Source organism: Pseudarthrobacter sp. YAF2, from assembly GCF_052113345.1.
Taxonomy (GTDB): domain Bacteria; phylum Actinomycetota; class Actinomycetes; order Actinomycetales; family Micrococcaceae; genus Arthrobacter.
Window position 1 is genome coordinate 1 of record NZ_JBFRDA010000023.1, and the last position, 53,450, is coordinate 53,450.

The 53,450-nt window shown below is 61.2% G+C and carries 42 protein-coding genes; 20 read left to right on the forward strand and 22 right to left on the reverse strand.

Annotated elements, in window-relative coordinates; genetic code table 11:
* The coding region (locus AB4Y79_RS19690) for a hypothetical protein (protein WP_441865473.1) at nt 1-319 on the forward strand (319 nt) is incomplete at its 5' end.
* Nucleotides 320-477: 158 nt separating this feature from the next.
* Here the strand turns inward: AB4Y79_RS19690 and AB4Y79_RS19695 are convergent.
* From AB4Y79_RS19695 to AB4Y79_RS19710, 4 genes are all read right to left on the reverse strand, one after another.
* Nucleotides 478-1,257, reverse strand: coding sequence for an HpcH/HpaI aldolase family protein (locus AB4Y79_RS19695; RefSeq protein WP_441865476.1), 780 nt, complete (start codon nt 1,255-1,257; stop codon nt 478-480).
* A gap of 316 nt (nt 1,258-1,573) precedes the next feature.
* Nucleotides 1,574-3,295 carry an ABC transporter permease gene (locus tag AB4Y79_RS19700; protein WP_441865478.1) on the reverse strand — a complete coding sequence of 574 codons (1,722 nt, stop codon included), beginning with the start codon at nt 3,293-3,295 and terminating at the stop codon, nt 1,574-1,576.
* Between the two features lie 5 nt (nt 3,296-3,300).
* The gene (locus AB4Y79_RS19705) at nt 3,301-4,488 is read right to left on the reverse strand and encodes an ABC transporter ATP-binding protein (protein ID WP_441865480.1); all 1,188 of its coding nucleotides are present in this window, start codon (nt 4,486-4,488) and stop codon (nt 3,301-3,303) included.
* The gene (locus AB4Y79_RS19710) at nt 4,485-5,597 is read right to left on the reverse strand and encodes an ABC transporter substrate-binding protein (RefSeq protein WP_441865483.1); all 1,113 of its coding nucleotides are present in this window, start codon (nt 5,595-5,597) and stop codon (nt 4,485-4,487) included. The genes AB4Y79_RS19705 and AB4Y79_RS19710 overlap by 4 nt, the downstream gene beginning before the upstream one ends.
* Nucleotides 5,598-6,011: 414 nt before the next feature.
* Here AB4Y79_RS19710 and AB4Y79_RS19715 point away from each other — a divergent pair, with 414 nt between their 5' ends.
* On the forward strand, nt 6,012-6,365 hold the full coding sequence (locus AB4Y79_RS19715; RefSeq protein ID WP_441865485.1) for a hypothetical protein: 354 nt from the start codon (nt 6,012-6,014) through the stop codon (nt 6,363-6,365).
* A 178-nt stretch (nt 6,366-6,543) separates the two neighbouring features.
* Nucleotides 6,544-7,836: an IS256 family transposase gene (locus tag AB4Y79_RS19720; RefSeq protein WP_441865487.1), complete on the forward strand. Its 1,293-nt coding sequence runs from the start codon at nt 6,544-6,546 to the stop codon at nt 7,834-7,836.
* Nucleotides 7,837-8,176: 340 nt separating this feature from the next.
* Here AB4Y79_RS19720 and AB4Y79_RS19725 read toward each other — a convergent pair whose 3' ends face one another.
* A complete protein-coding gene (locus AB4Y79_RS19725; protein WP_441865489.1) occupies nt 8,177-9,154 on the reverse strand; it encodes an alpha/beta hydrolase in 978 nt (325 codons plus the stop codon).
* 186 nt (nt 9,155-9,340) lie between these two features.
* Here AB4Y79_RS19725 and AB4Y79_RS19730 point away from each other — a divergent pair, with 186 nt between their 5' ends.
* Complete coding sequence (locus AB4Y79_RS19730; protein WP_441865491.1) at nt 9,341-10,141, forward strand: IclR family transcriptional regulator; 801 nt, start codon at nt 9,341-9,343, stop codon at nt 10,139-10,141.
* An 88-nt stretch (nt 10,142-10,229) separates the two neighbouring features.
* Nucleotides 10,230-11,615: a CitMHS family transporter gene (locus AB4Y79_RS19735; protein WP_441865493.1), complete on the forward strand. Its 1,386-nt coding sequence runs from the start codon at nt 10,230-10,232 to the stop codon at nt 11,613-11,615.
* 598 nt (nt 11,616-12,213) lie between these two features.
* Here AB4Y79_RS19735 and AB4Y79_RS19740 read toward each other — a convergent pair.
* From AB4Y79_RS19740 to AB4Y79_RS19805, 14 genes are all read right to left on the reverse strand, one after another.
* Nucleotides 12,214-12,375, reverse strand: a complete 162-nt coding sequence (locus AB4Y79_RS19740; RefSeq protein ID WP_441865495.1) for a hypothetical protein — start codon at nt 12,373-12,375, stop codon at nt 12,214-12,216.
* Nucleotides 12,376-12,920: 545 nt separating this feature from the next.
* On the reverse strand, nt 12,921-13,145 hold the full coding sequence (locus AB4Y79_RS19745) for an AraC family transcriptional regulator (protein ID WP_441865498.1): 225 nt from the start codon (nt 13,143-13,145) through the stop codon (nt 12,921-12,923).
* Nucleotides 13,146-13,180: 35 nt separating this feature from the next.
* Nucleotides 13,181-13,573 (reverse strand): hypothetical protein, encoded by a 393-nt coding sequence (locus AB4Y79_RS19750; protein WP_441865501.1) that lies wholly within the window; start codon nt 13,571-13,573, stop codon nt 13,181-13,183.
* A 65-nt stretch (nt 13,574-13,638) separates the two neighbouring features.
* Complete coding sequence (locus AB4Y79_RS19755; protein WP_441865504.1) at nt 13,639-13,992, reverse strand: helix-turn-helix transcriptional regulator; 354 nt, start codon at nt 13,990-13,992, stop codon at nt 13,639-13,641.
* Between the two features lie 131 nt (nt 13,993-14,123).
* Complete coding sequence (locus AB4Y79_RS19760; RefSeq protein WP_441865507.1) at nt 14,124-14,432, reverse strand: hypothetical protein; 309 nt, start codon at nt 14,430-14,432, stop codon at nt 14,124-14,126.
* 788 nt (nt 14,433-15,220) lie between these two features.
* Entirely contained in the window at nt 15,221-16,324 is a 1,104-nt protein-coding gene (locus AB4Y79_RS19765) for a sugar phosphate isomerase/epimerase family protein (protein ID WP_441865508.1), read from the reverse strand.
* The gene (locus AB4Y79_RS19770) at nt 16,321-16,716 is read right to left on the reverse strand and encodes a C-glycoside deglycosidase beta subunit domain-containing protein (protein ID WP_441865511.1); all 396 of its coding nucleotides are present in this window, start codon (nt 16,714-16,716) and stop codon (nt 16,321-16,323) included. The genes AB4Y79_RS19765 and AB4Y79_RS19770 overlap by 4 nt, the downstream gene beginning before the upstream one ends.
* Entirely contained in the window at nt 16,713-18,284 is a 1,572-nt protein-coding gene (locus tag AB4Y79_RS19775; protein WP_441865513.1) for a GMC oxidoreductase, read from the reverse strand. Before AB4Y79_RS19775 ends, AB4Y79_RS19770 begins: the two co-directional genes overlap by 4 nt.
* Before the next feature lie 202 nt (nt 18,285-18,486).
* Complete coding sequence (locus tag AB4Y79_RS19780) at nt 18,487-21,243, reverse strand: family 78 glycoside hydrolase catalytic domain (RefSeq protein ID WP_441865516.1); 2,757 nt, start codon at nt 21,241-21,243, stop codon at nt 18,487-18,489.
* Entirely contained in the window at nt 21,240-23,024 is a 1,785-nt protein-coding gene (locus AB4Y79_RS19785; protein WP_223995448.1) for a glycoside hydrolase family 3 protein, read from the reverse strand. The genes AB4Y79_RS19780 and AB4Y79_RS19785 overlap by 4 nt, the downstream gene beginning before the upstream one ends.
* Before the next feature lie 4 nt (nt 23,025-23,028).
* Complete coding sequence (locus AB4Y79_RS19790) at nt 23,029-23,874, reverse strand: ATP-binding cassette domain-containing protein (RefSeq protein WP_223995439.1); 846 nt, start codon at nt 23,872-23,874, stop codon at nt 23,029-23,031.
* Nucleotides 23,871-25,658, reverse strand: a complete 1,788-nt coding sequence (locus AB4Y79_RS19795; RefSeq protein WP_223995431.1) for a dipeptide/oligopeptide/nickel ABC transporter permease/ATP-binding protein — start codon at nt 25,656-25,658, stop codon at nt 23,871-23,873. The genes AB4Y79_RS19790 and AB4Y79_RS19795 overlap by 4 nt, the downstream gene beginning before the upstream one ends.
* Nucleotides 25,655-26,596, reverse strand: coding sequence for an ABC transporter permease (locus tag AB4Y79_RS19800; RefSeq protein ID WP_223995429.1), 942 nt, complete (start codon nt 26,594-26,596; stop codon nt 25,655-25,657). The genes AB4Y79_RS19795 and AB4Y79_RS19800 overlap by 4 nt, the downstream gene beginning before the upstream one ends.
* A 49-nt stretch (nt 26,597-26,645) precedes the next feature.
* Nucleotides 26,646-28,184 (reverse strand): ABC transporter substrate-binding protein, encoded by a 1,539-nt coding sequence (locus AB4Y79_RS19805; protein ID WP_223995426.1) that lies wholly within the window; start codon nt 28,182-28,184, stop codon nt 26,646-26,648.
* 113 nt (nt 28,185-28,297) lie between these two features.
* Here AB4Y79_RS19805 and AB4Y79_RS19810 point away from each other — a divergent pair, with 113 nt between their 5' ends.
* Nucleotides 28,298-28,903: a TetR/AcrR family transcriptional regulator gene (locus AB4Y79_RS19810; RefSeq protein ID WP_223995424.1), complete on the forward strand. Its 606-nt coding sequence runs from the start codon at nt 28,298-28,300 to the stop codon at nt 28,901-28,903.
* Nucleotides 28,904-29,424: 521 nt separating this feature from the next.
* Here AB4Y79_RS19810 and AB4Y79_RS19815 read toward each other — a convergent pair.
* Complete coding sequence (locus AB4Y79_RS19815; RefSeq protein ID WP_441865522.1) at nt 29,425-30,039, reverse strand: hypothetical protein; 615 nt, start codon at nt 30,037-30,039, stop codon at nt 29,425-29,427.
* 426 nt (nt 30,040-30,465) lie between these two features.
* Complete coding sequence (locus AB4Y79_RS19820) at nt 30,466-31,602, reverse strand: LacI family DNA-binding transcriptional regulator (protein ID WP_441865525.1); 1,137 nt, start codon at nt 31,600-31,602, stop codon at nt 30,466-30,468.
* Between the two features lie 241 nt (nt 31,603-31,843).
* On the opposite strand from AB4Y79_RS19820, the gene AB4Y79_RS19825 reads away from it, so the two are divergent.
* The 11 genes from AB4Y79_RS19825 to AB4Y79_RS19875 all read left to right on the forward strand — a co-directional run bounded on the left by AB4Y79_RS19825 (nt 31,844) and on the right by AB4Y79_RS19875 (nt 48,677).
* Nucleotides 31,844-33,064 carry an ABC transporter ATP-binding protein gene (locus AB4Y79_RS19825; protein WP_441865528.1) on the forward strand — a complete coding sequence of 407 codons (1,221 nt, stop codon included), beginning with the start codon at nt 31,844-31,846 and terminating at the stop codon, nt 33,062-33,064.
* A gap of 3 nt (nt 33,065-33,067) precedes the next feature.
* The gene (locus AB4Y79_RS19830; protein WP_441865530.1) at nt 33,068-34,828 is read left to right on the forward strand and encodes an ABC transporter permease; all 1,761 of its coding nucleotides are present in this window, start codon (nt 33,068-33,070) and stop codon (nt 34,826-34,828) included.
* A gap of 64 nt (nt 34,829-34,892) precedes the next feature.
* Nucleotides 34,893-36,005 (forward strand): ABC transporter substrate-binding protein, encoded by a 1,113-nt coding sequence (locus tag AB4Y79_RS19835; protein WP_441865532.1) that lies wholly within the window; start codon nt 34,893-34,895, stop codon nt 36,003-36,005.
* A gap of 222 nt (nt 36,006-36,227) precedes the next feature.
* Nucleotides 36,228-37,856: a hydantoinase B/oxoprolinase family protein gene (locus AB4Y79_RS19840; protein WP_441865534.1), complete on the forward strand. Its 1,629-nt coding sequence runs from the start codon at nt 36,228-36,230 to the stop codon at nt 37,854-37,856.
* On the forward strand, nt 37,856-39,961 hold the full coding sequence (locus AB4Y79_RS19845; RefSeq protein WP_441865536.1) for a hydantoinase/oxoprolinase family protein: 2,106 nt from the start codon (nt 37,856-37,858) through the stop codon (nt 39,959-39,961). The genes AB4Y79_RS19840 and AB4Y79_RS19845 overlap by 1 nt, the downstream gene beginning before the upstream one ends.
* Before the next feature lie 82 nt (nt 39,962-40,043).
* Nucleotides 40,044-41,186 carry an NAD(P)/FAD-dependent oxidoreductase gene (locus AB4Y79_RS19850; RefSeq protein ID WP_441865539.1) on the forward strand — a complete coding sequence of 381 codons (1,143 nt, stop codon included), beginning with the start codon at nt 40,044-40,046 and terminating at the stop codon, nt 41,184-41,186.
* A 307-nt stretch (nt 41,187-41,493) separates the two neighbouring features.
* On the forward strand, nt 41,494-42,552 hold the full coding sequence (locus AB4Y79_RS19855) for an NAD/NADP octopine/nopaline dehydrogenase family protein (protein WP_441865542.1): 1,059 nt from the start codon (nt 41,494-41,496) through the stop codon (nt 42,550-42,552).
* Between the two features lie 198 nt (nt 42,553-42,750).
* On the forward strand, nt 42,751-42,912 hold the full coding sequence (locus AB4Y79_RS19860) for a hypothetical protein (protein ID WP_441865544.1): 162 nt from the start codon (nt 42,751-42,753) through the stop codon (nt 42,910-42,912).
* A 1,795-nt stretch (nt 42,913-44,707) separates the two neighbouring features.
* Complete coding sequence (locus AB4Y79_RS19865) at nt 44,708-45,430, forward strand: polysaccharide deacetylase family protein (protein WP_441865546.1); 723 nt, start codon at nt 44,708-44,710, stop codon at nt 45,428-45,430.
* A 426-nt stretch (nt 45,431-45,856) separates the two neighbouring features.
* Nucleotides 45,857-47,770 carry an alpha-amylase family glycosyl hydrolase gene (locus tag AB4Y79_RS19870; protein ID WP_441865549.1) on the forward strand — a complete coding sequence of 638 codons (1,914 nt, stop codon included), beginning with the start codon at nt 45,857-45,859 and terminating at the stop codon, nt 47,768-47,770.
* A 52-nt stretch (nt 47,771-47,822) separates the two neighbouring features.
* Entirely contained in the window at nt 47,823-48,677 is an 855-nt protein-coding gene (locus AB4Y79_RS19875; protein ID WP_441865551.1) for a prephenate dehydratase, read from the forward strand.
* Here AB4Y79_RS19875 and AB4Y79_RS19880 read toward each other — a convergent pair.
* Nucleotides 48,650-50,590: an FAD-binding monooxygenase gene (locus AB4Y79_RS19880; protein ID WP_441865554.1), complete on the reverse strand. Its 1,941-nt coding sequence runs from the start codon at nt 50,588-50,590 to the stop codon at nt 48,650-48,652. The genes AB4Y79_RS19875 and AB4Y79_RS19880 overlap by 28 nt on opposite strands.
* 232 nt (nt 50,591-50,822) lie before the next feature.
* Here AB4Y79_RS19880 and AB4Y79_RS19885 point away from each other — a divergent pair, with 232 nt between their 5' ends.
* The 3 genes from AB4Y79_RS19885 to AB4Y79_RS19895 all read left to right on the forward strand — a co-directional run.
* Nucleotides 50,823-52,301, forward strand: a complete 1,479-nt coding sequence (locus AB4Y79_RS19885) for a fumarylacetoacetate hydrolase family protein (RefSeq protein ID WP_441865563.1) — start codon at nt 50,823-50,825, stop codon at nt 52,299-52,301.
* Nucleotides 52,294-52,974, forward strand: a complete 681-nt coding sequence (locus tag AB4Y79_RS19890) for a GntR family transcriptional regulator (protein WP_441865557.1) — start codon at nt 52,294-52,296, stop codon at nt 52,972-52,974. Before AB4Y79_RS19885 ends, AB4Y79_RS19890 begins: the two co-directional genes overlap by 8 nt.
* 19 nt (nt 52,975-52,993) lie before the next feature.
* Nucleotides 52,994-53,450 (forward strand): aldehyde dehydrogenase family protein (locus tag AB4Y79_RS19895; protein WP_441865560.1); only part of this gene is annotated, 457 nt, incomplete at its 3' end.

Sequence of the window (53,450 nt, forward strand, 5' to 3'; positions counted from 1 at the left end):
GGGCGGACCGGTCTCGGAACTGGTGGCAGGGAACGCTGAGGTTGAAAAGCAAATCCGGACCATGTCCCGTCACGGTGCGGCGAGCCAGATCCTGGAAGGCTTCGAAGCGCAAAGCACCTACCGCCTGTATCCCCTTGTGCTTCCGGAACGTTCAAAGGAGTCCTTCGCCGAGGTGGATGACATGGTGAAGAGCATTGTCGCCGGTGACGCCCAGCTAGCCCGCGAGAAAGCCGAACAACATATCCAGAGCGTTATCGAAGCCGTCAACAGGGCCTCAACCCGCGACGTGGAGAATCACCTCTCCGGCATCAGAATCTAACACCCACGCCCGTAGACATCCTGGCCGGCCCTCCTCCAGATAGCCCGCGTGAACCGCGGGTATGTCATGTGTTCAGCTCGCCTTACGCCTCACTGAGGGCAATCCCGAGATGACCGCCCACCCTGGCTTGGTAGCCAGGGTGGGCCGGGTCGGAGCATCTATTGTGGGGCGGTCACACCGCGTCCCGACGGCGCCTTGGACCTTGGCTCTGGCTCGTCCGAGGCGAGATGGAAGACCTGTGCCGTAACAGATCTGGATGGACGAGACGACACCAACCCCTGGAAAGCTGCATTCAAGGCCACCGAGAGACTAAAAATCACAATTCCGGCGCCCTGATCAAAGGCTGCAGACGAAGCCTGGGGAAGACCGGTGATGACCGTAACCGTCTTGCCAGCCCGCCTTGTGGATTCGTGCACGCGGGCAGTGGCGCCAACGACATCTGGGTGTTGCGTTTCTCCAGGCAAGCCGAATGACACCGCCAGATCGGCCGGACCAACCATCAAGCCGGTGATCCCGGGAACGGAAGCTATAGCCCCGGCGCTTTCAACGCCATCTTCCTCTTCGATCATTGCAATGATGACCGGGCGGTTCGAGATCAGGTCAACCGGCTCCTTTAGCCCGTAAGAGCCTGCGGGCGTGTACGCAGCGAACCCGCGGTGTCCCGCCGGGGGGTAGAAAGCTGCAGCGACAACGGCCTCAGCGTCGGAAGAATCACGTATGTGCGGGATCAACAGTCCATCTGCTCCCGCGTCAAGGATCCTCCCAATGGCCTCCTTTTCACCGCCAGGAATTCGGACCACAACCGAAAGGCCGAATGCCCGGGCGATGTGAATGTGCGAGGCAAGCAGACTGATCTCGGAAGTCCCATGTTCACAATCAATGACAACGAAATCGAAGCCATGCAGTCCAGCGAGTTCCACAAGATACTGGTTCGGCATACGAAGCAGTCCCCCAACGACACTGAGGCCCCCTGCGATTTTCTCAGCAAGTCCATTCATTGTGTCACCCACGCGGCCGTCTCGGACTTCATCATTTCGATACCTTCTCGATCGTAGCCGTTAGCCGCAACCGTCCTAACGCTGTAGTCCAGACCCAGTACATTGCTCACCAGCTTCTCCCTTCACTAACGGTAATTCTGAACTTGAATTTGCTTGCCGTTCCAAGCTGTCCAACGCGACATTGGTTTCGTCTTGCTGGCGCCAACCCTGGCGATCCGCTAGCAAGAGCCGAACCGCCAAGGCAGCGTGGGGTGTACTACCACTTGCGGCGTATTGCCCTGCTTAAGGTCATGAGTCCAGCGACAACAACGCAGTTAACGATTGCCACCAAGGCGGCCAACACGGCCACCTGCCCGTAAAGTCCCACGCCATAGACTTGGACGATCGCGAACCCGGCAACTTGTGTGTCTGGTCCGGCAAGAACCCGTGATGCACTGGTTTCACCCATGATGATGGTGAAACACAGGGCGAATATTCCAATGAACGCGGGCGCAGTCAGCGGGGCGAGAATCTTGCGATGGGTCCGGAACCAGGAGGCTCCGGCGACGTTTGATGCTTCGATCAATTCGTGGCGGATCTGCTTTACGGCCGACTCGCCCAGAAGTGAGGCGTGGGGAAGGAAGAGCACGACGTAGGTCGCGACCAGGATGAACTGCGTATTACCCAAGTTGAACGGTTGCCCGTAGAAAGCCACCAAGATGCCGACGGCCAGTACCAGGGGCGCAATTGCGGAAGGTATCTTGATCAGGCCGAGTCCGATGGCCGCACTTCGCTGGCCCGCGATCTTCGATGCTGAGGTCAGGAACATGACGATAATCGTGGCGGCCAACGCTCCAATAAAGGCGAACTTCACGCTGTTCGTTATGGCTGATGAGAGGCTGGGGTTGTCCCATATCGCCTGGAAGTTGGTCAACCCGAATGTGGACGGGTCCACTTCGGGGGTCCAGAAAGGCTGCAAAGCCACAACAAGCAGCGCAAGAACGGGCAGCACTGTTGCGCACGTGAAAAAGGCAGCGACAACTCCCCAAATCAGCCAGCGAAAACCGCCCAGCTTGATGACTCCTGCGCCGCCGAATTTGCCTCCGACCTGGGCAAGCCGCCCTTCCTTAGCGGTGCGAAGGTAAGCCAGCCATGCACCTACGGTGATGAGCAGCATGAAGAGTCCAATTACGGCTCCTTCACCAAGCCGCGGCGGATAAGTTGCCGTCACATCGTGCAATACGACCACCGACAACGTCTGAAGGTCGCTCGGCGTCCCCAGGATGAGCGGAACCGTGTATTCACCGAAACCGACGATGATGGCCAGCAGAGTTGCGCCGGCGACAGCGTTCTTGACCGCAGGAATCGAAATCTTAATGAGCGTCCGGAAGGCGCCTGCACCGGCACTCAGCGATGCCTCCTCCAACGCGGGATCCAGATTCGCGAATGCCGGCTGTAGAACAAGGAAGACAAAGGGAACGAGCGTGATTGTCTCCACAAAGATGAGGCCACTCATGCTGTAGATGCTTGGAATGTACTCGCCTATCAACGGCAGCGCCTCGAGCCGCGAGCTAAGGAAGCCGACATTGGGTGTACCAAGCAGAGACCATCCAGTAGCTATAGCAATGTGGGGTACAACGAACGTCGTAAGAGGCAAAATCTGACCGAAAACCCCTAAGGTAGCGTCCGTCCTAGCGTTGGACCACGCCAGAATGGTGCCGATCGCGACGGCCAGGAGCGTTGATGGCAGCACCATGCCGAGGGTCACTAGGAATGACTCTCTCAATTCCGGGGAAACCACGGCCTCGCTCACAAATGTGAGCGTGAAGCCGTCCTCGTCGCGGAAGGCAACCAAGAGGAGTTGCAGGATCGGATAACCGATGGCGAACGCAAGAGTCGCAACTACCAGCCAACTCGTGGCGCGTTTCGTGGAAGCCGTGACGGCGTTGGTCGAAGCCGGAGAGGATGAGGCTGGGCGCTCTCGGGTGATCAGGGCCATCTTCGTTACCTCGAGACCAGTCGAGCGGCGTCACGGGCAAACGTACATCCGATCCGGTCGCCGATCTCCGGTAGCACTGCCCTGTTCGTCTCGATCCGTATTGCAGTACCGTCGTGCAGCCTCGCCAAGACCTCTGTTCTAGGACCTAGGAATTGGACGCTTGTTACCTCGGCCGGGAGGCAGTTGAATTTGGCATCAGGAGAAGCGTGAAGCGAGGCAGTGATATCAATGTCTTCTGCCCGAATGACCGCATAAGCCGTCGAGCCTATTGCGACGTCTTCGGCGATGCCCCTGCTGTCGATATAGAAGTCCCCGGCACCGGAGGTCACGGCCATCACTCCTACCTGAGGGTGGCCTGCCTGGACAGAAATTATATTTGCTCGGCCGACAAACTCTGCGACGTACTTGGTCGCAGGAGTCTTATAGACCTCGTGAGGAGTGCCTAGCTGCTCGACTTTGCCTCCTTTAAGCACCGCGATCCTGTCTGCGAGGGCGAGAGCTTCCTCTTGGTCGTGCGTGACATACACGGCTGAGAAGTTGATGCGGCGATGCATGTTCGCTATCTCCTCCCGGAGGGTGTAGCGGACCTGCGCGTCTATATTGGACAACGGTTCGTCGAACAAAATGACGGAAGGGTGAGATACCAGAGCGCGGGCAAGTGATACTCGCTGCTGCTGACCGCCGCTCAGCGTCCCCGGGTACTCTTTGCCCAGTGAGGACAGTCCGACCAGGTCCAGCGCTTCCTGGACCCTTGCTGGGATGTCGATATTCTTGCGATCCTTAGCTACCCGCAGCGGATAGGCGACGTTCTCGGCAACGGTCATGTGAGGCCAAAGCGCATAGCTCTGGAAAATGACCGCCAACTTCCGGCGGTTCGCCGGCAAATTCACCCGGTTCGGAGACGAATAGACGCTTGTACCGTCGACCTGGATCTCTCCACTGTCCGGCTGCTCCAGCCCAGCAACAGACCGAAGAATAGTGGTCTTGCCGCAGCCACTCGGCCCCAAGAGAACCAGGAGTTCTCCTTCACGGACCGAAAGGGAGACGTTGTCGATGGCGGTGACCTGTGCGTTCGAACCCTTGCGCCGGAACGTCTTGGTGAGGTTTGAAATCTCGAGTCCCCGCGGCCCTGGCCTTTGTACAGTCGTAGGCTGCGCCAGCCGGCCAGGAGCGCTGGCAGTCCGATTCGTCACTTCAGCCCCAAAGAACCGAGGACCTCGTCACGGACAGCAGATGTCACCGTGAACTTCTGGAAGGTCGATCCCTCCGGAATTTCGGTCTTCTCGCATGCACCCTTGGCGAGTTTGTTGAGGGAACCAACCTTCTGTACATCACAACCCAGTTCCTGGCCTTCGGCACTCAGCAGCCAGTTACCGAAGACACGGGCAGCATTCTCGTGGGGAGCCTTGTTGGGGAAAGCCATCGTCGTGCCGGCGATGATCGCGCTGTCACCCGTGATTCGCTTAACAGGTGCTTTGGCCGCTTCCAATGCCGCCGTTCGTCCCGCGTTGAGCGGCAGGCCAGCTGCCTTTTCGCCCGCTGCCACACTCTGTGCAACCCCGTTTGCATCCGCTACAAACTTCGGCTGATTGGCCGCTAGTCCACGAAGGTACTCCGGGCCGAACTTCTCCGCCAAGGCGTTGTAGAACGCCACGAAATAGTCGGTAGTCCGAGGATCAGACATAATCAGCTTGTCCTTGAACTCGTCCTTGGTCAGATCCTTAAACGAAGTTGGCTCTGCGGAACCTTGTACCTTGTTCGTGTTCACGAGAACCTGCCACGGGTAGGCGGCGACGAGAACGGTCCGCTTCCGCTCCTCGGTCGTTGCGTTCTCTTTGAAGTCAGCCAGGCTAGGAAGGAAGTCCTTCTCGCCCCGCAGATCATGGAACCAATCCTGCTGGGCAGCCACCAGTGCCTCAAAGCTGGAGCTGTGAAGGATGTCCGCCGGGCTATTTCCGCCCGAGCTGGTCCTTTCCTGCTGGTACCTATTGGCCAGGCTCGCCGTCGCATCGGTAACGATGCGGACCTTGATATTTGGATACACCGTGTTAAAGCCCGCGATCATCTTGGTGGCCTGGTCGTTGGGAAGCGTTGTGTAGAAGATAACTTCACCCTCCTTATTCGCTTCATCGACCACCTTGGCCCAGTCGCTGGGGAGGTTAGCAGAGTCCTTGGCTTCAATGCTTTGCGCCGCGCTGGTGCTCGCTGGCTGCGCACCACCCCCACAAGCGCTTAGCAGCGAAGCAATGAGAATCATTGTTGCGCCACTGACAATGCCACGACGGTGTGGACTAACCTTCATGATGCTTCTCCCTCAGGATTTGGAATTACGCGAGCCGAAATTCACGCCGAAGCGACACGGCGGTCGCAGTAAACGGCCCCGGTCACCGTCCACTCTCCCCACTCCGAAGTCGAGAGAGGTGGATCACACGGCTTGCACTCACCGTATTCGCGGGATGCATATTGGTCAATAGATTGTGAACAAAACATTTTAAGTTTACGATCGGTGTGGGTTTTGTTCGTATGTCCACCCGCGCGCACATTGCGGCTGGCTCGCTCAGCCCCTCTTCATTCCGGCCGACAACATCAGGCGTCGCCTTGCATATGCGAGGGAGGGCCATCATGGAGGGCGAAGAGAAAGTAGGGGAAAGCCCACGACCTGGCTCTAGACCGCCAATCAACCGGACGGACCGCAGCCAAAGAGTATGGAGAATTCATGGGAGGTAGCTTGATACTGTTCGGCCCCGAGATGCCGCCGAGGCTCCAGGCCTTCCCCGGCCACCCTATTTTCCGGCTTGATCTTGTGGTCCCGAATCCACAAGATCTGGGCCAGGTTTTGGATCAGGCAGTGCAGCAGATGATCCCAACAGCGTTAGAACGCAGACAAGGGATTCTCGTTACCCATATCTTTCCGAACAAGTACACGGTCGAAGTGGACCAAGGGGTCCCGTGCGGCTTAACACGTGAAAAACGAGTCGATGCCGAGACGCGCGTTCAATACACAGTAATTTGCTGTCACGCATCCGGCACCGACGCAAATTTCGAAGCGATGGGAAGGGAAACACCGTGAAGTCCTACCTTTGCGATGAAGGAAGCCTCCTTGCCGGCTTATATGTCCAGATCGGACTAGCTGCAATCCGGCCGCGACGGGAACCCCTTAGCAGCCAGGCGAGGTGGGGGGACTGTGGAATTAACGGTGTATCCGGCTCGACACGCCGGGCGGTGAGCCTGGCGGGGAGGAGCCCGATATGGCCGCAACACTTGAGGCTGTGCCGAGTACGAAAACCGTTGAGAAACTGACAGAGAAGTCCGAGGCCGAGGCCGCGCGGGAGCTGGTGAGGATGGCCAAGGAACAGGGCCTGTCCCTGACCGGACCGGACGGTCTGCTCAAGCAGCTGACCAAGACCGTCATCGAGACCGCCTTGGACGAGGAACTGACCGAGCACCTCGGTTATGAACGGCATGACACGGCTGCAAAGGTCACTGCCAACTCGCGCAACGGCACCCGGCCCAAGACCGTGCTGACAGAGACGACAGGCCCGGTGGACATTGACGTTCCGCGGGACCGGGAGGGCACGTTCGAGCCCAAGATCGTCGCCAAGCGCCAGCGCCGGCTGACCGGTGTTGATGAGATGGTCCTTTCGCTGTATGCCAAGGGCCTGACGACCGGGGAGATCAGCGCCCATTTCGCCGAGATCTACGGCGCCTCGGTCTCGAAGGAGACGGTCTCGCGGATTACCGACCGGGTGCTTGAGGAGATGGCGGCGTGGCAGAACCGGCCGCTGGACGAGGTGTACGCCGCGATCTTCATTGACGCTATTGTCGTCAAGGTCAGGGACGGGCAGGTGGCCAACCGGCCCGTCTACGCCGCCATCGGGGTCACGCTCGCGGGCGAGAAGGACATTCTGGGCCTCTGGGCCGGGACCGGTGGGGAAGGCGCCAAGTTCTGGATGAGCGTGCTGACCGACATCAAGAACCGCGGCGTGAAGGACACCTTCTTCCTCGTCTGTGACGGGCTCAAGGGCCTGCCCGAGGTTGTCACCAACGTCTGGCCGCTGACGACGGTGCAGACGTGCATTATCCACCTGATCCGGAACACGTTCCGTCTGGCCTCGAGGCAGGACTGGGACGCCCTCAAACGCGATGTGAAGCCGATCTACACCGCGGTCAATGCCACGGCGGCAAGGGCGGCGTTTGAGGAGCTCACGGAGCGCTGGGGCAGGAAGTACGGGGCGATCGTGCGCCTGTGGGAGAACGCGTGGGAGGAGTTCATTCCCTTCCTGGACTATGACGTGGAAATCCGGCGCGTGATCTGTTCGACCAACGCAATTGAATCTCTGAACGCCAGGTACCGGCGGCCCGTGAAGGCGAGGGGTCATTTCCCGACAGAGCAGGCTGCGCTAAAGTGCCTGTATCTGGTCACCCGATCCCTCGATCCGACCGGTGCCGGCAGGACCCGATGGACAATGCGCTGGAAGCCCGCTTTGAACGCCTTCGCCATCACTTTCAGCGACCGATTCCCGGCAGCCGAAAGCTACTAAAAGAAACCGCCGGATACACCGTTAATGAGATAGTCCCGAGGTGGGCTCACGAAGTTACGGTAATTGTCGAAGTCATAGATTTATAACGATTCTGTTCGGTCCTGCGTTGGCCCGTTCAATGCTGACGTCCGTATATTTCTGAAGCAGCGCATCATGGCGGCGGCTTCTTCTTGTCCTGCAGTTCACGGTGGGATTGAGCTACACCCAAAGCTGAAACAGGGCTGCTGCTCCCTTCTGCTGCGCTCTTGGGGCACCCTCTTGATATAGGTGGTGGCCCTATGCAGTCTGGGCGGACCGCCCCCCCTGGGCTTCTTTGCCTGGGTGGGGTCGCGGTGTGCTGTCACAATAGCGGTGCTGCTTCACTCTTCAGGGCATTGCGGAGGGTGGTGGCGAAGGTTCTACACATTTCCTCTGCGGCTGCTTTAGCGGCTGCTGATCGGTTGGCCATGCCCCAGAATGCGTGATTGAGGGTGGGGTACTTGAGCAACGTGACGGGGACGTTGGCCTTCCGCAAACGCTGCGAGTATGTAATTGCGTCATCGTAGAGAGGGTCGAGGCGGGCGCCGACGACCACTGAGGATGGCAGACCGTCAAATGTCTCTGCCTTAAGTGGGGACATGCGTACATCATCGCGGTCGTGGGGATCACGAAGATAATGCGAGAGGTACCAGTCCAGGGACTGTTTGGTGAGGCCGTATCCCTCTGCCATTTCCCGTCGGGACAAAGAGTCATGGGCGCTGAGTAACGGGTAAACAAGAAGTTGGGCGATCGGCGCCTGCGCAAGTCCTTGCAATGCGTTGGAGGCCCCTGCTGCCAGGTTGGCTCCGGCGCTACTCCCGGCCACTGCCACGCGTACACCACGGTCCCCGGGGGCGTGCAAGATCTGGGTCAGGTTTTGTTGCGCCCAACTCACGCTGTCGACCCCGTCCTGGTAGGCAGCGGGAAAAGGGTGTTCGGGTGCTAGCCGGTAGCCGATCGAGAGTACCGCGTGTCCTGTGATGCGGTGCAGCATGCGCGCTTGCCGGTCGTGGGTGTCGAGACTTCCCGTGACAAATCCGCCACCGTGGAAAAAGACTGTGACTGCCTCATCTGGTTCTCCTGTTGCGTAGAGGCGGGCAGGTAGGCTGCGACCGGAAAACTCAAGAACCAAATCGCGGACCTGGGCCACGCTCATGTCATCGCCATGGGCCGCTCGACTGGTTGAGCTTCGCCGCGCTTCCTCGGGGCTCATCTGCCATAAGGGCTTTTCACCGGAGGCTTGTCGACTTGCCAGGATTTCAGAAATGTCCCCATCGAGGGAGGGCAGATACACGGACACAGAGACTCCTGCGATTGTGGTGACGGGCGGAGGCGTCCTCCGTACCGGTCAGTTCTAGCGCAGAACCACGGCCGCGCGCTGCCCGGTTTCGCTGTCCGAAACGGAGGTGCGCTCACCGTAACGTTTGATTTAGGTTGGCGTAACGGGCATCACAGGAGTGCCGGGGTCGCTAGAAGGGAGTACGTCATGAGTGGAGGCAATGCTGCCTACACCATCGAGTCCCTGGCTCGGGGGCTGAGCGTACTCAAGGGCTTCAGCCCAGCGCGCTACGATATGTCACTGGCCGAAATCGCAGAAACAGCTCAGGTAACGAAGGCCACGGCCTTCAGAATCGCTCACACCCTTACCGAGTATGGCTTTCTGATGCGGATCGACCAGACCAAGCTTTACCGGCTGGGACCAACTGCCTTGTCGGTAGGCCTTGAAACCGTTGCCTCGATGACACTGCCCATCATCGCCGAACCGGCACTGGTTCACCTGCGCGACCGCACCGGTGAGACCGTACAGCTGGCCGTACCCGACCAGCTCAGCGCCGTCATCGTGGGCCGCTACCCGTCCCGCCGCTTCCCGCCCAACACGGTTTACATCGGCCACAGGGTCCCGATCTATGCCGGCTCACTGGGCAGGGCAATGCTCAGCGCCCTGGAGCCAGAGCAGCGTCGTGCAGTATTGGCAGAGTGTGAGATCCGCGCTGCCACACCACGTTCAAGGACCTCCCCGGAGGCAATTCTGCAAGCGCTCGAGGCGGACGCCCAACGAGGGTGGTCCCTGAACGATCAGGAGACCACCGTGGAACACCGTTCGCTGGCCGCTCCCCTCCTGACGCCCTCGGGCCAACCGGCGGGAGCGGTCAATGTGACTGTCTCAGCACAACGGATCACCGCCCACGACTTAGTGGGCAAATACGCCGATGCTGTCGTCCAGGCAGCCCAGAACATCTCCGGCCTCCTGCCGGAAACTTTCGCCGGCCGTCAGTACGTCGCCTGACCCTTTTTCCAATACACCGAACACTAGGCCACAGGCACTGATGCCCAAGGCTTTTGATCGTCCTACCTAAATTGAAGTTGGAGCAGCAATGCTAACCCTCATCACCGTCCTGATGCTGGCAACATTTCTCGCCGTCATCCTCAGCAAGCGCACCTCAGTGCTCGTGGCACTGATCCTTGTGCCCGTCATCTTCGCAGTCATCGCCGGATTCGGCGGAGACATCGGCGAAATCGTCACCAAAGGCATCGGTAAAGTAGCCCCAACCGCAGCCTTGATCTTTTTCGCAATCCTGTTCTTCGGCGTCCTGCTGGACTCCGGGATCTTCGACCCGCTGATCAAATTTCTCTTACGGATCATGAAGGCCGACCCTCTACGAATCGTAGTGTGTACTGCCGTGCTGACCCTGTTGGTCGCTGTCGACGGTGACGGCTCCTCAACCTACATCATTGTCGTATCAGCACTGCTGGCCGTCTATCGACGGTTCGGCCTCCGGCTCGAAATACTGGCAACGGTAGCCGTGATGGCCGCCGGAACCTCTACCCTGCTGCCCTGGGGCGGCCCGGTCATCAAAGCCGCAACCGCTCTGAACGTCGACCTGAACTCGCTCTACACCCCGCTGATCATCCCCCAGTTGGCTGGAGCAGCCGCTGTCATCGGATTCAGTGTCCTTCTGGGTAAAGCCGAACGCCGCCGGCTTGGCGGTAAGGTCGTCCCCGAACTGGCAGGAGCAGGCGCTGTCATCGGCTCGGGCATTCTCCGAGACGGGGGTGGGGGCAGCAGCCGGTTTGAAGGTCATGCCGTTCCCCAGGTCGCGGACGTCGAGCACGACGGACTTGACCCCAGCGACCCTACCCTTAAGCGGCCCAAACTGTTCTGGGTCAACATCGCTCTGGCCCTGCTGGTCATGATCCCGCTGATCGCAGGGCTCATCGCCCCCGTCTTCCTCTTCATCGTCGGAGCCGCCTTGGCACTCGTCATCAACTACCCCAGCCTCAGCATCCAGCGCGACCTAATCACCCGGCACGCGCCCAACATGATCCCCGTGACCTCCCTGATCTTCGCAGCCGGGGTATTTACCGGCGTCCTTGACCAGACCGGAATGGCCAAAGACCTCGCCCTGTCGATGGCTTCGCTGGTACCCGAAGGGGCCGGCCGGTTCATCCCCCTGGCCACCGCACTGCTGGCCTTCCCGCTAACCTTCATCATCCAACAGGACACCTTCTACTTCGCGGTTCTTCCCGTGCTGGCCGGGGCTGCGGCTCCATTCGGCATCGGAGCAGAAGCGATCGCGCGCGCCTCCGTCGTCGCCCAGCCCCTGCACGCATTCAGCCCTACCGTCGCCGCGCTGTTCGTACTCCTTGGCATGATGAAAATGGACTACGGCGTCATTTTCCGATTCGGAGTCAAATACGGCGCCGGCGTATCAGCCGTGATCCTCGTCGTCGCACTACTTACCGGCGCTGTACCGCTATAAGAATGTTCGAGGGAATCTACTTTCGGTGCGCTGGCGTTCGAGAACCGACGAACTCGGTAACCCCGGGAGCTCCGCTGGAGTTGGTCCCGCTCAACTGCGGTCACTGGGGCACATTCAATATCAAGAGCATGAGAGCGCACTGACCGATGCTGGCTGACTAACCTGTTTGTCGGCCAGGCTTACGGATCTTCATGAGCGGCGTTCGATTTCGCTGGTGGACTAGCAGCAAAAACTCGAATGCGACGGTGCACAAGCCCCTAGCGCACCAAGTTAGTAAAGGAAACCGCCCTCACAAAGCTCGGCGACTTGGGACGTGACCAAGGCACCCCGGTCGCCCAAATGATCAAAGAAGTCGAAGCAAAAGCACGCGCAAAAAACTAGCGCACAGGCTTCACCCGATGGGCGTGGGCGGACACGACTCCAGCTCACGCCCATCGGCGTACGACGAGGACCGGCCCGTCCTTTTGTCATTTAGCTGCAGAAAGGACACTTTGATGGACATTAGGGAATGCACGGGATCCAGCTGGCAGCAAGTGCTCCCGGGGCAGCAAGTCATGCTAACCGCCGTCACCGGACAACAGCCAGCGTAGTGAGGTCTTCAGTCTTGAGTTCGCGGCGACGATTCTGAGACCTCGTCTTGGTTCCCTGCCGGGCGAACCTCTGCGAAGAGTTCAACAGCTTTGATGATTTGTTCGGTGAAGGCACCGGGTGCAGTGGTGAAGAAGCCGAGGGCTGCGGAGGCGTTGGTTCCCAGTCTCAAGGAAATGCCTAGGACGCTGCCGGAGCCTCTGGTGAGCGTTGATCTGTCCTGATTTTCAGGCTGGACTACACCCCGACCTGGCAGCAGGGGCGCCTGACCAGGCAGGATTCGCCCGTCGGTGGAGCCTCTGATCGTGTACTCAGACACTTGCCGGCCCGCAAGAGGTAACATCGCAGCCCCTTGCCCGAAACGATTTCTATCGAGTCCCGATTCTTTGGACTATTTCGATGATTCTCGGGCTACTGCACCCGGGTTCGCTGCCCCCACCGACTGTCAGGCTGGGATTGGAGAACATCATGAGCCAGTGTCAATAAAATCGAATTTCGCGCTGTTCTGACACCGACGAGATCTCCGACATCTTCTGCTCCCGTTGGCATAACTCGATGGCTACTTGACCGAACATCCATTATCGGCGTTGGCTCCGGGGCCCTCATGTCACGCAGTCTTGAGCGTCGATGGTTTGCCCACGTCATCCAAGGTTGTGGGCATAACCAGGGACGGCACCAGCAGCGGCATGTTGTCGCTGGAAGGCTTCTCGTCCGAGGTTAGTTTGCAGATGCCACGGGGGCGGCATCCAATGAACCGGCAGTTAGTGGCCATTGCGTGGGAGTGCACTGGTAGACGCGTGTAAAAGCCCGGACAAAGGTGGATGTGTCGCGGAATCCGCACGCGATCGCGATGGATCTATCACTGACGGCCCTCCGCGAAACTGAAATTAAAGGCCCCACGAAACGCGCGTAATGCCTAAAGGGAAACGTAGGGGGCGTCACAGGCTTAAATGGTAGGAATACCGGTGCAGGGTTAACTAGCCCTCCGCATCAGGATCAACGACTTCGAAGCCAATTTGCCCCCGCTGTGCAACGGGTAAGGTGATCGGTGTACCGAAAACCTTGGACGTTATGCTTGCGATGCCTTCCCGCAGGTATGGGAATAGTGTCATCACGGCGACTTCATTGGCGAAGAGTTCCACACTACGCCGCGGCGGTTGCTCGCCATGCAGGAGCTTGTATTCGACAGCCGCAATAACCCGAACTTCTCCGGTCGGAACTGCCACATCCCCTACTATGCGGATACCGAATCCATCTAGGTCGGCGCGATGCTGGAAACCCAGGCTGACCTGTCCCTCGTGCGGCTCGTCCGAATCAGGAACGCCTTCAAATCTCCTTGCCGAGACCTCGTGGAATTCAATGGAAGTCAACTCGGATCGCTGGATTAGATCTTTAATGAGGTCTATGTCATCGGAAGGCAGTTCTTTCAAGAGACTCACAGGGCCAGCGCAAAGTCGGTTTGCTTGGATGTTGCAGCGGACCAAGCGGCGGTGCCCGGCAACGACGTCTTCGGGTCATTGCTGCGGATATCTAGAAAACGGACGACGTCCATTGGCATCCACGTCGATCGTGCCGCTGCAAGGAGGATGGACTGTCCCTGGTCACGCTCGACCCGGTGCTCCACGAGAGCACCGACAGCATTGGCATATCTCCGAACCGTGGAAAGTTTAGGGTCCGAGTCATAGCGTTCGAATTTTGAAACGGCCTGCTGCGTCACGCCCATGCGTTCGGCCACGTCGCCTTGAGTTAGTCCTGCTTCTCGGCGCAGCGCGACGAGGTCGGTACGCATAGTGCGATGCTCACGAGCAAGGACTTTAGCGCGTGCCCGGATAACTTCTGGGGTCATCAAAGGTGCTGAGGGGTCTGCGGAGGACATGTGGCAATCATGGCTCACAACCTTTAGGTTGTGCAAGTCCTGTTTTAGTTTTCAAACCAAGCTGGATGTCCGTCCTTGTACCGCTTCACGGCGAAATCAATCTCGTCCTGCTGCAGCCCCGAATCCTTCATGTGTTTGTGCAGGGCTAGCAGCCCATCAGGAATCTCAGAGGGCTCCGCGTGGTAGAAACGCAGATGCTTGGACAACGCCTTCCGTCGCAATTCGTACACATCGGGATCTGCGCGAATGGGCTTGATGGGGGTTCGAGCGTCGCCCGTGTCCTCAAGCTCTCCCAGGGCCGCTGCCTCAAAAAGGTCATCTATCTCCCCCAGCTCGTGGCTGCGGCTAAACATAGGGAGGCTCTCAATCCAGGCTTCCAAAGCAAGGACGGATTCATGGGTTGGATCGATGTAATACTGCCACGCCCTCGGGTAAGGTACCGGCGTGCAGCACCTCGAGTCACTTCCCCTGCGTCGATCCATAGTGCAAATGCTAGCGGGTGGCTCTGACAGAATTTCGTCCTGACCCACTTCAACCCTCCGCATGCTACAGATAGACGATTCTGCAGCGGATTTGTTTATTCCCGGTGCCGGAGGATCTACCCCTCCCCCGTTGTCGGATAGCGCGGACATAATCGCTGTTATCGGCTCTTTGGCTTGGCCTGCTGGAAGGGGGCCGACAAGGCCCTCTTGCTGCCCCTTGTTTAGTTGGCCTGCTTCAGCTGTCGGTGACACTCCTAGCGAACTTCAAGGGCGGGGGTGTACCTTTTTTGACACGGAACTCCGGCCTACCGCTCTTGGCCGGAGTTCCGCTACTTGGAGCATCAAGGAACCGTAGATGTGTTCGGCAGCCCTACTCGCATGAGTGCTCCGGCAAGGAGACAGGTTGACGGAATATCCGTTATCGGCGCTTTAACTAGAAGGCGACCGCAGCCCAGCCCCACTTTTGCCCGGCGCGCCACCGCGCCAGCGTTCCGGCCCAGGACGACGGCCATAGCCGGGCGCGGTCCCGCCTTGGGGTGGGCAGCGCCCATCAGGCCCCCAACGGATCATTCCAGCCTCAAGACTCCAGCCTGGGCACGAAAGCTGGAGTTAACGGGTTGCCCCGTCAGTCCTTGTGACATGTGTTGTTTCCTTCGTTGTCAGCCGCGGACGGGCTGGGCGAGGTGGCTGCTGAGGATGCGGCGGGCTTCCGTTGCCTCGGTGATCATGGCGGAACCGGCATTGGCCGCTGCTGAACGCTGGACGGCCTGCTCGCCGCGGATGATCTCGAACGGGTCCTGCCAGTTGTTCCAGTGCCAGCCTTCGTATTCACTGGAGATGGCACCGGAGTAGCCGTTTTCCACGAGTTGCCGGACGAGGCCGCGTACCGGCACCGAGGGCTCTTCGCCGTTTTCGTCGATGCCGAAGAACTTGCCGTGCACGTGGCGCACCCACGGCATGATTTCCAGCCAGGTGTCCAGGGGTGCAGGGCCGAACAGTCCCGTTCCGTTGATGCCGAAGTCGATGCCCAGGTCCGGCCGGCCGTTCCTGGCTGCGAGGCCAATGAAGGCGCCGAAACGTTCGCCGTGGACCTTCTGGTTGTTGGGCGGTCCTTCGGCATAGAAGCCGTCCCACAGGTCAACCACCTGCCGGAGCAGGTCCTCCGAAGCACCACGGCGGCGGTAGGCCTCCAGCAGCGAGGGGGCAAAGCCGGTGACGGTGGCACCCCAGTCGGCAGTGAAGCCGAGCAGCGGCGAATCGAGCTTCTCGTAGCGGTCGCGCAGCGCCAGGACGCGTTCGTGCGCGCCATGCTGGTCCGCGTGGACTTCGAGGGCCAGGGTCACGCCGTACTTCTCGGCCACGGGCAGCAGGCTTTCCATGGCGTCGGGGGTCAGCGAGATCTGCACGCGGGCGATCGGGAAGCCGAGCCGGGCGGCCACCTCGATCTGCTTGCGCATGTATTCGACCAGCTCGTCGTGGTTCATCAGCCGGTCCCGCCGAATGCCCGTGTCAACATTGACGGCCAGCGAGGTGGGGACGAGGTCCACCTCGGCCACCAGGTCGCGGAACTGGCCCACAAAGTTGTCGTCGATGCGGTCCGGGAAGCCGCGCAGGCTGGAGAATCCAATGACCTCAAGGCCCGGGCCGAAACCTTCAGCCGCTACCTTGCGGATCAGGCCGTCGAGGTCGTACTGCCGGGCGTGGAAAGCCCGGGTGTAGCTGTAAAGGGTGACGCCCTGGATCGGCGTGCCGAGGCTGGTCATCGCTGTGCCACCTTCATGGTCTTGGTGTCGTGCTCTTCGATGTGCAGCACGCCGTGGTCGGTGATGATGTAGGGGATGTAGAGCTTCAGGTCCACCCGGACCTCGTGCTCGGCCTGGCCGTCACGGACGGGAAGGTCGCCGGAAAGGACGGCCGAGTCCAACGGAAACCACCACTCGCCGGTTTCATCCACGAGCTCGTCAAAGCTGAACGTGCGGTTGTTCATGGTCCAGCGCAGCGAGTCCTCCGGCGCGGCAACGCCGTCAACCGTCAGTGCTGCCCCGGCGATGCATGAGCCCGGAAGCGCGCGGTACCAGGGGATCCGCACTTCGACGGCGGTGCGGCCGTCCTGGGTGGTCAGTGTTCCCTGCTCGATCATGCGGTCGGCGATCATCGAGACCTCCTTGTCTGTTGTGATGGTGCAATTGATCCCGAAACGGCCAATGGCGTCTCGAGTTCCTTGGAAATGCAACGTGCTGCGCGCACGGCGATTGCTACGGATGTCAGGGTGGGGTTGCATGCTGTGGCGGTGGGGATGACGCCGTTGCCGGCCACAAAGAGGCCGGGGACCTGCCACACCTGGCTGTCGGGTGAACAGACACTCTCGCCGTCGTCCGTCTCCCCCATGCGCGTGGTGCCCTGGTAGTGCAGCGACGCACCCGGTGGCAGGACGAAGGGCCGCTCGTCCAGCGGTTCGCCCACCGCCTTGCCCAGGCGGACAATTTCCAGCCTGGCGCGGTCCAGTACCTCGTGGTCCCGCTCTGTGAGGCGGTAGTGGATGCGCATGGCGGGCATCCCGTAGGAGTCACGGGTATCGTCGTCGAAGGCCACCCGGTCCTCGCGCTGCAGGTCCTTGGCGCAGAACAGTCCCAGCCCCACAATGGAACCCGGGACGATGGGATCATCATCGGCCAGGGGAACCGGGGAAGCATCCAGCTGCATGATCTGGCCGTGGAAGGGCGCCTCGTCCGTGTAGGGAACCCAGGCCACTCCGCTCTGCTCACTGAGGGTGCCGCTGGCGCCCGCTGGCGCGTCCTCGGGCTGGACATCGCGGAGCCTGCTCGCGAACACCACCTGCGCCTGGTCGTTGAGGTAGCGGCCCAGGGCGCCTGGCCGGATCCCGGAAGCCCACAGCAGCTGCGGTGTGCGCAGGGCGTCCGCCCCCACCACGACGTACCGGGCGGCCACCTGATGGGTGTCACCGCTGCGGCGGTCCTCGACTTCGATGCCGGCGGCGACGCCGTCCTCCACCAGCACACGGGTCACCAGCGATTCATCAAACAGTTCAAACTGTGGATTTTCCCGGGTAGCCTCCCCCATCACGACGTCGGAGCCGGACCATACGAGGGCACCATCCTGCCGCCGGTGTACAGCAAGGGGCATGGGCTGGACGCGGAAGGCTGGCTTGCGGCCCTGGTCCACTACCGCGGCGAGGCGTTCGCGGACCAGGTCCGAGAACGGGGCGCCATCGAAAGCGTGCGTGGTGACGCCCAAAAGGCGGTCGGCCTCGTTAAGGAGTTCTTCCAGGTCCGGCAGGAACGGGATGCGCTCCTTGCCGCCAGGGCGGGGGCAGGCGGCGGTCCAGTGGGCGGCCATGCCGCCCACATTGCTGGACATGGCCGCGACGGGCATGCCGTCCTCGCCCGGGAAGGCGTAGCCGTCCTGCAGCAGGTAGGTTCCCGGCCGGGCCCGGCGTTGTCCACTCTTAACTGCACCGGGTGAGTTCACCGTTTCAGCGCCCGCTCCGGGTCCTTCCGATGCTCGCTGGGCCAAGCTGCGGCGGTCCGGGTCCTGAATGTTTTTGACGTGTGCTCCCGGCGGGTTGCTGACGGTGGGGCCCACTTCAAACATGGCGATGGTGGCACCGGGAGCTTCCTCACTGAGGATCCTTGCGTACGCGGAGGCGGTGGGGCCGCTGCCAACGATCGCCACGTCGACGGCGGTGGGGTACCTTCCGTTCACAGCCCCGCCACCAGTTCCTGGATGCGGCGGGTGGATTTTGCATGGCTGCGGAGGGAAGGTCTGGTACCACTGCTGGTGACGGCAATGTCCGGACGACGGGGAAAAGATTTAGTCATTCCTGCTCTTTTCGGGGTCAAGGGTGATGGAAGGAGGAAGTTCAAGGGGTTAGTCTCCGTGGCGAAAGGGCTTAGAACCGCTCAGGTCAGGCGTCCAACTCTTTCGCGATTTGATTGATCACGTGGGGTGGTACCGAAAACAGCGCGATCTGCAAGGGCGTGCTTAAGGTCCAGTCGGTGCGCCGGCGGACCATTTCGGCGAGGTGGCCGTCGTGGCTGGCGAGTACCTTCATGACAGTTGCGAACGCCTCCGGGTTGTCTACGACCTCGGACACTGGTGACCACATGTGCACGGAGGCGGCGGTCGTCCGTGTGGGTTCGGTGGTGGTCCATTCGTGGACGCCAGGCCCGACTTCGAGTTCGAGCCCTGGCAGGCGCACCGCGGCGGTCGCGTGGGCGGGCACGGTTAGCTTCCAAAGGATGGCTCCCTTTTCACGCCGCCAGCCTCCTTCGACACGGCCCGCGGGGGTGTCCACGGTTGCTGTGGCGTGGTCCAGGCCAGGAAGAGCGATGGGGGCGAAGCGGATAAGCGAGTAGCCCGGGGCTGCGGGGGCAATTCCTGCCAGACGTCGATACATCCAGTCGGCTACTGCCCCCAGCGCGTAGTGGTTGAATGAGGTCATTTCGCCTGGGTTGACTGATCCGTCGGGGAGCATTGAGTCCCAGCGTTCCCATACGGTTGTGGCGCCCATGGTGACGGGGTAGAGCCAGGATGGGCAGCGGGTTTGGAGCAGGAGTGCTGCTGCATGGCTGTCGTACCCGAAGTCTGTGAGCGCGTCGAGTACCAATGGGGTACCAATGAACCCGGTTGAGATATGGTAAGCATCCCTTTTTATGACGTGTGCGAGACGACGTGCGAGAGCTTCCCGTGTGGACAGGCCCTGGATCAGGCCGAACTGCAGGGCCAAGGCATAGGCAGTCGGGGCGTCCGAGACCAGCCGGCCTTCACTGGTGAGGTAGGCGGCTGCGAACGCTGCCCGGACGTCATCGGCTGACTCACGGGCACGGGCTGCAGATTCGTCCTCGCCGAGGTGCGCCGCTGCCTTGGATAGGAGGTCAAGCGAGCGGTACAGGTACGCGGTTGCCACCAGTCCGGGCTGCGTTTTGGCCGCACCGGCCATGTCAGCGGGTGCGTCGGGGTCGAGCCAGTCACCAAACTGGAGGGTCGTTTCCCAGAGCCCCGGACCTCCCGCCGCTGCCAGCTCGGATGAGACCCACGCCTTCATACTGTCCAGGGACTTGGTGAGCAGGTCATCGTCGGCGAACCGTTCGGCCAGCACGGTCGGGATCACGGTTGCGGCATCTCCCCATGCCGCGGCAGGCCAAGCGAAACCAAAAACGTTGGGAACAATGTTTGGAACGACGCCGCCAGCCCTATCCTGTTCGGCGCGGAGGTCGACGAGCCAGTTGGCGAGGAAGCCGTTGCAGTCGAAGAGTGTCGCAGCGGTCGGAGCGAATATTTGCACGTCTCCAGTCCATCCGAGTCGTTCGTCACGCTGCGGGCAATCCGTGGGCAGGCTGAGGAAGTTCCCCCGCATGCTCCAGACAATGTTTTCGTGAAGCTGGTTCAGGAGCGGATTGGAGGTTTCCAGCCAACCGGTGCGGCGCAGGTCGCTTTGAAGCACAATGGCTTGCACCCGCTCAGGGTCCACTTCTCCTGGGTACCCTGATATCTCTGCGTATCTGAAGCCATGGAAAGTACCAACGGGTTCGAACACCTCGGTTCCGGTACCGGAGAGAATAAACGTGTCCGTCGCCGCCGCCCGGCGCAACGGCCGGGTTGCAAGTTCCCCGTCTTCCAGGACCTCGGCGTGACGGATCTCGATCCTTGTGCCGGGCTCACCTTGGACCTCGATGCGAAGTCGTCCAACGAGGTTCTGACCAAAATCGAGGATGGTGCCGGCGGCGGAGGATGACACCTTTACGGGCGCCAAGGTGTCTACCCGCCGGACGGGCTCATTCATGCGGGCGACGGGAACCGGCTGATCGGGTGCGACGGCGGCAGCCTCCCAGTCACCCTCCTGAGGGTCCCACCAGCGGAGGCTTCGGCGGTGGTCAATGGTTTCGCCTTCGTATATGCCGGAGGCGACCACTTCGCCACCCTCAGTCGTCTCCCAGTCATCACCCGAGGCAATGATTTCTTCTGACCCGTCGTCGAACAGCAGGTGCAGCTGTGCCGCGGCGCAGGGTTGCTCTCCGTAGACCCGACGGGCCTCGTCGGCAAAGCCGTAAACCTCTGTATACCAGCCGCCTGTGACTTCGAGCCCGATAGTGCGCCATCCAGGCTCCAGCAGGGCAGTTACATCTGTTGTCTCATGGAGCACCCTGTCTGCATAGCTCGTCCAGCCCGGTGCCAGAACAGAGTCGTCAACCTCGACTCCATCAATCCGGGCTTTTACCGCACCAAGGGCTGACCAGTACAAGGTGGCCCGTGCTGGCTTCCGGTCAAGCAGGAACCGGTGGCGGATAATAAAGGGTTGGGCCTCTTGACGTGGTGCGGTCAGTGCGCTGAAACGGGCCTGCCACTCCCCCGGGCCGAGTGTACCCAGCCGGATATCCAGTGGGTCGCTCCAAGCGGTCCAGATCCCATCTGTGCCTTGGAGCCGAACCTGCACCTGGTATGTTTCACGGGCTACGAGGTCCTCAAAAGGCCAGCCGACGAACACGTTCAGGGGTCCGTTGATCTGCTCCATCCGGTCGTCGTTGAGACGCAGTTCGGCTGCGGCCTGGGACCAACCTGGCGGCGCCTGGGTGAAGACCCAACTCAGGCGCGGCCTCGGTGTTGCCACCCACGAACTGTCCCGCCGGTATTCGGCACTTAGTTGCAGTCCGCTCCCGGTCATTGTGCTCCTGCTTTGCTCAGCTTTGGGTTACGGCTGGAAAGCGATAGTCCCCACCCTGCCGGGAACAACGGGTCCGCCGTGTCATTTGCCACGTCCGGGTTGCTGGCTTCGACCGCTGCCATACTCCTGGGCAACTCGAACGGCAGTTGGCCTTCTGCGGCACGCACACCTGTCAGGACTTCCAGGAGAACGTCATCTGCGATGCCGAATTCCACCAAGAGCGCATCGACAGCATCCACCAGTGGTGTCAGGATCGCCGGGCGGTTCAATGTCACAACGAGGATTGTGGGAAGACGCCGTCCCAAAGCGGCGATTCGCTGAACTTCCTCTTCCGGGAAGTCGAGCGAGCCCTGCTGCATCCCGGCCTCGAGAAAGTATCGGTCACGATGTTCGTACGGGGCGGATACGCGAACAATGGCCACTTCAGCCGTGTCCGCGTCCACGGCGGACCACCCGGCCGGAAGGGCTTCCTCGGACAGGTTGACCAGGTGCACCTTGCGGGGCCCGGCAAGGGGCAGGACGGGAAGGTCGTCACTTCCGTTTGTCAGCACTGTCACTGCCCGGGCTTGGGCTTGTTTTCCCAAGGACACGTCTTGTGGAAGCGGGAGCAGCGCCGCTGAGGTCCTGGTGTCCGTTTCGTTGTCGATGAGGCCAAGGTCGAGCATCATTTTTACCAGCCGCGTCGCGGAGACCTTCACCCGTTCGGGGCTCACGAGCCCTTCGGCTACAGCGCGCAGGATAAGCGGAGCGTCCAGCTCACCCCCGAGCTGATCCACCCCCGCGTTGAAGAGGCGTCCGACTCGTTCGAGCGGTGAGAGATGCTCTACACCCCATGCGCAGGCGGGGAAGGGCTTGCCGGCGATCTCGATGTCGGTCACCAGTCCGAAGTCGCTCAGGACGACGCCGTCGTAGCCAAGCTTCTCCCGCAGGAGGTTTGTGATGATCTGGCGATTGAACGCGAATCCGACAGGCTCGATGGGTTCCCCGTCCACGGTCAGGTCGATGGGCATGCCGTAGTACGGCATGATCGCTGCTGCGCCCGCTTCGATGGCAGCGCGGAATGGCGCGAGGTGTTCTTCGAATCTGCCTCCGGGATACACCTGCTCGCGGCCATAGGGGAAGTGCGGGTCCTCGCCGGCGAGCTGAGGTCCTCCCCCGGGAAAGTGCTTCACGGTGGCGGCGATGCCTTCCGGCCCGAGGGCCGGACCCTGCAGCCCTTCAAGGAAGGCCAGGAGCAGCTCGGTGGTCCGGGCAGGATCCGCGCCGAAGCTTTGTGCCTGCCGTGCCCAGCGCGGCTCGGTACTCAGGTCGACCTGTGGATGCAACGCCATTCTGATGCCCATCGCGAGGTAATCCTTGCGCAGGATGTCGGCGTAGGTGCGGACCAGCTCAGTGTCGCCTATGGCGCCCAGGCCCAAGTTTTCAGGCCATTGGGAGACGCCGGCGGCACGGTGCGCGGCCCCGTCATTCTGCATAAACGAATGGCGGGGATCTGTCGAAAACACAAGCGGAAGCCGTGACCCGCTGCCCCGCGCGATGTCCTGCAGCCGGGCCAGGACCTTGGCTGTGGAAGCAGGGTCGGGAATACTGCCAAGGCAAAAGAACCTGATGCCGTAGTCCTCGATCAATTGGCGGAGTGTTGGGCCGCCGAATCCTGAGGAGGCATCCGGGTCGCCCGCCTCGTCAAGGATGATGATGGGGTGCAGAAGCAGACCCACCTGTTGCTCGAGTGTCAGGGTCTCTGCCAGGGCACGGGCCGCGGACGTATGTGCGTGAGTCACGGGGTCAAATCATTTCTCCGGCGGATTGCCGGGTGTTCAGAGATTGAAAGTACGCGGCGCGGCGTGCCGATTGAAGGGCTGGATCCGCTACCGGCGCTGCGAGCAGGAGTTGCTGCGTATACGGATGCCGGGGGTTGGAGGAGACTTCGCCGGCTGTCCCGCTCTCGATAATTTTTCCGCCGCGCATGACGGCAATGCGGTGGCTCATGACCCGGACAACCGATAAGTCGTGGGAAATGAACAGGTATGAAACGCCGGTGCGCTCCTGAACTTCAAGAAAGAGTTGAAGGACCAGGGCTTGTGTCGTCAGGTCCAGGGCCGAGACAGGTTCGTCGCAGACGATGAGGCGTGGTTCAAGAACGAGTGCACGCGCGATGGCGATGCGTTGTCGCTGCCCGCCGGAGAATTCGCGTGGAAGCCGCTGGATCGCGTTGAACGGAAGCCGGACAAGGTCCAGCGCTTCCGCTATCCGTGCATTTGCATCACTCCGGCTGACGTTACGCACCCGCAACGGCTCGGCAAGAGTCTCACCGACTGTCAGCGACGGGCTGAGCGAGGAGTAAGGGTCCTGGAAAACGACCTGAATCCCTGATGCAAGCTTTCGGCGTTCTTGAGCGCTGGCCTGGGCGAGGTCACGCCCGTCGAAGAGGATCTTTCCTCCGCTGACGGGTGCAAGTCCGAGGAGGGCCCGTCCGAGCGTCGACTTTCCGGAACCGGATTCACCGACCAAGCCGACGGTCTCACCTTCACGGACGTCAAGTGATACCCGATGCAAGGCCTGGAAAGGGGGCCTTCGCCAACCACGCCGGGGATATGTGACCGAGACATCCTGAATATCCAGCAAACTCATTGCCGTGCCTCCGTTTTCGATGACCAGGGCTGGCGAGTGGGTGCGTGATCAAGAACTGCCTCGAACAGTCCCCGGGTGTAGGGATGCTTCGGGCTGGCGAACACGTCGGCAACCGTTCCGGACTCGACAACGGTTCCGGCGCGCATGACCGAGACCCGGTCGGCGAGGTCCGCGACCACACCGAAGTTGTGGGTGACCAGCAAGACTGCGACCTGCAGGTCGGTTTGGATCTCACGCAGAAGCTCGAGCACTTCCGCCTGGACGGTGACGTCAAGCGCCGTGGTGGGTTCATCGGCAATGATCAACGCCGGGTTGCAGGAGACCGCTCCGGCGATCAGGATTCGTTGCGCCATTCCGCCGGAAATCTGGTGCGGGTAGGAGTCCATCGTTCGTTCCGGGTTGGCGATACCTACCCGATCCAGCAGTTCCAGCGCCCGCCGCCGCGCCTGGTCTTTGGACAGCCCTCCGACCACCCGCATGGGCTCGATGAGCTGGAAGCCTATGGTGTAGGACGGGTCCAGATTGGAAAGAGGCTCCTGCGGGATGTAGGCAATGCGCCGACCCCGCAGTTTCCCAAGCTCCTCAGCACTCTTCGACGTTAGTTCCTCCCCGTCGAGCTGAATCGACCCGGACACCACGCTTCCGCCCTCCGGCAGGAGCCCCAACGTGGCCCATGCGGTCTGTGTCTTACCTGAACCGGACTCGCCTATAAGGGCGTGGACTTCGCCGGAAGCGATGCTGAGGGAGACTCCATCAACCACCGTCGTCCATTGGTTCTCTGACGGGTACGCCACGGCAAGGTCGGTGATTTTCAGCAGGGGCGGATCAGCGGCGGGATCCCCGTGGACGATCGGTGCGGCCGGGCGCGGCTGGGGCTGTTCCCACGCAGCGCGGGCCCGGGATGCGCGGTCCCCGGTGAATTCGAGTTCATCCCGCAGCGCCGTACCCAGCAGGGTCAGCGCGATGCAAGTTATGCCGATGGCCAGGCTGGGCCAGAGCATCAGCGAAGGGGCGCGGAAAATGTTGTAGAAACCCTCCCCCAGCATTCCGCCCCAGGTTGGCAGGGAAGGGTCGCCAAGGCCAAGAAAGTCCAGGATGGCCTGGATCCCGACGCCGACTGCGAAGATGCCGGCCACCAGGAGGATAGCGGGGGCACGGACGGCTGTGAGGACGTGGCGGCCGATAATCCGGGCATCACTCAGGCCGGCGACTTTCGCTGCGTCAATATAGAGTTCTTCGCGCACGGCCCGCACCGAGCCGGAAACAACGCGGTAAAACGAGGGCGAAATGAGCACACCGAGAACTGCCATCACCAGCCACATGGAGGGGCCAACCACGGCCCGGACAGCAAGCAGGACAACAAGTGCCGGCAGAGCCATCAGGAGTCCGGAAACCCAGGCCGCGGCCGTGTCGAACCAGCCACCGTAGTAACCGGCGACCAGGCCCGCCGGGATGCCAACGAGGGCAGCAATGACCACGGTCAGCAGCGCCCCGGCAAGACTGACAGAACTGGCAACTATGAGGCGTGAAAACACGTCACGGCCGGCACTGTCGCTGCCGAGGAAGTGCCCGTTACCCGCGCCGGCGAGGACGTTGGATAATTTTGCATCGTTGGGATCAAAAGGAACCAGGAATGGACCCACGATTGCGACCAGCGCCAGCAGTGCCAGATAGGCGATGGCGATCATGCCGATGGGGTTACCCATGAGCCTGCTGAAGAGCCCGCGCCGCAGCGGCGCTGGTTCTTTGGGGATGGGAAGAGCTTGTGCTTCGACTTCGCTCATGAGAGTCGCACCTTGGGGTTGAGCCAGCCTTGCAGTAGGTCGATGGCGAGATTTACGAGAACAACGAGGATGGCGGTGACGATGACGACGCCCATGACGACCGGAAGGTCCCCCTGGGTGGTGGCCTTCACTGCTGCCTGTCCGATTCCTGGGAGCGAGAAGACCTGTTCGATGATCACGGCGCCGCCGAAGACAATCACGAACTGAAGCCCAAGAACGCCAAGCGCTGGCCCTGCTGCGTTCCGCAGGACGTGGCCGTAGACCACCCTGCGCGTGGGAAGGCCACGGGAGCGAAGGGTGCGTACGTAGTCCATTCTGAGCACGTCGATCATCGAGCCGCGGACCTGCTGGGCCACCCCGGCTGTCGCCCCGATCGCAAGGGCGATGATCGGCAGGGTCACAGTCGACAACCAACCGGTGATGGACTTCGAAGCGGAGATGTAGCCGGTGGCCGGCAGCCATCGCAGCATCAGGCCGAAAACCGTGGCCAGGGCAAGGGCGAAGAGAAACCCGGGCACGGCAGCGGCGATAACCGACCCGACCTGAATGGTACGGTCGAGCCAGCCACGCCGTCCGGCTGCGAGGGCGCCCAGCAGGACCGCCAGCAGCCCCGATACCAGCGTGGCGCCGATAGTGATCGAAAGAGTCACCGGAACCCGCACCGCGAGCGTTTGCACTACCGGTTCCCCGGAGAACCACGACCGGCCAAGATCGCCGGCCATAACGTGCCCCAGCCAATCACCGAACTGTATGATCAGCGGTTTGTCGATGCCGAGCTCGGCGGCTTTCCGAGCTACGATCTCGGCAGACGCCGACTGGCCAACGATGTTGCGTGCAGTGTCCGTCGCTCCCACGTAAAGCAGAAAGAACGCAAGTACGCAGAGGGTCGCGACTGTGACGATGCCGGCTCCAAGCCGACGAAGGATGAAAGCAATCATGAGGGTCCCGTCCGGGTTGGGGCTGCGTGAATCACGCCGCCCCAACCGATCATTTCTTGGGCTCGATGTTCCAGAGATACGGCGCGATGTTGTCCTTCTGCATCACGACTTTCGTGTCGGCATCGCTGAAGAATGCACTCTGAAGACGGTAGCTCGGTGCGAACCATGCTTGGTCCACGAGCCATTCGTTGACCTGCTTCGCCACAGCAGTAGCTTCCTCGCCCTCTGCAGTCTGCAGTTTCGCGGCCAGCGCCGCCAACTCGGGGTTGGTGACGTGGAACGGGTTCCAGGTAGCCGACGGCAGTACGGCGAACTGCAGGGTTTGCCACGCCGTCGGGTCAGACTGCAGCTGGAACGGGAACGCCGACCAGGTGCCGCCAAGCATCTTCGGGAAAAGATCATCTCCGGTCTGCTCCCACTGGACCTTGATGCCGACGGCATTGAGCTGCTCAGCGTAGACAGCGAACTCGGATTCGGGCACGAAGTTGTTCCGCGGCATCACCAGGGTGAACCCATCCGGGTAGCCCGCATCAGCAAGAAGCTTTTTGGCCTTGTCGGGATCATACGGGTAGCGGTTGTCCAGGTCAGCGACATAGGCGTCGCTGCCGGCGGAAAAAATCTGGGTTGTCGGGGTGGCATAGCCGGCCGCGAGAGCCTGCACCAGGCCCTTCCGGTCAAGAGCGTGGTTAATGGCCTGGCGAACACGGACGTCGCCAAGGGCCGGATTTGTCTTTCCCTCCCTGTCAACCAGCAGGAACCCGGCCCAGTTCAACTCCGTGAGGTTGGCTTCGTAACCCGAAGCCTTCGCATCCGGGATCTGGGTAGGCGTGTTTGATGCGCTCACATCGAGCTGACCACTCTTGAGCGCATTGACAAGGGCAGTCGAATCGGGATAGACGTTCACCTCGATCTGGTCGTAACGGACAGACTCAGGATCCCAATAATCGGCCTTCTTTTTGAAGACGTACTTCGATCCCACGACAGACTCGTCCTTGCTGAGTTCATACGGGCCCGAGCCGACCGGAGATGTCTTCGCGTCAGGCGAGTTCCACATGGAAGGGCTTCCGATGATGCCGGCATTCTGCGACAGGTAAACGAGGAACGCCGGATCGGGCTCCGACAGCGTCAGGACGAGAGTATGCGCGTCGGTTGCCTGCGCCGTCTTCAGTGCACGCAGGAATGAGGCGTTGTCGCTGGTGCCATCACGGAACCGGGTGAGGTCCCCCGCGGCCACGTCAGCGGTAAGGGCCTGGCCGTCGCTGAACTTCACGTCGTCACGCAATTTCAGGGTGAGCTCGGTCCGCGTCTGGTCCCACTCCCACGAAGTCGCCAGGCCGGGCTTGATATTGCCGTCCGGGTCTTCCCGAAGAAGCGTGTCATAGACCGGCTGAAGGTAGGCGACATCGCCCGCCCAGCGGGCTTCCCACGGGGCAAAAGACTTCAGCGCGGCCGCCGACCCGTAACGGAGGGTGGTCTGCTGCTCTGCAGAACCTCCCCCGCTGCCGGCTCCTCCGGTGCAGGCAGAGAGGGCAAGAGCGCATGAAAGCCCCACCCCCACAGCCCAAAGCTTGCTTGTGTTGTGCTTCATTGCACGTCCTTTCGACGTTAAGAAGGTGATCGGTGTGACGCCCGATACATCGACGGTAACACAAAAAGCGGATGATCATCCGGTTTTTGTCGAAAAATTGATATTGTCAGGGGATGAGTACCAAAACGCCCCGGCGCGGGGAGTACGCGAAAACTGCACAACGGCGGCAGCAGATCGTTGACGCCGCATCGGTCATCTTCGCGAAAGTAGGCTTTTTGAACGCTTCCCTGGGCGAGATAGCCTCCCTGGCGGGCATGAGTGTCGCTGGTTTGAACCACCACTTCCCGACCAAAACCTTGTTGTTGGAAGCAGTCTTTGAACAGCGCGATGCTGAAGCGGAAACGTTTTTTGAGGGGGGCAAGGGACTGGCCTTGCTGCAGGGCCTGATCGATGTCGCTGAACGCGACCAAGCCAACCCCTCCGTTACACGCTTCTTCGCGATCATGTCAGCAGAGGCGACGGCAGGCGATCATCCAGCAAATGAATACTTCGGCAGGCGGTATGAGGCGATTCTCAGCCATGTGGAAGGGGCCTTTAGGGATGCGCAGGAGGAAGGCGCACTTCGTCCTGGAATCGAACCAATCGAAGCAGCGCGCGCATATGTAGCGCTGTCAGACGGCCTGCAGGTCCAAGGCCTCTACCAACCCGGCGCCTTCTCACTGCCCCAAATCACGCGAAAACTCCTCGAATCGTTCTTGATTCATCCTCTTTCGCCATGAGTCAAGCCCTTGGTAGCCTTCCCGCACTTGAATGTCCACAGTGCGCAAACGGCTGCTGCTCCCAACCGCCGGCAGATTATTGCGTCTACTTCGACTACACCCCAACCTGGCACAGGGCTGCTGCCGGCTCCTTGGAACAACTGGAATTGATCTAATTTTGCACCTGAGGTTAGGTCCGCCCGCCCACAGCCGGGGACGATTCTCATAGGTTATCCACCGCTACTGCTTCCAGGGAGCTACCCCAACGGCACCCATTCCAACCGTGGATCACCTGAATTGACCCCAGCCATGGACGGGCCAGAGTCGCCACCAGTTCCGACCACGCCGTTAAGCAAGCACGGGTTTGCCCGCCAGAGCAGGTTGACGCAATCACAATTATCGGCCTTAGTAGCAGGCCGTCGGAATCTTTGGCAACCATGCCCGGGCGGCGCGCAAGCTTTTACTGCATAGCAAGCAAGCTGACATCAGCGGGTTGAATGAAGGGCGTAAGAACGCCTCGAGCGAGGACGTGCAGGGGTGACCTATCGAGTGACCGCCGCGGCTGTCTCTTCGTCAGTATCAGGGCGGGCCGCCAGGGGCGTTTTGAGCTGATTTCTCACACGGCCCCTTTTCAAGTCGACCCATCGAAACAGCGGCCCCGAAGCTTCTCTTTTGATGTCCTTTAGCACGTCGCCGAGATCACCGTCCGGGTTGTCGATACAGTACGCCCGTATACGGCGGCGTGTTCCAAATGCTTCCTGTTCCAATGCCACCAGCGGGCCCACCGAGACGATGTTGTAGACCACGAACGTTGCGAGCATTGAGCCATTGTTTGAGGCAGCCATTTGGGCGCAGCCGGCGGCCACTCCAATCGAGACCATCACCCATGTCATGGTTGATGGAGGCGCCTGGATAATGGCTGCATGGCGAATTGCTTCCCTCCGGTGCCTCTCGGCAAACAGCTTATGCTCCGGGGTTCCGGGGGTGGCGAGGTCAGCCGTGTCTTTGGCTGTGCGCAAGCGACGAAGCGACCTGCCCCCAACCTTTTTCGGAACGGCATTAGAAATGTCAGAGATCTGTTTGGCTACCCACGCTGTCGTGGCTAAAGCGATGATCCAGGGGGTGTAGGCGGGGAAGGTCGCGAGCATCTCGTTCACGATCAGCATCCTACGGGGGTGACCCCACGTCGCATCAAGCGCAGGCCCGTAGCAAAGCGGCCGCGGCAAAAGGGCGGCGGGCACCGAGAGCCTGACCAGGTGCGTATACAGCTCAGTTGGTAGTCCGGTTCAAGAGAGCGGATGCAGGGCCCGGACCCTTCCTCGCCGAACGATTGCAGGCCGCTTCCCTCTGCCGCCTGGAAGCCTGTCCTCCGTTCGACTGCTGGGCTGGAACTGGGCCTGCTGTTCTGCCGGCTACGATGCTGCCGCGTAGCGCAACCAGTCGGTCTTGGTCGATGCGGCCCTCGATCTTATCAACCAGGAGGTCGATGGCAGTGCGGCCAATTTCGCTTACGGGCTGCTCGAAGGTCGTTAGTCCAATGAGAACGACCGAGTAGAAGTGGGCGCATGGACGGCTCCTTATCTCTAGGCCGGGTCAGCCTTCCCAGAATCATTGAGTTTGGCCTGGGGGAATGGGCTCTTCTGGCGCCCTCGCGTCGACTCTCTGACAATCAACTGCGGCGGAAACGTTAGCTGTTGGCTTGTTCCAGGTTCGGTCAGAATCAGCTCTGCCGCGGCAGAGCCCATCTCGACCGTCGGCTGGGATATCACCGTCAGTGGAGTGGAAAGGTACTCCGCCCAATCGAAGTCGTCGAACCCAAGAATCGCCACATCGTCTGGTACGTGGAGGCCCGTCCGGGTGAGGGCTTCGTAGGCGCGGAAGGTGGCGACACCTGTTGTCGCTACTACGGAATCAATGGCGCCGCTTGCGAAGCCGTCACGGATGCGTTCCACGAGCTCGTCGCTTACTTTATCGAGGGACGATAGTCCGAAGGTGTTGCCGGAGTTTAGTTCCACACCAACCTCGCGTGCCGCATCAAAGAACCCCGCCGTCCGCTCTCGGGTAGTGTCCCGTTGCGGTGACAGATTCACGAGTAGAGGGCGTGTGCGCCCAATGTTGGACATGTGCTCCCAGGCAAGGCGTCCCGCAGCGACGTTATCAAGACGAATGCTATGGATTCGCGGATGGTCCACGGTGGGCCGGCGAGTGATGTAGACGCACTCAGTTCCAGATTGCGCCATTGCCAGAATGATGTCGTCATTGTCCTGGGCGGCAGTGATTAGGCCCCGGACTCTGTGGGAGTCCATGAGCGACAGAATGCGCCGGTCCTGTGCATTGTCCCGATTGCCTGCAGCGAGATAAGCCAGTGTGTCTGATGCGTTGGCAATTCGGGAGATTCCCTCGATCAGACCAACGTAGTAGCGGCTCCTCATGTCGGCAAAGAGAACCCCGATGGTGTTGGAGCGGCCTGCAAAAACTGCCCTGGTCAAATCACTGGGCCGATAATTCAGGGCCTCGACTGCGGCTTGCACTCGTTCCCGCGTGGTTTCTGTTACGGGTGACACTCCGCTCAGAACGCGGGAAACGGTGGCGGTAGACACACCAGCCAATTCGGCTACAGCGGCGATTGTCGTCCTGCGCGGTCGGCTCACGGTCGTACGATACCACTCGCGTCCATGGCCGCTGGTCGCACCGTCATTTAAGCCCGTACCTGTGGACATGCCCTTGCCTTCCCTTTGAGGAGAATGTCACGATGTAACTGGTTACATCATAGCCCCGGGTCGTCATCCCCGACGGCAACCACGACCCAATCGCTACTCGCTGTTGTGACGCCAGGCACAAAAAAGCCTTGCTTAAGCTTCAATGAAAGTGCAAGATGTAACTAGTTACATCTCCTCGACCACATACCTCGCTTCGCTCCGGTGTTGCGCGGCCCGGGGAACGATCTCGTGAGGAACAACTATGGACGTAAAAATTAGGGACCTGTCGTTGACGTACGGGCCCTTCCAAGCAGTCAAGCAACTGAGCCTTGATATCGCCGACGGCGAATCCCTGGTCTTGCTTGGGCAATCAGGGTGTGGCAAGACCAGCACCATGCGATGTGTCGCTGGTCTGGAAGACCCGAGTGCAGGGACGATCAGCATAGGTGGCACAACGGTCTTCGACGCACGAACGGGCCGGAACGTCACCTCCAACAAGCGAAACGTTGGAATGGTGTTCCAGTCCTATGCAGTCTGGCCCCACATGACTGTGCTTGAAAACGTGTCATTCCCGCTTCGGATGAAGGGCAGGCCCAAGAACCAAATCCGCGCCAAGGCCCTGGAGACTCTGGAGCTTGTGGGGCTGGATCACTTGGCGGATAAGGGGGCGAGTTTGCTCTCCGGTGGACAGATGCAGAGGGTCGCACTCGCACGGAGTTTGGCCATGGAGCCCAGCGTAATGCTGCTCGATGAGCCCTTGTCGAATCTCGATGCCCGTCTTCGCGAGGATCTGCGCGTGGAACTGCGGAGGCTACAGCTGGAACTGGGGCTGACTTCTATTTACGTCACCCACGACCAGGGTGAGGCTTTAGCGCTCGGCGATCGGATCGCTATCATGCAGCACGGCCGCATCACCCAGTTGGCCTCGCCTGTCGATACCTACAGCAAGCCGGCTTCGGCGTCCATCGCCAAGTTCCTCGGGATGGCTAACATATTCCGGATTGATAGGCCCCTGGAGAAGCATCACCGGGTCAAACTCGCCGATTATGAACTCCAAATCACGACCGCGTTGCCAATGCCGCCCGTCGGAGAAGACCTGAGTGTATGCATTCGTCCCGAGCACGTGCAGCTGCACACCAGGCCTTCTGCTGATGCTGTGAATTCTTGGGCCGGAACGGTCGCTGTCAGCATCTTCCAGGGCTCGTTCACTCGGTGGACTGTGCGCTTGGACGCTGGTCCTTCACTCGAGATTGAGACCCGTGAGAGTGCCGGGGCGACGCTGCACAAGGACGACCGTGTTTATGTCGAAATCGATCCCCGCAATGTCAGAGTACTTCCACAGGAGACAGACGCCGCCGATCAGGGGTATTCGGCAGGACAAGCCCGCGGGACATTGTCGCGCTCAGCGGATGACCCCACAGCCGCGGCATCACCCCAGGACCTGAACGGAACACATCGTGTCCCGGCCTCCGGGAAGGCTTAAACCATGACTGCGCCAACCGAACTGTTTAACAGCCCGGCGCCGATTGTTCCCTCAGCGGGAGGCCGGCCAAAACGTGGATATAAGAAATTGAGCCCCCGCCGAGGCATAGTAAGCGGACCAGTGCTTGTCGTTCTCGGCATCCTTATTGTTGTGCCCGCGGGACTCGTCCTCCTTGCAGCTTTCAGCACCGACGTCCCCCGACCTGGCAATATCAGCTGGAACCTGACGCTTCAGAACTTCTCGGTACTGCTCGAAGGCCAGACAATCAACGCCTTCTTCAACTCGATCCTGATAAGTACCCTCGCCACTGTTTTTGCGTGCTTTATTGGTGGTTCGCTCGCGTTCCTGGCAGCACGAACCGACATCCCGATGCCGCGTTTCATCTATCTCATCGGGCTGATGCCAATCTTCCTGCCCTCCTACACGGGCGCACTTTCGTGGTCGATCCTTGGGAGCCCTACTGCCGGATTACTCAACATCGCCCAGCGTGACATGGGAACTTCGGTGCCGCTAAACATGTACAGCATCGGTGGAGTGGTCTTTGTTTTCGCTCTCTATTACTCGCCTTACACCTTCCTCATGGTGCATGGAGCCATGTCCATGATGAGCCCTGACCTGGAAGAAGCTGCTCGTGTCCACGGTGCCACACAGAATCGCATGCAGCGACTGATTTCCTTCCCGCTCGCCATGCCAGCACTGCTTGGGTCGGCTCTTCTGACCTTCATTCTTGTGTTCGAAAACTTCCCGGTGTCGCAGGTACTTGCAACTCCCGGCGGCATCGACACGCTTCCTACCTTGATCTATCGACTGCTCAACACCAGCCCCTCCAGGGGAAATGAGAGCGCGGCCATCGCGATCGTTCTGGTCGCCGTTGTTCTACTAGTCACCGCGTTGCAGCGCAGGATGCTCGCTAAACGGTCCTACACCACCGTCAGCGGCAAGGGGGTACGGCAAAAGAAGGTCATCCTTGGCCGGTACCGCATTCCGGCGCTCGTGCTTGCGCTTCTGTTCTTTTTCTTGTCGGTCGTCCTTCCGGTGCTGGCCCTAGTAGTGGTGGCTGCTCAAAAGAGTCGCTATCTCACAAGCCTTAGCCAACTCACGAAGCCGGGAAGTTGGGATTTCAGTTCTTTCGCCGGCGTCCTTGGATCCTCACGTTTCCTGGGATCTGCTGCCAACAGCTTGGTCGTAGGGTTGTTCGCCGCCTCCGCGGGCGTGGTCCTCGCCTTCATCTGCGGATATCTCGTTTACCGTTCCAAGGCTGCCGGGCGTCTCGCCATTGAAGGTACCTCCATGGTCCCCTTGGCTATTCCATCCATCGTGCTCGGTATGGGGCTTCTCTGGACCTGGCTGATCATGCCCGTGCCGTTGTATGGCACTTTGGCAGTCCTGGTGATCGCCTTCATGGCGGTACAGTCCCCGCAAGGTTTCCGTGGCATTGCGGCATCCATCCTGGCTACAGATCGCGACCTTGAGGATTCCGCTGTCATGCTTGGTGCTTCGCGTCCGCGAGCAGTGATGGCAGTTACGGTCCCGCTCATGAAGATTGGTCTTCTTTCCACTTTCTTGCTGCTTCTCATGCTGAGCATGCGGGAACTTACCGTGCCACTTTTCCTCTCAACCCGCAGTACCGAAATCCTCTCAGTGACCATCTACGAAGCCTTTGAGACTGGCGGCGCCCTTCAAGAAGCGGCCGCTATGAGTGTGGTCTACATGGCCCTGATGTTTGTCCTGTCTTATATTCCCCGTCGTCTCTCGGAGCGATAACTCCCTGCGAGTTCCGCCCGTATCTGCACGTCATCCAGAAAGAACGATCATGAAAATATCACGCATGAAGTCCCTGACGGCCATTATCGGCGCATCTGCACTCTTGCTCACCGGTTGCGGATCAGCGGGCGATCCGTCCAACAAAGTATTGGAGTCAGCCACCGTGGATGACTCCAGCGGACTCGTCATAGACGGCGAGAAAGTCGCCAGTGCAGATCTGCTTGATGCAGCCCGGAAGGGCAGCGTGTCCTGGGTAACCTCGTCCAGTGCCGATACCGCCAACCTTACGGCTGAACGATTCAAGGCCGAGACCGGCGTCGACATCAAAGTGGACAGACTTCCGGCGACAAAGCTCAACGAACGTGTCCTGAGCGAAGCGGGAGTAGGACGTCTTTCAAATGACGTCATCACGATGGGCGATCCGCGGTTTGCGGCAGAACTGGCAACGAAGAACGTCTTTGTGCCTTACACGGCCGAACCAAAGTACAAGGATCTGGCAGCCATGCCCAATGTCGTGTGGGCCGACGGAAAGTACGTCACCGCCTACTACACCGTCGCGGCCATCGTGTACAACAATCAAGCTGTCAAACCCGAAGATGCCCCCAAGAGCTGGAACGACCTGTTGGACCCCAAGTGGCAGGGCAAGGTGGGCGTGGTCAGCGCTGGAGCAGGCGGTGCAGCTCAAGGACTCGCCGCGTTCCAGGAAAAGGAATTTGGAGCTGGGTACTGGACAAAATTCGCCAACCAGAAGCCGCGCATTTTTGATGCATCCTCGGTGCAGCTGGACGCACTCGCTCGGGGCGAAATTACCGTCGCTCCTGTCGCCGGCATAAATACAGCCCTGGCAGCCCAGAAGGGCGGAGCACCAATCAAGGTCGTAGTGCCCGCGGAAGGTGTGTCCGGAACGCTGAACCTGCAAGGACTGACCACGACCGGGAAAGACAACCCTGCAGCCCAACTGTTCATGAACTGGACGATGTCCGCATCCGGCCAAAAGTTCGCTGCCGCCCAAGGCTTCGTAAGTTCAAGGACTGACATCAAGCAGGCAGCCACTGGCGATTTCCAACTTCCCGGAGCCGGCGACAAGACCTTCGTTCTCTACAGCGCCGACGAGGCCGAAAAACGAGGCAAAGACGTTATCAATCGATGGAATGCTGCACTGGGAGTGACCGGCTAGCACCGAAGAGCGAGCACCCACAGCCTGCTGCGGACCCCGTCCGACAACCCTCGGGCACCAAGCCCAGCCCTCGGCCCAACTGGCTGAATAACCCCACCCTCAGCGTCACCTTCCGTTTGAACACAAGACCGCACCGCATCCGCCCCGGCAGCCCAACAGCAGTCGAGACCGTGCGCGTCCAAGGGATCAGCGTTCAAAAGATTCAACAACGAAAGAAAGCATATGAACACCACAGTCTCTCCCCCCATCGACTCTGTATCAGTCGATATTATTGGCAACCATCTGTTGGCGATCGCAGAGGAGATGGGCATCGCCCTCATTCGCTCGGCCTACTCCCCCAACATCAAAGAACGGAAAGACTGCTCGACCTCCTTGCTTGACAGCAGGGGCCGCACCATTGCTCAGGCTGAGCACATTCCGTTGCACATGGGTTCCATGTTCGGGTTCATTCCCCGTCTTATCGAACAGTTCGGAGATGACATTCACGCAGGTGATGTGTTCATTTCCAATGATCCCTATGCCGGTGGCAGCACGCACCTGCCAGATGTTGCCGTTGTCGCACCCGTCTTTGCGGGGGAAACGCTGTGCGGGTTTGCCGCGACGGTCGCCCACCATTCCGAATTTGGCGGCTCCCTTGGTGGTGCGCCGGATGTGTATTCCGAGGGGCTCAGGATTCCTCCCGTCCGGATCTTTTCCCAGGGAATCCTTGACGATCAGCTTCTCCGCTTCACGCTTGCCAATTGCCGTTCAAGCAGGGAACGCCTCGGGGACCTTCGGGCGCAGTTCGCTGCTGTTCAGCTGGGGGTGAACCGGTACGAGGGACTCTGCGAAAAGTACGGGGTCGACTTCGTTCTCAAAGCCACGGGCCAGTGGCTCGACAAGGCGGAACTTCAGGTTCGCGCGGCACTGGAAAAAGTACCAGCGGGCAGGTACGAATTTCATGACTGGCTCGATTACGATGGCGCCGGCACCGAAAATATCGAAATCGCCGTCACCGTTGACATCGGTCCCGATGGGGTCCACGTCGACTTCACCGGTACGTCCCGGCAGGTTCCGGGCCAGATTAACGTGGTGCCATCAGCGTTGGACGCAACCGTCTACTACGCTCTCAAGGCCGCTTTGGACCCGGAATTGCCCGCGAACGCCGGGTTTTACCGATTGATCAAAATCACCGCCGAACGTGGTTCAATCCTCAACCCCATCGATCCTGCCCCGGTGTGGTCTCGATCCGACACGTGCCAGCGAGTGGCCGAGTCCATCCTGGGTGCCCTTGCCCAGGCGGTACCTGACCGGATCCCCGCCGCTTCACACGGTTCCATCCCCAGCCTCCACCTTCACGGCTACGACCCAGCAACCTCCGAGTTCTTCTCGTACGTAGAGAGTGTCGGCGGAGGGTTCGGCGCTTCACAGGACGCCGACGGGCCAAGCGGCGTCCATTCCCACCTGACAAACACGGCCAACACCCCGAGCGAAATCATGGAACTCTCTTATCCGCTCCGTGTTAACCGTTACGGCCTGCGTAGAGGTTCCGGCGGCAAGGGCGCCCACCAAGGCGGCGAAGGCATTGTTCGCGACATAGAGCTGCTGTCCGAAGGAACCCGTCTGCGTACGAAAGGCGACAGGGTCGTGCGCGGAGCCTGGGGTCTCGAAGGCGGGGAAGAAGGAAAGCCTCTGAGGGTCACCATCGACCCCGGAACGGACCATGAATGGGAGTTCCGCCGTGAAGACAACGGCAAGGCGTTGCCGGCCGGCACCATCGTACGGATCGAAACAGCTGGCGGCGGCGGGTATGGACGTCAGCCCGCGCCCACTACAGAAGACACAGCTCACAATGCAGGAGGAACACGATAATGCGGGTAGGAATTGACATCGGAGGTACTTTCACCGACGTCGTAGCCGAAGTGGACGGCCGCTTCATTACGGCCAAGGTGCCCTCCACAAGGCCCGACCCCGACCGGGCGGTCTCTGCTGCCTTGGATGTGATCCTCGAACGATCGGGGCAGCCGGCAAGCAGCGTGATCGCGTTGCTGCATGGAACAACCGTAGCGACCAATGCTGCCATTGAAGGTGACTTCGCCACTGTCGGCCTGCTCACTACGGCAGGGTTCGCTGACGTGCTCGCCGTCGGACGGCAAACTCGGGCACAGCTGTACAACCTTCTCTTCCCCGAGAGACGGATCCTTGTGCCCGAAGAACTTCGTCTGGAGATCAACGAGCGGACGCTGCCCGACGGCGAGTCCCTGCGTGCCCCGGACAGAGACGAAGTCCGGGCCCAGGCGCAACGCCTTGTTGACCGGGGTGCCGAGGTCATTTGCGTCGCATTTCTGAATTCTTACGTCAATCCTGAGCATGAACTGCTCGTTGCCTCTTGGGTTGCCGAGGACTTCAAAGACATCCCCGTTTGGACCTCGGCAGAGGTTGCACCTGAGTTTCGCGAGTACGAACGCTTTTCCACGGCAGTACTCGACGCTGGACTAGGGCCCATCATGTCGGTCTACCTCAAGCGAATTGAAGAAAGAGTCGTGGACGCCGGAGCGAACATCGAACCGCTGCTCATGCACTCGGCAGGTGGTCTGGCCACTTTGCGTGACGCCGCAAAACACCCGACCATGACCCTGCTGTCCGGTCCTGCGGCTGGCGTCCTTGGTTCCATCCACGTTGCTGAACGATTGGGACGCAGGGAATTGCTGACATTCGACGTTGGCGGGACCAGCACAGACCTGAGCGTTGTGCACAACGGGCGCCCGTCGTTCCTGCGACTGCGGAACGTCGAAGGTTTGCCCGTGCTCGGAAACAGCCTTGATATTGAGACAATCGGAGCCGGTGGCGGAAGCATTGCCTGGGTCGATGCGGGCGGACGCCTTCGAGTAGGCCCCCGGTCAGCGGGTGCCCGGCCAGGCCCGGCCGCCTACGGCCATGGGGGAACTGAACCAACCGTCACCGACGCGCTGGTTCTGACAGGCATCATTCCTTCCGAAGTCGAGCTCGGCTCGAGCGTGTCGATTCACTACGACGCAGCACTCAAAGCTATGACCACAATCGCGGAGAAGCTTGGTCTTGAACCCCTCCACGCGGCACGCGCGGTGTTGGACGTCGTCAATACCAACATGTCCCTTACTGCACGCCAGATCATCATGGAACGAGGCCTTGACCCCCGCGATTTCGTGCTCGTGGGTTTCGGAGGCGCCGGACCTCTCCACGCTGTTGACATCGCCCGGGAACTCGGTATCCGCGAAATTCTCATCCCTGCTACCCCAGGTACCATGTGTGCACTTGGTCTGCTCGTCTCGGACCAGGAAAGCGAGTTCGTCAAGGCGCAGCTGATTCAGGCAGACGAGTCGACGATCGACCAGGTCAATGAACTGGCAGAGAATCTGCTGGGTTCGGCAAAAGCTTGGACGAGCGAGCAGAGTTCGCACGGCGCCAAGGGAGGAACCCCCAGCTACTACCTCCGTGCAGATATGCGGTACCGGGGACAGCACCACGCGCTCAGCATCGACCTTCCCGAAGCGCCATGGTCCAAGGAAGACATGAAGACCGCGCGGGACGCATTCATCTCGGCCCACCGCGAACGTAACGGCTACGCGGCAGAAGATGAAGTCGTTGAGTTTGTGAACCTCCGTGTCCTTGCCCGGATCCACCTGAAGCAAAACGATGCCGGCGGTCAGCGGGTCATGCATAAAGCCGACAGTGGAGCAGCGGTCGTCGGCACGTCCGTTCCGGTGTGGTGGGATCAGAATCACGCTACGCCTACTACGGTTGTTTCGCGGAGCTCGATAAGGCCCGGTGACGTGATCGATGGGCCGGCGCTCGTGTTTCAGGAGGACACCACCATTGCACTGCCGCCCGGCTCGGAGCTGCGCGGGTCTGAAGATGGAAGCGCCATCATCGTTCCCTGGGTACTTGGGGGAACCAACGCGTCTGTACGCGTTCTCGCTGACGAGGTCACCGCATGACATGCGCAGGAGCGGGGACCGGGCACGTCACCGTCCCAGAAAAGCCGTGCACACAATCGGCTAGCCGTAAGGGGGCAGGTCGTTGAAAAATACAAGCCAAAAAGTGCTCGTCGTCGGCGCCGGAGTGATTGGTTCCAGCCTGGCAGAAGAACTGACACGGCGCGGAGCGTCCGTCACTCTAATCGACGCCGCGGAAGTTGGCTCCGGTACCAGTTCCGCAACGTTCGCCTGGATCAATTCGAACAACAAGTCTCCGGCGGCATATAGCCACCTGAACGTTCTCGGACTACAAGCACACGAACGTGTGGCCCGTACACGCACCCCGGGCGGACAGCGGTGGTTCCACCAGACCGGCACGGTGCAGATCGCCCAGACTGGCGAAGAGCTTGAAGCGCTGGAACTGAAGGTCCGGAACTTCAACGCCACCAACTACGACGCGCACCTGTTGACTCCGGAAGAGGTTCGGGAACTCGAACCGAATCTCGCCCCCCGTCAGCTGGTTGGCGGCGCCTTCTACGCAAAGGAAGGATGGATAGACGTACAGAAGATGTGCATGAGCCTGGTCAACCGGGCCATACAGGCGGGAGCCACTTACGCCCCCTTCGAAAGGGTGGTTGAAGTCCGACCCAAACAGGTGACAACGGAGGCTGTGGACGGAACACTGCGTCACCACACCGCAGACGTGGTGATCCTCGCAGCGGGAAACGGGACGAGGAAGATACTCGCCGGTTCCGGTGTCGATTTCCCGATCCTCGATGCCGAGGGAGGGAAGGACACCCGGCGTGCAACGGTCGGGATCATCAGCACCACAGGACCTGTACAGTCCGGAATCAAACACTTCGTCAGGGCCAACGGAATTGCTCTGCGACCGGCCCGCAATGGTGGCATCACCTTTGCAGACCACCCAACCGGAGGCAAATGGGAGGTGGACGATCCCAGGATCTGGACTGTTCCGGAGCTCCTGCTGGACCGTGTCCGCCAGCTCTACCCCACCATGAAGCAAGCCTGGACTGAATCCGTCAGCCTCGGCACCCGGGTGCTGCCCGAAGACGGACTGACGATTGCAGACTGGATCGGAGACGACAACTGCATATATGCAGTTGCAACTCACAGCGGAGTGACCTTGGCGGCCCATCTTGCTGAGAGCGTCGCGGATGAAGTCCTTACCGGCACCCGGCACGCATCCCTGCAAACCTTCGGGCTGAGCAGGTTTGCAGGCGTCTGACGGTCGCCAGTCGGTCGGGAGACTGACCGCTTGGTGATCCTGCACGTTGCTACGAACTCTGCTCCACCCCGGAGAGCGTTGCTGCTGCAAACCGTGTCTTTAGCGCACAACTCTGGCAGCACCGCCGAAACCATCTGGCTTCGGCGGTGCTGTCCATCATTGAAAATAACTCTTCGCCGCGGGTATCGGACAGTTTCTTCTGCAGTTCTCCGGCACAAAGCTCGAAATGGAACGGTGTTGGGTCTGTCCACCCAGGCTTCTACCCGCAAACAGCAGAAACACTGATCGAAGAACAGGGAATCCTTTTATGGCCAACATCGTCATTAGTTCGATCCAGGAGAAAGCTGTGCCCACAGCTTTCCTCTTCGCCGCCCGTAACCACTCGGTGGCGGTCCTGGGCGGAGGGGTAGAACCGGGGAAGCACAGCTTCTCCCTTTTCGGCGCGCCCTGCGACGTTGCGCTGCTGCCGGTCCACGACCTCGATGTCACGGCGCCAACAGTAGGTATCGTCTATGCCGCGGGCGAAGACATCACCGCCGGAATCACCAGACTCCTTGCTGCGGTCAGGCCTGATGTGCTCGCAGTTGTTGGAGTTGGAATATCAGGGGCGCTCGAATCTGCAAGCGCTGCCGAAACCCATGGATTCGATCTAAACCGTTTGCTCCTCGTCGGCGGCTTCCTGGCCGGCGGGACGATGTCCTCAGTCACGAACGAAAAACATGGCATGCTTGCGGGCTTCTTGGGCCGGGAAGCTCCTGAAGAGGCCCGTAAAATTGCGGAGACGACAATCACTCAGATCTCCATCACGGACGCTCCGACAGTTGTCCTTTCAGGGCTGAATCCCCTCGTACATGTCCCACCCATGATCCTGAACGCCATGCGCGTTGAACGGGGCGATGATGTTCAGTTCTATGACGAAGGCTTCGGTGAGAGTGTTTGCCGTCTAATCGCCGCCATCGACGTCGAACGCCAGCAGTTGGGAGCGGCGATGGGGTCGGATCTGCTTTCCTTCGAACAACTCCTGGACAGATATAACGGTCCTGCCGGTATGAACGGTGCCAGTGTTCTGGAAAAAATCAACACCTTTCCTCCCTATCGGCGTACCAAGCTCCCGTCAACATTTCAGCACCGCTTCCTCGAGCACGAACTGCGTTCCGCTTTCGCGCCAATGGCCGAAATGGCAGGACTGCTCGGCGTGCCCGCGCCTACGATCAATGCCGTAGTACGGCTCGGCGAAGTATTGGTGGACAGGGACGTCACCTCAACGGCATTGCAGACGGCCAAAGAATTCCTGTCAGTGATAGGAGCACCTGTTAATGTCGCCCGACCCCCTTCGCGACCGGAGACTGCCCCTTCCCGCCCCTAGCGGACAGTCCCGGAGAACAAACGAAGCAAAACAAGGTTCCCACGCTGACCTTTGCCCACAACCACGATCTACAGGAACCCGATGTGCCCACGTAAAAAATTGGGCGTCCGCGAAAGACCCGCGGGCGCGCCAATCGGTTACCAGATTCCGTTTGAAGAGTTTGCCGCTGTTCTTCGCCTGCTGCGCAAACAGGACCACGTGACCATACAGCTCCTCAACGGCCACAGCACCACCGGAACCGTCGACCTGGTCTCACTCAACGGGGACCTACTATGGCTCCATACCCCCTACGGCCGCCAAATGTTCATCTATAACGAAGTCAGGGACATTACAAAATCTGCACCCGGCGGCTCCCCGTGAAGCCAAGCCAGCATCGGTTGCCGGGCTCCATTGTCTGCGCTCCCCTGCAGGTCCCGCTCAACTCACGATCGTGCCGTGAGGACAGACTTGGAAAACCAGAGACCACAACAGAGCTAGTTCAATGAAGAAGAGCGCAGGTCGAATTCAGCGATGAAGAAATTTATCCCCCGCAAACGTAGAGCCGAGAGTAGAGGCCCTAGCAGGCCCGTTTCCCGAACCGGAGAACACTGCCCGATGACCGGGTGGTGGCAAGCAGTAAGCATGGACGGCACCAGGCGCTTTGTGACTGAAGGAAGCATCATGCCTGCAAAGGCGGACCAACCCGTCGAATGGATGCTCATCTCAGCTGACGCTGGACTGCGGCCGTCTACTCATGCTGTTCCCCCCGTAGGAGCCTGGATTGATTTTTGATGTTGGCCGGCCCGTCACACCCGTGGACGAGAAGCTTGCATTGCACTCCGTATCACTGCACCCCTGGCGGGTAAGAATATGGGCATGCCTGCGGGCAGTAATAGCAAAATCGACCCCCGCATGACAGGGTCATTTGAGCTACGCGTAGTTCCAGATGAGATGGGTAGCCAAACCCGGTCTGAGATTCACTGCGAGGATGACTGCCATTACTGCCATGGGCCGGAGACGGATTAGCAGCCTGCGGACGCGGCGGTGCCCCCCACGGGTGGGGCCTCAATTTCCGGAGCCTCCCGATCCTCGCAACTCGGGAGGCCCCGGTCTTCAAATGACTCCAAGGCGGCACGGAGTGCCATCACGGGATTTTTTCACCACTGATTTAGGTATCGGCTATGTGGATCTGCTCTCTGTCTGTCTCTTCCGGCAAGACGCCGAAATCCGGCTCCCCGGTGGAACACATGAAATCGTTCACTAGGAATCAGCACCAGGACGCCATCGAAAACAGCGTCTCGTCGCCCTCCGACAGTGAACTGATGCTGCATCACCCGGCCACCTACTGTGTGGTCGTGTTGGGCGTCATATACCCGAGCGTCGTCCGGCAGCCGCGCTACCAGGCCCCTTTGGCCGAACCGGCTCTGCCGGCGGGAGCCACAGAGGTAAGACGGAGCGCCGACATCATCTTCTACGATCCCCTCTCAAGCAGGGCCAGCTTGGAATCGCTCCGAGGGAACCGCACAGCAGTTGGGGAACCGTCCCAAACGAGCGCACGAAGGACCGGTAAAGGTCGACAAGAAGCCATAAATGCTGTGGTAGCCGACTTAGCCCGGCTGGCGAAAAATCACTATCGGTCAAAATCCCGCAAGGGGAACAGAAAATGCCTATTGATTAATTCTGGACACGAAACTCAGCGGCGGCACTGGCTTCTTCGCGCTCCTGGCCATTCAGCCGCGGTTGAAGAATCGTTCTGGCCACCACTCAACCGGTGGCTCCGGATTGCTGCCGAAACCAGCCGTAACGGCTACGTCTCGCAGGTACCCAGACGACGACTGTCGGCACAGAGTCCGAGGAACACCATTCCTACATCGCGGGCCGCAGCGCCAAAACCCCCGGGCCTTCATAGCCCAGTGTGGATTCTCAAGTAGCACCACCTATTACAACCGGAGACCTCTCTATGGACCCAGCTCCGCGGCATTTCAGGGCCAGTCGCTCGCACTCCGCCCGCCGAACCCTGCTGTTGGCGGGAGCCGCAGCAACAATCATGGCCACAAAAGCGCTCACTCAGCAGGACCAGCCAATTCCGCACCTGCGGCAAAGTGGAAGCTCGCCTGTCAGCGGCAGCGTCGGCTCGGACCAGGAAACCCCCTCACCCCAAGTTGCGGAAACAAGTATGCAAATTGGTACCGCCGCATCGCGGTCACCGTCCCGGTTGGAAATCGTGACTGCCTACGCCGGTCGAAGCCCCCGGTACTGGGACCTGGAGGCCCCCGGCGTCCTGACCCACCTTGCAGCCGGCTCGGAAGGGATCGCCCTGACAGTCGATTTTTGCGGTGGCCCCGGCGGCAACGACTACGATTTAGCTCTAATTACGGCATTGCGTGACCGTTACATCCCCGCGACACTGTTCCTGAATTCCAGGTGGATTACCGCCAATTTAGAAACAGCCCGCCAACTCGCCGCCGATCCGCTCTTCGAGCTGGCCAACCATGGAACCTCCCACCTGCCACTGTCCATCGCTGGAAAGTCCGCGTACGGAATCACAGGCACGCAAAACCCCGGGGAAGTGTACGACGAAGTAATGAGCAACACTTCCGTCCTAGCCCAACTCACAGGAATTAGCCCCCGCTTATTCAGGCCCGGGACCGCTTACCTCGACGAGGTCGCGGCAGATATCGTCAAGGCTCTAGGTATGACCCCCACAGGCTTCAGCATCAACGCAGATGGCGGAGCAACATACCCGGCAGCAACCGTGGCCAGCGAAACAATCAAGGCCCGGTCCGGGGACATCATCATATGCCACGGCAACCATCCTGGCTCCGGGACAGCCGAAGGCCTCATTCGCGCCCTGGACACCATCGCCGCCCGAGGGCTACTTTTCGTCCATCTCGACTAGGTGTCGTGCCCGGCATGCTGTCGTGTCATCCACCCTGGCGCACCCGCGACTGTTGATCGATCTCCGAGTCGTCCCCAAGCGGACTCCGGAAGGTGAAGAGCGTCAAAGGCTCGAACCAGTGATTAAACGAAGCCGCTTCAGCGATGAATAGTGCCGGAATGGATACACCCCAACCTGACGTCAGGTACCCCGGCCAAACACGTCAGAATAGTGCTCCATTTTCATATTCCGTACACGCCACCCCGAGAGTCTTAGGATCCAACGTGGCACCTGTTGCGTAGAGCGAGGCGCGGAACCCCCTGCTGGGAACCGCCATGTAGGGGTCACGCAGCAACCCGCAACGCGTTCCGCTGAATGTGACGTGGAATACTTCCGTACAGGTGCGCGGCCGGGAGGTCCGGCGGAATTGCGGAAGGGGCCGGTCACATGCAGGAGTACGTCAACGAGGACGAAGAAGCGCGCCGGCAGGTGCTGTCAGCGTTGTCACGGGAACACGAACTTGGCCTGCGCCGGGATGCGGACTTTGACCGGCGCCTCGACGAGCACTTTCCCACCCTCCGCAGCCTGTTCCATTCCTTGTACGGTGCACGCCAGGACTGGTTGAATCAACTCACTAACCTAGTACTCCAATGCGCACGGTCCTGGCAGGAGCGCTCCCCCGAACTGAAGGCCCTGGATGCCGAACGCGAGCAAACGCCGGACTGGTTCCAGTCCAACCGGATGCTCGGCGGGGTGTGCTACGTGGACCGCTACGCCGACAGCCTGGAAGGCGTGCGCGGCAGGATCCCGTACTTCAAGGAACTGGGCCTCACCTACCTGCACCTCATGCCGCTGTTCCTGGCGCCGGAACCCCACTCGGACGGCGGTTACGCCGTCTCCAGCTACCGCCAGGTCAACCCGAAACTGGGCACCATGGAGCAACTGCGCAGCCTCGCCGCCGAACTGAAGGCCAATGGGATCAGCCTGGTGGTGGACTTCATCTTCAACCACACCTCCGATGAACACGAATGGGCGCGCAAGGCAGCCGCGGGGGACCCGGAGTACAGCGATTACTACTGGATCTTCCCGGACCGGACCATACCGGATGCGTTCGAGGCGAACGTGCGCGAGATCTTCCCCGAGAACCACGCAGGTTCCTTTATCCAAATGGAGGACGGCCGCTGGGTCTGGGCCACCTTCCACACGTACCAGTGGGATCTGAACTACTCCAATCCCGAGGTGTTCCGGGCCATGGCGGGCGAGATGCTGTTCCTGGCCAACCAGGGCGTGGACATCCTGCGCATGGACGCCGTGGCCTTCATCTGGAAGCAGCTGGGCACCCCGTGCGAAAACCTGCCCCAGGCACACACGCTCCTGCGGGCCTTCAACGCAGCCTGCCGGCTGGCCGCGCCGTCGCTGCTCTTCAAGTCCGAGGCGATCGTCCACCCGGACGAGGTGACGCTCTACATCGACCCCAAAGAGTGCCAGCTTTCCTACAACCCGCTGCAGATGGCCCTGATCTGGGAATCCCTGGCCACCCGCGACGTCTCGCTCCTGGCCCAGGCCCTGGAACGCAGGCACAACATCCCGGACGGCACCGCCTGGGTGAACTATGTCCGCAGCCACGACGACATCGGCTGGACCTTCGCCGACGAGGACGCGGCCGAGCTGGGCATCAACGGCTTCGACCACCGCCGCTTCCTGAACTCCTTCTACGTCAACCGGTTCCCCGGCAGCTTCGCCCGCGGGGTCCCGTTCCAGGACAACCCGAAGACCGGGGACTGCAGGATTTCCGGCACGACGGCATCCCTGTGCGGAATGGAGGTGGACCCCGCCGAGGCGGTGGAACGGATCCTCCTGGCCCACTCGGTGCCGTTCAGCACCGGCGGCGTCCCGCTGCTGTACCTGGGCGATGAGGTGGGGCAGCTCAACGACTACGGCTACGCCGCCGAACCGGGCCACGGCGAAGACAGCCGCTGGGTGCACCGCCCGCACTACCCGGCGGAGCAGTACGCCCGGCGGGACGACCCCGCCACCCCGGAGGGGGCGGTGTACGCAGGTATCAAGCGGATGATCGAGGTCCGCGCCGGCACACCCGAACTGGCCGGAACCACGCTGGTGGATTTCGCCACGAACAACCGCTCCGTGCTGGCGTACCAGCGGCCCGGGGACGGGAAGGGCGCCGGCACCATCCTCGCACTCGCGAACTTCAGCGACTCACCCCAGGCGCTGCCCGGGGAAACCTTCGGCGGATACTTTCCTGCCGCCGTCGACCTCCTCTCCGAAGCGGCCCTGAACCTGCACGACGGCGTCACGCTCCTCCCCCGGCAATACCTCTGGCTGCGCGTCACCCCGGCGTAGCATCGTGGACCCGTTTTCCCAACGGGCCCGCGCGCGTGAAACCATACGGATCATGGCCTCCAAGATTGCGTACCAGGGTGAGCCCGGCGCCAACTCCAATATCGCGTGTCAGCAGATGTTTCCGGACTTCGAAAGCGTCCCGTGCGCCAGTTTTGAGGACGCGTTCGAGCTGGTGACCACCGGCGAAGCCGACCTGGCCATGATCCCCATCGAGAACTCCATCGCCGGACGGGTGGCGGACATCCACATCCTGCTGCCGCAGTCCAGCCTGCAGATCGTGGGCGAATACTTCCTTCCCATCCACTTCGACCTGCTGGGCATCCCGGGCAGCACCATCGAGGGCGCCACCGAGATACACAGCCACATCCACGCCCTGGGCCAGTGCCGGAAGCTGATCCGCGACCACGGCCTCAAGCCCGTTATCGCCGGCGACACCGCAGGGTCCGCCCGCGAAGTGGCCGAGTGGAACGATCCCCGCAAGCTCTCCCTGGCTCCGCCGCTGGCCGCCCAGATCTACGGCCTCGAGGTCCTGGCCTCGCGCGTGGAGGACGACCCCTCCAACACCACCCGCTTCGTGGTCCTGGCCCGGGAAACGGCACTGCCGGCCAAGGATGAACTTCCCGGACCGGCAGTGACCAGCTTCGTGTTCCGCGTCCGCAACGTCCCCTCCGCCCTGTACAAGGCACTGGGCGGCTTCGCCACCAACGGCGTGAATATGACCCGCCTGGAGAGCTACATGGTGGGCAACGAGTTCGCGGCCACCATGTTCATGGCCGACGTCGAAGGCCACCCCGAGGACCTGCCGCTGAAGCTGGCCCTCGAGGAACTGGACTTCTTCACCACCGAGGTGCGGATCCTCGGCGTGTACCCGGCCGCGGACTACCGGGCAGCCGCAGCCACCGCCTGACGCGGCTCCTTCACGGGTTCCGGACGCTTCAGCAGGGGGCCGAAGAACGCACCGAGTTCCGCCGTTGCGGTGAGCGGCAGGACGTTGGCCACGTACTGGTCCGGCCGGACCACCACCACGGCGCCCGCACGGTCGATGCCGCGGAGCTCGAAGATGTCCGCCTTGGGATCGGTGGCGTACACCTTTTCGTAGTCGGTCAGCTTGAACGGGCCCACCTGCGGCTTGAAAACGGCAGGCACGGCATTGATGTCGACGGCGGTGTGCGGCTGCTGGTAGATGACCTTCAGGTCGAACCACGCATCCGGGTCGGCGCCGGCAGGGGTGGCGGCCAGCGGTGAGTCCGGTGAGGTCGCGAACCAGTCAGCCAGCGTGTCCGTGGCGGAGCCGGTGCCGGTGCCGGTGCCGGGAAGCGCGCTATCGGCGAAGACGTAGATCCGCCAGCGTCCGTCAGCGGTGGCGTGGTGGCCAAGGTGGATCGGGTTGGTGTCCCCCACGCGGACCGCGGGCGCCGATTTGAAGCGCTTGCCCACGGGGAACCCGGCGGCCAGCTCCTGGTGGTCCGCAGAACCGATAATCAGGGAGGGCGCGTACTGGGTCATGAACCCGGCGGGGAATTCGGCGGTTTGGACGTAGAAGTCCTCAAGGTCGGAGGGGTGCTCGAACTCCTCCGGCTTCTTGGCCATCATGGTGGACCATTCCTTGTCGAAGTCGATCAGGTTCTTGGCCACCACCTGCCGCTCCTCCGAGTAGGTGGACAGCAGGCTTTCCGGGCTGCGCCCCTCCAGGACGTGCCCCAGCTTCCAGGCGATATTGAAGCCGTCCTGCATGGACACATTCATGCCCTGGCCTGCCTTGGCGCTGTGCGTGTGGCAAGCGTCACCGGTGATGAACACCCGCGGGGTCCGCGTGCCGCGGTCCGCCGGCAGGACGTCGTCGAACCTGTCCGTGAGGCGGTGGCCCACCTCGTACACGCTGTGCCACGCCACGTTCCGCACATCCAGCGTGTAGGGGTGCAGGATGGCGTTCGCCTTGGCGATGATCTCCTCGATGGTGGTGTTCCGGACGGAGTGCTGGCTGTTCGGGTCTACTTCCCCCAGGTCCACGTACATCCGGAAGAGGTGGCCGCCTTCGCGCGGGATGAGCAGGATGCTGCCTTCGGCGCCCTGGATGGCGCATTTGGTGCGGATATCCGGGAAGTCGGTGACGGCGAGGGTGTCCATGACGCCCCAGGCGTGGTTGGCCTGGTCTCCTGCGAGCGTGCAGCCGATGGCCTGGCGCACCTTGCTGCGGGCGCCGTCGGCACCCACCACATACTTGGCACGGACAACGCGCTCCTGGCCCTCCTCGGGGCCGGAGGTGTGGACCAGCCGCACGGTGACCGGATAGTCACCTTCTCCGGTGACCTCGAGCCCCTGGAAGTCGTAGCCGTAGTCGGGCTTCATCCGCGTGGGCGCGTTGGCCATGTACTCGGCGAAGTAGTCCAGCACCCGGGCCTGGTTCACGATCAGGTGCGGGAACTCGCTGATACCCATTTCGTCGTCCACGGCGCGGGCGGTCCGGATGATGTTGGCGTGGTTTGCGGGGTCCGGCTTCCAGAATGCCATCTCGGTGATCCTGTAGGCCTCGGCGATGATGCGCTCCGCGAAGCCGAAAGCCTGGAAGGTTTCCACGCTGCGGGCCTGGATTCCATCCGCCTGGCCGATGGCCAACCGGCCGGGGCGGCGTTCGATGATGCGCGTGGTCACGTTCGGGAACATGGACAGCTGCGCGGCGGCGAGCATGCCCGCCGGGCCCGTGCCCACGATGAGCACGTCCACTTCGTCGGGGAGCTCCTCGGGGCGGTTCAGGCCGATGCCGGCCGCCGGCTGGACGCGGGGGTCACCGGATACGTATCCGTGGTGGTGGAACTGCACGGGATGTCCTCACTTCGTTGTGGATGATGATCTCCGCAGGGTGTTCTATATGAGAACAGGAGATTCGATATTAGAAACTGAACGACTTGGTTTCCACTGTACGCCCGATGTGATCGAGCCGACAAGTACTGCCGCGGAAGCTTGTAAATAAGCGATATTTCGGGGGTTGACGGATGCCGCAGCATGCGCAATAGTGATCGTATACGATTTCGTACCTAATGAGGAGAAGGCTTTGGAGCAGGTCAACGGCGACACCCTGGCAGCAGCCCGCAAGGTGATCGCAGTGCACATCAACTACCCCAGCCGGGCCGCGCAGCGCGGCCGCACGCCGGCCCAGCCGTCCTACTTCCTCAAGCCTTCCAGCTCGCTGGCGTTGAGCGGAAACCCCGTGGAGCGCCCGGCCGGCTGCGAACTGCTCGGCTACGAGGGCGAGATCGCCCTGGTCATCGGGAAGGCCGCCCGCCGCGTCAGCATCCAGGACGCCTGGAGCCACGTTGCCGCCGTCACCGCAAGCAACGATCTCGGCGTCTACGACCTCCGCTGGGCGGACAAGGGCTCCAACCTGCGCTCCAAGGGCGGGGACGGGTTCACTCCGGTGGGCCCGGCACTGATCCCGGCAGACGCCGTCGACCCCGCCGGCCTGCGGATCCGCACCTGGCACAACGGGCAGCTGGTCCAGGATGACACCACCGCGGACCTGCTCTTCCCGTTCTCCCGGCTGGTGGCGGACCTGTCCCAGCTGCTCACCCTCGAGGAGGGGGACATCATCCTCACCGGCACTCCCGCCGGTGCCTCGGTAGCGAAGCCGGGCGACGTCCTGGAGGTTGAGGTGGAGACGATCGACGGCAGGCTCACCACCAGCCGGCTGGTCACCACCGTGGAGGAAGGTACGACGGCGTTCGCGGACTTTGGTGCCCAGCCCAAGGTCGATGACCTGCAGCGCGAGGAAGCCTACGGTTCCCGCGAGGCCGCCGGCCTGACACCGGAGGCGGAGGCCGCCGTCGGGCCTGCCCTGTCTCCTGACCTGAAGGCCAAGCTTGAGTCGGTTGCCACCGCCACCCTGTCCTCCCAGATGCGCAAGCGCGGCCTCAACAACGTCAGCATCGACGGGCTCCAAGGCACCCGACCGGACCGCCGCGTCGTCGGCCTGGCCCGGACCCTGCGCTATGTGCCCAACCGTGAGGACCTCTTCAAGACCTACGGTGGCGGATTCAACGCCCAAAAGAAGGCCATCGATTCCGTGAACGAGGGCGAGATCCTGGTCATGGAGGCCCGCGGTGAGAAGGGCACCGGCACGGTGGGTGACATCCTGGCCCTGCGCGCCCAGGTCCGCGGCGCCGCGGCCATCATTACCGACGGCGGGGTCCGCGACTACACTGCCGTGGCCGGACTGGAGATGCCCACTTGGTTTGCCAACCCGCACCCCGCCGTGCTGGGCCGCCGCCACATCCCGTGGGACACGGACATCACCATCGCCTGCGGCGGCGCCACCGTCCAGCCCGGCGACATCATCGTGGCGGACTCCGACGGCATCCTGGTGATCCCGCCGGCCATCGCCGAAGAACTCGTCGAGGACTGCATCCAGCAGGAAAAGGAAGAAACGTTCATCTTCGAGATGGTCAAGCAGGGCAACAGCGTGGACGGCCTCTACCCCATGAACAAGGAATGGCAGACCAAGTACAAGGAATGGGAAAGGCAAGCCAATGACTGACACGGCGACCGACCTCGCCGCTGCCACTCCCGGCAGCAAATCCGAGCAGGCCTACCAGGCCGTCAAGGCCCGGATCGTTGAAGGCACCTACACCCCCGGCTACCGCCTGGTCCTGGGTTCCATCGCGAAGGACCTCGGCTTCAGCGTGGTCCCGGTCCGGGAAGCCATCCGCCGGCTCGAAGCCGAAGGCCTGGTGACGTTCGAACGCAACGTCGGCGCCACCGTGGCGGGGATCGACCCCACCGAATACCTCTACACCATGCAGACGCTCAGCATCGTCGAAGGCGCCGCCACCGCCATGTCCGCACCGCTGATCGACGCGACGGCCATCGCCCGGGCCCGCGCGGTGAACCAGGAAATGCGCGAATGCCTGGACCACTTCGACCCCGTCCGGTTCACCCGGCTCAACCAGGACTTCCACAGCGTCCTGTTCGAACACTGCCCCAACCCGCACATCCTGGACCTGGTGCACCGCGGCTGGAACCGGCTCGCATCCCTTCGGTCCTCCACCTTCCGCTTCGTCCCCGGCCGCGCCCGCGACTCCGTGGACGAACACGAAAACCTGCTGAAGCTCATCGAAACGGGAGCCGACGCCGATGACATTGAAAAGGCAGCCCGGCTCCACCGCTCCGCCACCCTGGACGCCTACCTCGCCCAAGCCAACAACCTCTGACCCAGTTAGGACTTCAACGATGACGACCTCAGTAGAAACCAGCACGCACTACGTCCCCGAGGACCTGCCCACCCACATCCAGCACTTCATCAACGGCGAGTTCGTCGATTCCGTCTCCGGCAAGACGTTCGACGTCCTGGACCCGGTGTCCAACCGGAACTACGCCACCGCGGCCGCCGGGCAGAAAGAGGACATCGACCTCGCCGTCGCCGCCGCCCGCGAAGCCTTCACCAGCGGCCCCTGGCCGAAGATGAAGCCCCGCGAACGCGCCCGCATCCTGAACAAGATCGCCGACGCCGTCGAGGCCCAGGAAGACCGGCTCGCCGAACTGGAAACCTTCGATACCGGCCTGCCCATCACCCAGGCCAAGGGCCAGGCCCTGCGCGCGGCAGAGAACTTCCGGTTCTTCGCGGACCTGATCGTGGCCCAGTTCGATGACGCCATGAAGGTCCCCGGCTCGCAGATCAACTACGTGA

Excerpts from the sequence above, each read along its gene's own strand:
- AB4Y79_RS19735 (WP_441865493.1), top strand. The coding sequence starts at position 10,230 with ATGCTAACCCTCATCACCGTCCTGATGCTGGCAACATTTCTCGCCGTC.
- AB4Y79_RS19780 (WP_441865516.1), bottom strand. The coding sequence starts at position 21,243 with ATGACCGGGAGCGGACTGCAACTAAGTGCCGAATACCGGCGGGACAGT.
- AB4Y79_RS19695 (WP_441865476.1), bottom strand. The coding sequence starts at position 1,257 with ATGCCGAACCAGTATCTTGTGGAACTCGCTGGACTGCATGGCTTCGAT.
- AB4Y79_RS19710 (WP_441865483.1), bottom strand. The coding sequence starts at position 5,597 with ATGAAGGTTAGTCCACACCGTCGTGGCATTGTCAGTGGCGCAACAATG.
- AB4Y79_RS19805 (WP_223995426.1), bottom strand. The coding sequence starts at position 28,184 with ATGAAGCACAACACAAGCAAGCTTTGGGCTGTGGGGGTGGGGCTTTCA.
- AB4Y79_RS19865 (WP_441865546.1), top strand. The coding sequence starts at position 44,708 with ATGCAAATTGGTACCGCCGCATCGCGGTCACCGTCCCGGTTGGAAATC.
- AB4Y79_RS19890 (WP_441865557.1), top strand. The coding sequence starts at position 52,294 with ATGACTGACACGGCGACCGACCTCGCCGCTGCCACTCCCGGCAGCAAA.
- AB4Y79_RS19790 (WP_223995439.1), bottom strand. The coding sequence starts at position 23,874 with ATGAGTTTGCTGGATATTCAGGATGTCTCGGTCACATATCCCCGGCGT.
- AB4Y79_RS19870 (WP_441865549.1), top strand. The coding sequence starts at position 45,857 with ATGCAGGAGTACGTCAACGAGGACGAAGAAGCGCGCCGGCAGGTGCTG.
- AB4Y79_RS19825 (WP_441865528.1), top strand. The coding sequence starts at position 31,844 with ATGGACGTAAAAATTAGGGACCTGTCGTTGACGTACGGGCCCTTCCAA.
- AB4Y79_RS19720 (WP_441865487.1), top strand. The coding sequence starts at position 6,544 with ATGGCCGCAACACTTGAGGCTGTGCCGAGTACGAAAACCGTTGAGAAA.
- AB4Y79_RS19855 (WP_441865542.1), top strand. The coding sequence starts at position 41,494 with ATGGCCAACATCGTCATTAGTTCGATCCAGGAGAAAGCTGTGCCCACA.
- AB4Y79_RS19730 (WP_441865491.1), top strand. The coding sequence starts at position 9,341 with ATGAGTGGAGGCAATGCTGCCTACACCATCGAGTCCCTGGCTCGGGGG.
- AB4Y79_RS19755 (WP_441865504.1), bottom strand. The coding sequence starts at position 13,992 with ATGCGTACCGACCTCGTCGCGCTGCGCCGAGAAGCAGGACTAACTCAA.
- AB4Y79_RS19760 (WP_441865507.1), bottom strand. The coding sequence starts at position 14,432 with ATGTTTAGCCGCAGCCACGAGCTGGGGGAGATAGATGACCTTTTTGAG.
- AB4Y79_RS19765 (WP_441865508.1), bottom strand. The coding sequence starts at position 16,324 with ATGACCAGCCTCGGCACGCCGATCCAGGGCGTCACCCTTTACAGCTAC.
- AB4Y79_RS19875 (WP_441865551.1), top strand. The coding sequence starts at position 47,823 with ATGGCCTCCAAGATTGCGTACCAGGGTGAGCCCGGCGCCAACTCCAAT.
- AB4Y79_RS19715 (WP_441865485.1), top strand. The coding sequence starts at position 6,012 with ATGGGAGGTAGCTTGATACTGTTCGGCCCCGAGATGCCGCCGAGGCTC.
- AB4Y79_RS19840 (WP_441865534.1), top strand. The coding sequence starts at position 36,228 with ATGAACACCACAGTCTCTCCCCCCATCGACTCTGTATCAGTCGATATT.
- AB4Y79_RS19830 (WP_441865530.1), top strand. The coding sequence starts at position 33,068 with ATGACTGCGCCAACCGAACTGTTTAACAGCCCGGCGCCGATTGTTCCC.
- AB4Y79_RS19800 (WP_223995429.1), bottom strand. The coding sequence starts at position 26,596 with ATGATTGCTTTCATCCTTCGTCGGCTTGGAGCCGGCATCGTCACAGTC.
- AB4Y79_RS19820 (WP_441865525.1), bottom strand. The coding sequence starts at position 31,602 with ATGTCCACAGGTACGGGCTTAAATGACGGTGCGACCAGCGGCCATGGA.
- AB4Y79_RS19795 (WP_223995431.1), bottom strand. The coding sequence starts at position 25,658 with ATGAGCGAAGTCGAAGCACAAGCTCTTCCCATCCCCAAAGAACCAGCG.
- AB4Y79_RS19770 (WP_441865511.1), bottom strand. The coding sequence starts at position 16,716 with ATGATCGCCGACCGCATGATCGAGCAGGGAACACTGACCACCCAGGAC.
- AB4Y79_RS19835 (WP_441865532.1), top strand. The coding sequence starts at position 34,893 with ATGAAGTCCCTGACGGCCATTATCGGCGCATCTGCACTCTTGCTCACC.
- AB4Y79_RS19700 (WP_441865478.1), bottom strand. The coding sequence starts at position 3,295 with ATGGCCCTGATCACCCGAGAGCGCCCAGCCTCATCCTCTCCGGCTTCG.
- AB4Y79_RS19845 (WP_441865536.1), top strand. The coding sequence starts at position 37,856 with ATGCGGGTAGGAATTGACATCGGAGGTACTTTCACCGACGTCGTAGCC.
- AB4Y79_RS19810 (WP_223995424.1), top strand. The coding sequence starts at position 28,298 with ATGAGTACCAAAACGCCCCGGCGCGGGGAGTACGCGAAAACTGCACAA.